Below are 57,671 nucleotides of genomic sequence, written 5' to 3'. Positions count from 1 at the left end.
AAGGCGACAGGCCACGTGAGCACCAAGGCTCCCATCCACGCCAGTCCTACGATCTCTGACGGAGCGGGTTTGAGTGCAGAACGTTCAGAACCGGTCGAGAGCAGGACCCGTTCAACGCCGCATGCGCCGAACAATTGTTATGACCACAATTGCAAAAATCAGCCCAAGCGTGAACAACGGTGCAACATCGAATAATATTCGAAGGCCACCCGCCATCTCGCTCGATCCTCTCGTTTGCCGGAGCTAGTCGATTGACCCTCAATATTCCACCCTCGACAGCAACACGCTCGTTTCACATGGCCGCGACGATTTGGCAAATCACCCCTCGGAGGCGGGCGTTATTTGGTCCCGGAGCCGATATGTTTGCTGCTGCCATAGGCATGAAGACTACAAAACAGCCAGACAACCAAGGCGGCGGCAAGACCTAGCGAAGCGGGCTGGATAGCCTCACTTCCGTGATGATAGCGTGAAAGAAACGCGTTCCATCGATCCAGCCCAAAGCCCATCTCATCGTCGGCCGTTCCGGCCTCACGTTCAACAGGGGGAGAAAATCATGGAAGAGGAGGACGATGTCCTAAGCGACCTGAGCTATGTCGCCGAAAATTTCGATGATGTGGCGAAGGAAACGGTCGTCCTGGTGCGGGAGGCTGCGATCGCCGAGATCATCGGCCTCAGAATTGCCCTGCGGACTGCCGCGCCGAAGGCGACATGGACGACAGACTGAGTTGCAGCCGGGTTTAACGAGCGCCTTAGCTCGGCGAGGTGTCGCCCAGCGACGCCACCGTCTTCAGCGCGCCGTCGAGCATGTCGCCCTTCTCGTCCTTCAGTGCCGCTTCGCGCAGGCGCCGGATCCAGTCGGCGGCGTCCGGGCAGCCCCTGACCAGGTCGAGCGCCGACAGCACGCGATCGAACTTGGATTGCGCGCGGGCATGGGTGTCGCTGTAGCCCTTGATCAGCCGGCGGCAATTGAGGATCTCGACGGCCAGTGCGTAGTCTTGCCGGACATGGCCAAGCGCCAGCGCATACCAGCGCTCGATATGCGCGGTCTCGACCTTGTGGCGCAGCAGGCGGCGGCGCCAGCGGCGCAGGCCGCCGATAAACCACAATGCGGCAAAGCCGGCAAAGCTGTCGGTCCGGATATGGCGGCCGCGGTTGATGCGGCGGTCGAGGAAGGCGGCGAGCTTCGGCCGGTCCTCGATGTAGCTGCCGAGCCCGGCTGGCAGCGTGCCGCAGAATTCCTCGATGCGCGGATGGAAATATTCGGTCACCTGCAGCACCGAGCCGTCCTTGACGCCGACCTCGCGGCGTACGCGTCGGTTGCGGCTAGAGCGCGTCTTCAGGTCGGCGACGCGGATCATGTCGTCGTAGCACATGGCATTGGCGAGGTGCTTGGCGGCGGCGATCGACAGCGCGTAGGCGTGTTCGGCATTGTCCAGAGCGACGGCCCGGTCGAGCCTGTCGAGATATTCGCCGCCATAAGCGATGTCCTGATAGTCGACGACTTTTTTCAGGCCGCGAAGCGCCATGTCGCGCGCGGGTACAGGCAGCGTGGTGACGCGCGCCGCGAGTTGTCGCCAGCCACTCAACAGGCTTTCCGGACCGCTGACTTCTGTCGCCGCGCCCGAGCCGGTTTCAGCGGCCGCCGGTCCTGCAGTCTTGTCGCCCGAAGGCGCACTCGCGATGCCGCGCGCCCGATCATAGGCGGCGCCGAAGGCGGCGAGGCTGGCCTTCACACCGCGGCCGCCGGCACTGACCGCCTGCTCGTAGCTCTCGCGTGTGAACGGCAAGGCATCGGAGCCAGCGAGCGCGCCGAGCAGGCTGGCCGAGATCATCGAGCCGTTGTCGGCGGCGATCTTCTCCATGTCGAAGGCGATGAAGCGCTTGGCCGCTGCCTCCGCCGTGGCGTGCACCTTGGAGGACGAGGCGCGGCCATCGCCGGGCTCGATCTTCTCCGAGACCGCTGCGATGCGGTGCGACGAGGCGATCAGCGTCGTGCGCTCGGGCGTGACGAAGCCGCGGATGATGGCGCGGCCGGCCTCCATCAGTTCGGCGGCAATCAGGATGTCGACGTCGCCCTGCGACGGCGACAGCGCGAAGACTGGCAGCCGGCCGGTGTCGCGGCACATCTCGACGTAATAGATGGTGGCGCCGGTGCGCTGGGCGACACCGGCGACCGAGGTCGATTGCGCGACGTAACCGTTGCGCTCGGCGACATCGGTGATCCAGTCGGCCAGCACGCCGCCGCCCTGGCCGCCGACCGCCAGCACGGCGAGCTTGATGACGGGCTCGTCTTCAGTGGGGCCCGCCTTCGGGCGCAATGGCGAAGCGTTATCAAGCATCGGCGAAGGTCAGGCGCCGGCTCTCGCGACGACGCTGCAACAGGCTGATGGTGGCGCGGCGGGCGGCTTCGAGAAAGCGATCCCAGCGGCTGGGATTATGGACGACGTCGGCGCGGTAGAAGGACGGGCAAAGCACCGCCGCATCGGCCACCTCGCCGCAATTGCCGCAGCCGACGCAACTCTGGTCGATATGCGCCACCGGATCGTCGCGCAGCGGATCGTCGAGCGACTTTACCGACAGCGACGGGCAGCCGGACAGCCGCATGCAGGCGTGGTCGCCGGTGCAGATGTCCTCGTCGATGCCGAATTTCGGCTTGACGATGCGCTCGCCGTCCTTGATCGCCTTGTCGACCAGCGGCTTTTCGCGGCGCTGCCGGTTGAGCATGCATTCGGACGAGGCGACAATGACTTTCGGGCCCTTTTCGTCCGTCGTCAGCGCCTCGCGCAGCGTGTCCTGCATTTTGGTTACGTCGTAGGTGCGGTCGATGTGGCGCAGCCATTTGACGCCCATGCCTTTCACCGCCTCGGTGATCGGATGCTTGGTCGACTTGGTCTTGTTGCCGGCGCGGGACGACAGGATATCCTGCCCTCCGGTCGCGGCCGAATAGAAGTTGTCAACAATGACGATGACGCCGTCGTTCTTATTAAAGACCGCATTGCCGACCGAGGAGGTCAGGCCGTTGTGCCAGAAGCCGCCGTCGCCGACGAAGGAGATTGAGCGGCGCTTGGCATCGGGCGAATTGAACGCCGAGGCCGAGGCCGGCCCCAGCCCGTAGCCCATGGTGGTGGCGCCGAGCTCGAAAGGCGGCATGATCGAGAACAAATGACAGCCAATGTCGGAAGCGATGTGGTGCTTGCCCAACTCCTGCTCGACCAGCTTGGTGGCGGCGAAGATCGGCCGCTCCGGGCAGCCGACGCAGAAGCCGGGCGGGCGGCCCGGGACGACGTTGATCAGGTCGGCGGTATCGAGCCCGTCGCCGATCTTGTTCGGCGCGCGGACCTCGCTTGGCAGCAGATGCGGGATGGTGGCGCGCAGGAACGATCCGATGCCGTCGAGCATCACCTGGCCGGTGTATTCGCCGGCCATAGGCAGATGTTCCTTGCCGACGAGCTTGGTGCCGCGCCCGGCCTTGTGCAGCATCGCGGCGAAGGCCTGCTCGATGTAGTTGGGCTGGCCTTCCTCGACGACGAGCACGGCGTCCTTGCCTTCGCAGAAGGACAGGAATTCGTCATCGACCAGCGGGTATACGGCGTTGAGCACATAAAGCGGCACGTCGGTGTCGCCATAGGTGTCGGCGAGGCCGAGCCGCTGCAGCGCCCGGATGACCGAATTGTACATGCCGCCCTGCATGACGATGCCGACCGAGCCGTGTTCCGGGCCGAAAAACTCGTTGATCTTGTTGGTGCGGATAAAATCCACCGCCGCCGGCCAGCGTTTCTGCACCTTTTCCTTCTCGTGCAGGAAGGACGCTGGCGGCAGCACGATGCGGCCGGTGTCGCGGCGCGGCGCCTCGAGCGCATCGGCGACCGTCATTGCCGGGCGCTTGTTGTCCTTGGCAATGAAATGGCCGTGGACATGGCAGCAGCGGATGCGGACCTGCAGCATGACCGGCGTGTTGGAAACCTCGGACAGCTCGAAGCCGTCCTCCACCGCCTTGACGATCGACGGCAGGTTCGGTCGCGGGTCGAGCAGCCAGACCTGGCTCTTCATGGCAAAGGCGTGGCTGCGCTCCTGCATGATCGAGGAGCCTTCGCCGTAATCCTCGCCGACGATGATCAATGCACCGCCGGTGACGCCGCCGGAAGCGAGATTGGCGAGCGCGTCGGAGGCGACATTGGTGCCGACCGTCGACTTGAAGGTCGCCGCACCGCGGATCGGATAATGCACCGACGCGGCCAGCATCGCGGTGGCGGTCGCTTCGGAGGCGCTCGCCTCGAAATGCACGCCGAGCTCGCCCAGGATGTCCTGCGCGTCGGCCAGCACGTCCATCAAATGGCTGATCGGGGCACCTTGATAGCCGCCGACATAGCCGACGCCGCATTGCAGCAGCGCCTTGGTGATGGCGAGAATGCCCTCGCCGGAAAATTCCTCGCCGGCGCCGAGCCTGAGCTTTTCGACTTCCTTGGCAAAAGACCGTTCGGCCATTTTGGGCTCCTTCCGTTACCGCCCCGATGGCGGCGCGTAAGATCGTCAGATGTCGTGCTTGCGAATGTTCTTCAGCATCTTCTGCAATGTCGCGACCAGCGCCGCGTACTCTGCGTCATCGACATCGTCGAACATTGCCTCGAAAGCGTCGTGCATGGCCGGCCAGGCGCGCGCGAATTCGGCGCGGCCATCGTCGGTCAGGAACACATGGCGGATACGGCTGTCGGTGACGCCCTGCTCGCGCCGCACCAGCCCCTGCCCTTCCAGCGTGTCGAGCGTGCGGCTCAAGGTCGACTGTTCGATCACGGTATAGACTGAGAGGTCGTTGACGGTGACGCCGTCGGTGACCGACAGCACGGCCAAGGTGCGGACCTGCGGAATGGTCAGGCCCTGCTTGCGGAAATTGTCGCGCAAGGTGGCGTTGTAGCGGCCCATGATGCGGTTCATCAGATAGGGCGCGAACTGCTGCAGGCCGATCTGGCCCAAAGTCGAGATGCGCTGGCGCTTTTCAACCTTCTGTTCCATCACAGCCTCCCCGCCAGGAGAAAGCCGGAGCCGCCGCCCAAGCCAGCGCCGGGATGGGTCGAGGCGCCGATGTGGTAGAGTCCCTTGACCCCGGTGTCGTGATTGCGGCTCGTCTTGAACGGCCGCCACAGGAACGACTGGTCGATGGTCGAGGAACCGCCATAGGGGTCTCCGCCAACCAGATTGATGTTCATCGCTTCCAGATCGGCCGGCGAATAGGCACGACGTGCGATGACGCTGTCCTTGAACCCGCCGATATGGCTGGCGAGGATCGCTTCGGCACGGTCGGCATAGGCTTCGCGCAATGGCTCGGTCCAGCGGCCGTCCGCCGGTGTCTGCAGTTTGCCGGCGGCATCGCCCTTGATATGCCGTGGCGCCTCGGGCAGTTGCAGCCACAGGATCGCCTTGCCGTCCGGGCAGCGTGATGGGTCGAGCGCGTGCGGTTGACCGACACAGATGGTCGGCACCTCAGGCAGCATGCCGCGCACCGCCTCGTTGCAGGCCTTCGACACGCCATCCAACCCGGGCGTCAGATGCAGCAGCGCGACCTTGTCCAGGCCCTCGCCGCGCCATGCCGGCGGTTTATCCAAGGCATAGTGGATCTGGAAATTGCCCTTGCCGTAGCGGTATTTTTGCGCTGCCTCGACGTCGGCTTTCGGCGCCGCGTCGCCGAGCAGCCGCTCGTAGAGCTGGGTCGGCGTGACCGAGCAAATAACGCTCTTGTTCGCGGTGACCGTTTCGCCCGAAGCCAGCCGCACGCCTGTGGCGCGGCCTTCGCTTTGGACGATAGCCGCGACGTCGGCGCCGGTGCGGATTTCGCCGCCACGTTCCCTGATCAGGGCTTCGAACGCGGACAAAAGGTTTTTCGCTCCGCCCTTGACGATCGGCGCGCCGGCCGCCTCAAGCGCGAAGGCGATGACCTTGGCGATCTGGCCGGAGAACGCGTCTTCAGGCCCGAGGCCGGCATGCAGCACCCAGGGCGCCCACAGCGCGCGCATGGTTTCCGACTGGTAGGTGCTTTCCAGCCAGCCGCGCGCCGGCACCAGCGCGCTGCCGAGAAAGGCGGCAAGGCCGCGCGGGCCGCGTCGCCAGGCTTCGCCCGCCAGCAGCCTGGCCGTTGGGTAGGACCACAGGTTGCCACCGAGCAGTCCGAACAGCAGGCCGGCGTTGCGCTCGATCTCGCCGACATCGTTTGCGTGCCTGTCGCCGTCACCCGCGGCGATTGCATTGATCGCCGCTACATTGGCGGTACGGTCGGTGCGCAGGACGGCATGGCTGCCGTCCGGCCGCAGCACGCCGGTCGGCATGGAGGTGTCGCAAAACTCCAGGCCGTGCCGCGCCAGATCCTTGCCCAATGCCGCATAGGCCGGCGAGGTGATGAACAGGACGAAGGTCGTCGCCATCACGTCGTGGATGAAGCCGGGCGCGGTGATTTCCTCGGTGCGCACGCAGCCGCCGATGCGGTCGTTGCGCTCGAGCACCAGCACCTTCGCCCCCTTGCCGCCAAGCATCGCCGCGCAAACCAGCGCGTTGATGCCGCTGCCGACGATGATGTGATCGGGAGCGCTCATCGAGGGTTGCTCCCGGTGAGCGGAAGGTGGAATTCATTTGCGCGGGCTGGCGTTCCTGCGCGCCCCCCTCTGTCCTGCCGGACATCTCCCCCACTTGGGGGGAGATCGGCCGTCACCTTGGCCTTCGCCAATCTCCAATGCCGCAGGAATGAGCTAGGCACCAGAACTGCCAATCTCCCCACTCGTGGGGGAGATGTCCGGCAGGACAGAGGGGGGCGCCGTAGAGCCGCAGCCTTGCAGGACTGCCGCTCCCAACCCATCACCACAGCATTGCCTGCGCACATGATCTTCTCCCGAAGACCGCAGCTACCCTATTGCCTTGGCACCAATGCCAACGCGCGAATCGGGCTGCCGGTGCCGTGCTCGATCTTGAGCGGTGCCGCGATCAGGATCGCGCCTTTCGGCGGCAGCCGGTCGAGGTTGCAGAGGCTGGCGAGGCCGTAGCGGTTGGCCTTGTGCATCAGGCTATGTGCCGGGAATGGCGGCTCCATTCCCCCTGCTTTTCCAGCATCCGTGCCGATCGTCTCGCTGCCCCAGCCTTTGATGTCCTTGCCGATCAGATACTGGATGGCTTCCGCGGTCGGGCCAGGCGTGTGCGGGCCGGTCTCATTGGCGTTGAGGAACTCGGCTTCCGAGCCGTTGCGCTTATACCAGTCGGTGCGCATCACCACCCACTCGCCCGCGTTGATAGCGCCATGTTCGGCTTCCCATGCCTTGATGTGATCGACGGTGAGCAGGAAATCGTGATCGGCTGCCGCTTGCTTCGAACAGTCGATAACGTTGACCGGACCGACGAAGTTCTGCGCCGGAATGGTGTCGGTAGCACCGTCCGGATAATCCTTGCCGGTGATCCAGTGGTTGGGCGCGTCGAAATGCGTGCCCGAATGCTCGCCGAGCTTGAGCCAGTTCCACGCCCACCACGGGCCGTTCTTGTCATAGGCGGAGATGGCGTGGATCTCGATCTTCGGCGTGTCCACCGCGAGTTCCGGCGGCAGCTTGATCAGCGGCGTGTCCGGCCCGAGCGGCGCCGTCAGGTCGACCACCTGGATGGCGCCGGAAAGAAGCTGGCCGGCAACTTCGCCGAGGAGTTGTTGTGTGTCCATGGTCTCTGTTCCCTCTTTCTCGATGGTGCTGAAGGCTCTCGCGGCCCTTAATATCCTACTAGACGAAAACATATGCATCTGCAATTATCTTTAAGCATAAAGGAAATGGGACGGGGCGTGAGCGAGTTCGACGCCATATTTGTCGGGGCAGGCCACAACAGTCTGGCATGCGCCGCGCATCTGGCGCTCAAAGGTTGGAAAGCTGCGGTTTTCGAACGCAATGCAACGATCGGCGGCGCCGTCCAGACGCGCGAATTCACGCTGCCGGGCTTCCGGCACGATTTCGGTGCGATGAATGTGAGCCTATTCGCTGGCTCGGGCTTCCACAAGAAATATGCAAATGAATTGAAAACCCACGGGCTGGAATTCGTGCCGGCGGCCGACTGTTTTGCCAGCGCCTTCCCCGACGGTCGCTGGTTCGGCGTCAGCAGCGACCTGGAAAAGACCGCCTCGCGCATGGCTGCCTTCTCCGCGACCGACGCAGCCACATGGCGTGGTCTGGTTGCGGCATTCCCCACGCAAGCCGAGCATCTGTTCCGGCTGCTGGGCTCGCCGATGAGCGGCCGAGCGCTCGCCGGCACCGCCTGGAACCTCTGGCGCAAGAAGGGTTTTGCCGGCGCGCTCGATACCGGGCGGTTGCTGCTTTCCTCACCCCGCGCGTGGCTCGAGGAGACTTTCCAGTCACCGCATGTCAGGGCGACGCTCGCCACCTGGGGCATGCACCTCGATTTCGCCCCGGACATTGCAGGCGGCGCGGTGTTCCCTTACCTCGAATCCATGGCCAACCAGTGCTTCGGCATGGTGCTCGGCAGAGGCGGCGCCGACACCATCATCCGCGCTTTGTCGGGCATGCTCACGGCCGCCGGCGGCAAGATCGTCACCGAGGCTGATGTAGCCGAGGTCACGGTTTCCGCCGGCAAGGCGACCGGCGTACGGCTCGCTTCCGGCGAGACCCACACCGCCACCAGGGCCGTCATCGCCGGTGTCGCGCCCAAGGCGCTGACCGGGAAACTTTTGCGTAATGGATCGGGCGATGCCGGCTTCGACACGGCTATGAAAAAATTCCGCCATGCGCCGGGGACGATGATGATCCATCTGGCGCTTGACGATCTGCCGGACTGGCGCGCGGGCGCCGAGCTTCGGCAGTTCGCCTATGTGCACCTTTCGCCGTCGCTCGATGCCATGTCGCGGACCTATCAACAGGCGATGTCCGGCATGCTGCCGGATGAACCGGTGCTGGTCGTCGGTCAGCCGACTGCGGTCGATCCCTCGCGTGCGCCGGACGGCAAGCATGTGCTCTGGGTGCAGGTGCGCATGCTGCCGGCCGAGATTGTGGGCGATGCGGCGGGCACGATCGCGGCGGCTCACTGGGACGAGGCTAGGGAGCACTACGCCGAGCGCGTCCTCGACATTATCGAGCGCTATGCGCCCGGCCTTCGCCGGAAGATCCTCGGCCGCGCCGTGTTCTCGCCCATCGACCTCGAACGCGAGAACCCGAACCTCGTCGGCGGCGACCAGATCTGCGGCAGCCATCATCTGGCGCAGAATTTCCTGTTCCGGCCGGCGCGCGGTTACGCCGGCTGGAACACGCCGGTCGGCAATCTGCACCTGACCGGGGCGGCAACATGGCCGGGCGCCGGCACCGGGGCGGCGTCGGGCTTCATGCTCGCGCAACAACTTGGCGGGAGGTAGGCTCCATTTTTCATCCAGGGTGAAGGAGGACAAGGCGCGGTTGCCCAAGGAGCCTGAACCCACCGATTGACAACGACACCGCGCATAAAAGCAACAGGGGAACGACCATGACCATCAACAGACGAGAATTGCTCGGATATGGCGCGGCCGCACTTGGCGCCACGGCGCTCGGCCTGCCGCAAATCGCCAAGGCTGCCGGCGAACTGACCATCGCCTACAATGTCAATCTGCCGTCCTGGGACCCGACCACCGGGCCTTCGGCGGTCAACCCGACCATCCAAGGTCTCTACCAATCGGTGTTCGACCAGTTCATCCCGCAGAAGCCGGATCTTTCTTTCGCGCCCGGCCTGCTCACCGAATGGGGCTGGAACGAGGATCGTAGCAAGATCATGATGACAGTGCGCGAGGGCGTGACCTGGCATGACGGCTCGCCATTTACGGCCGAAGACGTGGTCTGGTCGCTGCAGCGGGCGGGCGACGAAAAGACCGGCAACCCGATCCAGTTCGTCTGGAAGAACGTCAACAACTTCAAGATCGACGGCAACAAGATCACCGGCGACGTCGTGCAATTCGACCCGGTGTATTTCAAATGGATGTCGTTCCTCACCGGCTACATCATGCCGAAGGCCTATTACGAGAAGGTCGGCGCCGAAGGCTTCGAGAAAGCTCCGATCGGCACCGGGCCTTATATGGTCGACAAATTCGAGCGCAACGCCTTCCTGCGGCTTAAAGCCAACCCGAACTACTGGGGCGGCAAGCCGGCCTTCGAAAACGTGACCATCAAGTTCGTCACCGATGCCGCGAGCCGCGTCGCCGAGATCGAGTCCGGTTCCTCGCAGGTGACGCTGGAAATTCCTTACGAGGAATATGACCGCCTGATCGCCAAGGACGGACTTGCCGGCTCGTGCAAGAACGTTTCCGACATCGGCATGATCTTCTTCAACGACATCGACGTGATGCTGGAAAAGAACGTCCGCCAGGCAGCGGTGATGGCGGTCGACAAAAAGCTTTTGGTCGATCGGTTGCTGCGCGGCTACGGCCAACCCATCGATACGCTGGAGACGCCGGAATACGCCGCCTACAATGCGTCGATCAAAGTCGAGCACAACCCGGAAAAGGCCAAGGAATTGCTGGCCGCATCCGGCTATTCGCCGGAAAAGCCGGTCAAATTCACGATACAGACGACCAAGGGCTTCAAGCCCAAGGACTACGAGATGATCCAGGCGATCGTCGGCATGTGGCGCAAGGTCGGTATCGAGGCGACGATCGAGGTGTACGAGATCGCCAAGCACTACGAGTTGCGCGCCGCCGACAAGCTGGCGCCGGCGGCCTTCTACAATTGGGGCAATGCCATCGGCGATCCCACGACGTCGACCGGCTTCGCCATGTATGGACCAAGCCCGCATTCGGTATGGGACAGTCAGGACCTGATCGACATGATCAATCCGCTATGGGGTGAGAAGGACGAGGCCAAGCGCATCGCCGGCTGGAAGGCCGTCGACAAATACATCGCCGAACAGGCCTATGTGCTGCCGCTGATCCAGTATGCGCAGCCGATCGTGCATGCCAAGGGCGTCAACGTCGTGCAGCATGTGTCGGGCGCACTTCTGCCGGCGCTGATGAGCCCGGCCTGAGATCGGCGCGAGGAGGCCCGCGGTCGCAAGATAGCGTGCCTCCTCTGCTTGCGCAGGCCCCCTCATCCGGCCCTTCGGGCCACCTTCTCCCCAGCTGGGGAGAAGAGACTGGCTCAGCCGTCAGCGACCTCTTCTCCCCTCGGGGAGAAGGTGGCCGCGAAGCGGCCGGATGAGGGGGCCTGTTCGTTCCATCAGTCACTGAAACGCATTAGGCTTAAGCCAGAATGCTGCTGCAAAGATTCCTGATCCGTCTTCTGACGATGGCGATCACGCTGTTCGGTGTGGCCGTCGTCGTCTTCGTCGTCATCCGCGTCGCGCCGGGCGATCCGATTGCGATGATGCTGCCGCCTGGCGCCACCGATACCGACATCGCGCGGCTGCGCGCTCTCTACGGGCTCGACAAGACCATCGTCCAGCAATTCTTCATCTGGCTGGCCGGTGTCGTCAGGGGCGATTTCGGCACTTCGATATCATTGCGACAGGATGTGCTCGGGCTGGTCTTCAATCGCCTCCCGGCGACGCTGGAACTCGCCATCGTCGCGCTCCTGATGGCGGTGGCGATCGGCGGCACCACGGCGATCCTCGGCGCGCGCGAGCGCGGCACCGCGGTCGAAGCCGGCATCGACATTGCCAGCGGTGCGGCGCTCTCGATTCCCGATTTCCTGTGGGGTCTGGTGCTGATCCTGCTGTTCGGCGTGCTGGTGCCTATCTTCGACATTTCCGGCCGGGTGTCGCCGCAGCTCGACCTGCCCTTCGCCACGCAATTCTATCTGTTCGAAAGCATTGTGCGACTGCGCTTCGACCTGACCAGGGACCTTTTGGCGCACATGCTGATGCCGGCGATCGCGCTGGCACTGCCGCTGGCCGCCATCATCTCGCAGCTGTTGAAACAGTCGCTCAAGGAAGTGCTCGACCTCGACTATGTCGTGCTAGCGCGGGTGAAGGGGTTTTCGGAAACGCAGGTCATCCTGCGCGAGGCGCTGAAGAACGCAGCATTGCCGACGCTAACGCTGGTCGGCGTCCAGTTCACCTTCCTGATCGGCGGCACGGTCATCGTCGAGAGGCTGTTTTCCTATGAAGGCCTCGGCAATATGGCGATCGATGCCGTCATCAACCGCGACCTGCCGTTGATCCAGGGCATCGTACTGGTGTTCGCGCTGCTGTTCGTGCTGATCAACCTTGCCGTCGACATGATGTACGCGCTGCTCAATCCGAGGCTGCGCCATGGATGAGGCCCGCATTTCAAGACATGGCTCGCGGGCACGCCTGTGGCTGGCCGGCGGCTGGCTGCTAATTGCGCTGCTGGCCGCGATTTTTGCGCCGCTGGTCGCGCCGCAGGACCCACTGGCGCAAGACCTGATGCTGGAGCGGCTGCCGCCGTTCTGGCTGACCGGTGCCGAGCCCGGCTACTGGCTGGGCACCGACAGCCTCGGCCGCGATCTGTTGTCACGGCTGATCTTCGGCGCTCGCATCGCCTTCATCGTCGCCTTCGCCGCCGCGATCGCCGCCTGCCTGGTCGGCTCGATGCTCGGCCTGATATCAGGCTATTTCGGCGGCTGGGCCGACCGCATCATCTCGCGCATCGTCGATGTCTGGATGGCGTTCCCGCCGGTGCTGTTCGCCATCCTGCTGGTTGCCGTGCTCGGTACCGGCTTGAGCTCGGTCATCATCGCGATCGCCGTCATCGACTGGACGCGCTTCTGCCGGGTGATCCGCGCCGAGGCGATGGGCCAGTCGCGAATGGACTATGTCGAGAACGCCCGCATCGCCGGCTATGGCCGCATCGGCATCATGCTGCGCGAGGTGCTGCCCAATGTGGTGCCGTCGATCGTGGCACTGCTGTCGCTTGAGATGGGCATTGCCGTCATCGTAGAGGCGATCCTGTCCTTCGTCAATCTGTCGATCTCGACCGACGATCCGACCTGGGGCGGCATCATCGCAGAGGGCCGCTTGTCGATCCATCAGGCCTGGTGGGTGCTGGTGTTCCCGCTGGTCACGCTGATCCTGACGGTGCTGTCGTTCAGCCAGTTCGGCGAAGGTCTCAGGGCACGTTTCGATCCGGTGCTGCGATGAACGCGCGGGCGAAATCTTGCCTCGACATACGCGACCTTAGCGCCGTTCTGCCCAACGGCCAGCGCGTGCTGCGCTCGGTGTCGCTCGCCGTCGGGCCCGGAGAAGTCCGGGCGCTAGTCGGCGAGAGCGGCGCCGGCAAGACGATGATCGGCAAGGCGGTGCTCGGCGTGCTGCCACCCAGCGTGCGCATCGTCGAAGGCGATATGCTGCTCGAGGGCGAGGACCTCGGCAAGCTTCTGCCCAAGGCAAGGCGCACGCTGATCGGCGCGCGCACGGCGCTGATCCCACAGGATCCCTTGACCGCGCTCAATCCGTCGCGCCGCATCGGCCCGCAGATGACCGACCGGCTGGTGCGCATCCTGCGCTGGAGCGGTGAGAAGGCCGATGCACGCATCCGTCAATTGCTGGATGAGGTGCAGATCCGCGACCCCGAGCGTGTCCTCAAATGCTATCCGCACGAACTGTCCGGCGGCATGCGCCAGCGCGTGCTGATCGCCGCTGCGTTTGCGGCCGAACCAAGGCTGATCGTCGCCGACGAGCCGACCACGGCGCTCGACGTGACCGTACAGAAGCAAATCTTGCGGCTGATCGCGCAGTTGCAGCGCGAGCACGGCACGGCGATCCTGTTCGTCACCCATGATCTCGGCGTCGTCGCCAAGATCAGCCAGAAAGTCTCGGTGCTCTATGCCGGCAAGGTGGTGGAGGAGGCCGAGACGGCTGCCCTCTTCGCCGCCCCGCAGCACCCTTACACACGGGCGCTGATGGCGGCGACGCCGCGCTACACCGATCCGCTTGCATCGCTGAAACCGGTGGACGAGGCGGTGCTGGCCGGACTGGCCGCGGAGATCGCCACGGCCGACCAGGCCTGGAGGCGCCCGCATGGCTGAGCCGCTGTTTTCCGTGCGCGGGCTCAAGGTCGCGTTGCCCGACATGACGCGCAAGCCGCTGATCGGCCGGGCGCCGCTGGCCGAGATCCTGAAGGGCCTCGATTTCGACCTGCCCAGGGGCTCGGTGACCGGCATCGTCGGCGAATCCGGCTCCGGCAAATCGACGCTTGGCCGTGCCTTGGTGCGGCTTCTGGAGCCGAGCGCCGGCAGCATCAGCTTCGAGGGCCGCGATATCACCCATCTGCCGGAAGCGGAGCTGCGGCCGCTGCGCCGCAATCTGCAGATGATCTTCCAGGATCCGATGTCGTCGCTCAATCCGCGCCGCACCATCTTCAGCATCATCGCAGCACCGCTCAAGCAGAACGGGCTTGGCGACAGCCTCAGGGATCGTGTCGCGGAGGCACTTCAGCGCGTCGGCCTGCCGCAAAGCTTCGCCAGTCGCTACCGCCACGAACTGTCGGGCGGTCAGCGCCAGCGCGTCGGCATCGCCCGCGCCCTGGCGCTGTCGCCGAAATTCGTGCTAGCCGACGAGATCGTCTCCGGCCTCGACGTCTCGACGCAGGCACAGATTCTGACGCTGCTGGAAAAGCTCGCGGCGGAGATGGGCCTCACCGTTGCCTTCATCAGCCATGATCTGTCGGTGATCCGGCGACTGTGCCGGCAGGTGATCGTCATGCGCGAGGGCGCGATCGTCGAAGCCAGCGCGACGGACGATTTGTTCGAGCACCCGCAGCAGGCTTATACGCGCGACCTCCTCGCCGCCATTCCGCTGCCCGAGATCGATGACGCTTGGTTGCTGCCCGCCGCAAAGGCGCGGGCATGAAACACAATCCTATTCGCACGCCGAAGAGCGGGCCTCGGACGTGCGCCGACAAGTCAGCTCGCGAAACGGAGGAGAACTGGAATGAAATACGCAATCAGAAACACGATGCTTGCGGCCGCTCTGCTCGGCTCGATGGGAGCAGCCTCGGCTGATTCGATACCCGGCATGCGTGGCCACGACCACACCGGGGTCACCGTCCCCGACATGCAGCAGGCAGTCGAGTTCTTCACCGAAGTGGTTGGCTGCAAGAAGGCGATGTCGTTCGGCCCGTTCGCCGACGACAAAGGCACGTTCATGCAGGATCTGCTGGGCGTCGATCCCAAGGCGGTGGTCGAGGAGATCACCCTGGTCCGCTGCGGACACGGGTCGAACATCGAGCTGTTCAAATACACCGCGCCGGACCAGAAGGACCTGACGCCTCGCAACAGCGACATAGGCGGCTTCCATATCGCCTTCTATGTCGACGACATCGCCGCCGCAAAAGCCTATCTTGACGGCAAAAGCGTCAAGACGCGGATGGGGCCGCTGCCGGTTACCGAAGGCCCGGCAGCCGGCCAGACCATCCTCTACTTCCAGGCGCCTTGGGGCTTGCAGTTGGAAGCGATCAGCTATCCCAATGGCATGGCCTATGAAAAAGATGCGGAGACGGTGCTGTGGAGCCCGAAGAACCCGGAAAAATAGCCCGGGAGTCCCTGGCCTGCGCAAGCCGACTGCCGGCAAGCTGGGTTTCCGAGGCGGATTGTTTCAATCCTGAAACTTCAAGCTTGAATTAATCCGCCTCAGGCGTAAACTCGACGGACAGAAGCGAAGAGGAGATCGCACGATGAAAGTTGCGGTTCTCGGCGGCGGACCAGCCGGGCTCTACTTTGCCATCTCGCTGAAGCTCAGGGATGCCTCGCATGAAGTGACGGTGTTCGAGCGCAACCGTGCCGATGATACGTTCGGCTGGGGCGTCGTGCTGTCGGCCGAAACGCTGGAGAACCTGACCAAGAACGACCCGGTCAGCGCCGTCTGGATCCGCAAGCACTTCGCCTATTGGGACGACATTGCCGTCATCCATGACGGCGTGCGCACGGTCTCGACCGGCCACGGCTTTTGCGGCATCGGCCGCAAACGGCTGCTCACGCTGCTGCAGCGGCGGGCGCGCGAACTCGGCGTCAAGCTGGTCTTCGAAACCGACATCGCCGATCCCAATCCGTATATGGAGACGCACGACCTGGTCGTCGCCGCCGACGGGCTGAACTCGAAAGCGCGGGGCACCTTCGTCGACGTGTTCAAGCCCGATATCGATGTCCGCAAATGCAAGTTCGTCTGGCTCGGCACCCACCAGAAATTCGACGACGCCTTCACCTTCATCTTCGAGAAAACCGAGCATGGCTGGGTGTGGGCGCATGCCTACCAGTTCGATAGCGATACCGCGACCTTCATCGTCGAATGCAGCGAGCAGACCTGGCAGCGCTTCGGCTTCGGCGCGATGTCGCAGCAGGAATCGATTGCCGTCTGCGAGCGCATCTTTGCCCGCCATCTCGGCGGCCACGCGCTGATGACCAACGCCAATCATATCCGCGGCTCGGCGTGGATCAATTTCCCACGGGTCTTGTGCGAACGCTGGTCCTACAAGAACCTGGCGCTGATGGGCGACGCGGCGGCGAGCGCGCATTTCTCGATCGGTTCCGGCACCAAGCTGGCGCTGGAAAGCGCGGTGGCGCTGGCCGACTATGTCGAGTCCGAACCGGACCTCGAGGCCGCCTTTAACAAATATGAGGATGCGCGGCGCACCGAAGTGCTGAAGCTGCAGTCGGCGGCGCGCAATTCGCTCGAATGGTTTGAGGAGGTCGAGCGCTATCTCGGCCTCGATCCGGTGCAGTTCAACTATTCGCTTTTGACACGCTCGCAGCGCATCAGTCACGAGAATTTGCGGCTGCGCGATGCCGAGTGGCTGGCCGGCGCCGAGGAATGGTTCCAGCGCCAGGCCGGCGCCGGGGGCAATAATCTGCGTCGCGCGCCAATGTTTGCGCCGTTCCGGCTGCGCGACATGGCGCTGCAGAACCGTGTCGTCGTCTCGCCGATGGCACAGTACAAGGCGGTCGACGGCTGTCCGACCGACTGGCATTTCGCCCATTATGCCGAACGGGCCAAGGGCGGCGCCGGCCTCCTCTACATCGAGATGACCTGCGTCAGCCCGGAGGGCCGCATCACGCCTGGCTGCCCCGGTTTCTATGCGCCCGAGCATGAGGTCGCCTGGAAGCGGCTGGTCGAGTTCGTCCATGGCGAAACCGAGGCCAAGATCTGCGCCCAGATCGGCCATTCCGGTGCCAAGGGGTCGACCATGCTCGGCTGGCAAGGAACCGACGTGCCGCTGCCCTCAGGCAATTGGCCGGTTATGGCAGCGTCTTCCGTGCCGTGGTCGCCGGAAAACCAGGTGCCGAGGGCGATGAACCGCGCCGACATGGATATGGTGCGCGACCAGTTTGTCGGCTCGGCCGAGATGGCGGCGCGCTGCGGCTTCGACATGCTCGAAATCCACGCCGCGCACGGCTATCTCCTGTCCTCCTTCATCACGCCCCTGACCAACCGGCGCACCGATGCCTATGGCGGCTCGCTGGAAAACCTCATGCGCTATCCCTTGGAAATCTTTCACGCGGTGCGCGCCGCGTGGCCGGCCGAGAAGCCGATCTCGATGCGCATCTCCGCCAATGACTGGCTGGGCATCGAGGGCGTGACGCCGGCCGATGCCGTAGAGATCGCGCGGCTGCTGCATGAGGCCGGCGTAGATATCTGCGACGTATCTGCCGGCCAGACTTCGGCCGTGGCAAGACCGGTCTATGGCCGCATGTTCCAGACGCCGTTTTCCGACCGCATCCGCAACGAGGTCGGCATGGCGACGATGGCGGTCGGCAATATCTATGAGCCGGACCACGTCAACTCGATCCTGATGGCGGGCCGTGCCGATCTCGTCGCACTGGCTAGGCCGCATCTTGCCGATCCCTACTGGACGCTGCATGCGGCCGTCACGCTTGGCGATCGCGGCGTCAAATGGCCGGATCCCTATCTGCCCGGCCGCGACCAGCTCTACCGGCTGGCCGAACGCGAAGCGGCAGCGCGGTTGAAAGTATGAGTGCCGCCGCGACGATTTCCGGGCGGCATGCGCTGGTCACCGGCGGCGGCTCCGGCGTCGGCCGCGCAATCGCGCTGGCGCTGGCCGGCGCCGGCATCGACGTGACCATCTGCGGCCGGCGCGTGGAGCCGCTTGCCGAGGTCGCCGCCGAGAACAAGCGCATCTTCGCCAATGCCGCCGACGTCACCGACGAGGCATCGATGGCGTCGCTCTACGAGGCCGCGGAAGCGGCACGCGGACCGTTCGACATCGTCGTTGCCAATGCCGGCATGTCCGGCAGCGCCCCGGCGCAACGGACCTCGCTGGCAGACTGGCAGCGCACGCTCGACGTCAACTTGACCGGTGCGTTCCTGACCGTGAAGCCGGCATTGGCCGGCATGGCAGTGCGCAAGACTGGCCGTATCATCTTCGTCGCTTCCACCGCCGGACTGAAAGGCTATCCCTATGTCGCAGCTTATGTTGCCGCCAAGCATGGCGTCGTCGGCCTGATGCGGGCACTCGCCGTCGAGACCGCCAAGTCCGGCATAACAGTGAATGCCGTGTGCCCAGGGTTTGTCGAAACCGAGATGCTGGAGAGCGCCGTCCAGCGTATCGTCGAAACGACCGGCCGCTCGTCGGAGCAGGCACGGACAAGCCTTGCCGCGAGCAACCCGCAAGGCCGCTTCATCCAGCCGGAAGAAATTGCGGCCGCCGTACTTTATCTGTGTGGCGACGCCGCCCGGTCGATTACCGGGCAGACGATTTCGATCTCCGGAGGTGAGACATGGTAGCCGGTCCCCTGCCCGCCCCGTCCGGACCCGGCAAGGACCGCCTGCGGCTGTGGATACGCCTGCTGCGCGCCTCGCGCACCATCGAGGCCGAGCTGCGCGAACGCCTGCGGCAAGAGTTCAACACGACGCTGCCACGCTTCGACGTGATGGCCGCGCTCTACAGGGCGCCGGAAGGCATGCTGATGAGCGACCTGTCGCGCTTCCTGCTGGTGTCCAACGGCAATGTCACCGGCATCATCGACCGCCTGGTCTCGGAAGGGTTGGTGATGCGGGCCCGACGCAATGGCGACCGCCGCACTTCGATGGTGCGGCTGACCGAAGAAGGGTCGAAGACGTTCGCCGTGATCGCCGCCGCGCATGAAAAATGGGTCGGCGAGTTGCTGGGCAATGTGAGCGAGAACGAGGCGCGCCGGTTGACCGGCATGCTGACCTCCTTCCGCAGCAATTGGGAGGGACGGGAATGACGAAGATGGCGGGCCGCAAGCCGAAGCATTTCCTCTGGCAGGTCGAAGGCAAGATCGCAAAGATCCGGCTCGACCGGCCCGAACGCAAGAACCCGTTGACGTTCGACAGCTATGCCGAATTGCGCGACGCTTTTCGCGATCTCGTCTATGCCGACGACGTCGATGCGGTGGTGTTCCTGCCCAATGGCGGCAATTTCTGCTCGGGCGGCGATGTCCACGACATCATCGGTCCACTGGTCAAGATGGACATGAAGGCGCTGCTCGCCTTCACCCGCATGACCGGCGATTTCGTCAAGGCGATGCTGAATTGCGGCAAGCCGATTATTGCGGCGGTCGACGGCGTGGCGGTCGGCGCCGGCGCGATCATCGCCATGGTCTCCGATATCCGCATCGCCACGCCACAGGCCAAAACGGCTTTCCTGTTCACCCGCGTCGGCCTTGCCGGCTGCGACATGGGCGCCTGCGCGATCCTGCCGCGCATCATTGGCCAGGGCCGCGCCGCCGAGCTGCTCTATACCGGCCGCACGATGAGCGCCGAGGAAGGCGAGCGCTGGGGCTTCTACAACCGGCTGGTCGATGCCGCAAAGCTCGAGGCCGACGCGCTCGACATGGCCGCGCGCATCGTTTCCGGCCCGACCTTCGCCCATGGCATGACCAAGACGCAGCTGAATCAGGAATGGTCGATGGGGCTTGACCAGGCTATCGAAGCGGAAGCGCAGGCGCAGGCGATCTGCATGCAGACCCGCGATTTCGAGCGGGCGTACACGGCTTTCGTCGCCAAGGAAAAACCGGTGTTCGAGGGGAACTAGGATGGTTGTTTCAATGGATACGCTGGCGGGACGGCGCCCCCCTCTGTCCTGCCGGACATCTCCCCCACGAGGGGGGAGATTGGCAGTTCCATTGCCTCGCCTCTTCTTGCAACGCTGGAAATTGGCGAAAGCGCCCGCGACAGCCAATCTCCCCCCTCGTGGGGGAGATGTCCGGCAGGACAGAGGGGGGCGCCGTAGAGCGCAACGCCTTAAACACGGCGGAGGCATCCATGCCTGACCGTTCCTTCCTTTCTTGGCCCTTCTTCGAGGATCGCCACAGCGCGCTTGCTGAAAAGCTGGAGGTGTGGTGCGCGAAGAACCTGCCGGTCGATCACCACGACGTTGATGCCGCCTGCCGTGAGCTGGTGGCGAAGCTCGGCCGGGACGGCTGGCTGAAACCAACCGCGCTCGACACCGACAACCCCTCACCGCTCGACGTGCGTACGCTCTGCCTCACGCGCGAGACGCTGGCCCGGCATGACGGGCTGGCCGATTTCGCCTTCGCCATGCAAGGGCTCGGCACTGGTGCGCTCAGCCTGTTCGGCTCGCTCGAGCAGCAGCATTGGCTGGCTAAGACACGGGCCGGCAAGGCAATTTCGGCTTTCGCGCTTTCGGAGCCGCGCTCGGGATCGGACGTCGCCAATATGGAAATGACGGCCACGCGCGACGGCGACAGCTATCTCCTATCCGGCGAAAAGACCTGGATCTCCAACGGCGGTATCGCTGACTTTTATGTTGTCTTTGCCCGTACCGGCGAGGCGCCCGGCGCCAAGGGGCTTTCCGCCTTTGTCGTGCCTTCCGAAACCGAAGGGCTGATCGTTGCCGAGCGGCTGGAGGTGATTGCGCCGCACCCGCTCGCCCGGCTGTCCTTCGACAATGCACGCATTCCAGCCTCGGCGCTGATCGGCAAACCCGGTGACGGTTTTCGCATCGCCATGTCCGTGCTCGACGTGTTCCGTTCGACTGTCGGCGCAGCGGCACTCGGCTTTGCCCGGCGCGCGCTGGACGAAAGCATCGCAAGAGTGGCCGAGCGCAGGCTGTTCGGTGCGCCGATGGCGGAGCTGCAGATGGTGCAGGGCCACATCGCCGACATGGCGCTGGATGTCGATGCCGCCGCGTTGCTGGTCTATCGTGCCGCCTGGACCAAGGACATGGGCGCGGCTCGGGTTACCCGCGAAGCCGCCATGGCCAAGCTGTTCGCTACCGACAAAGCGCAAGAGGTGATCGACAAGGCTGTGCAACTGCATGGCGGCGACGGCGTCCGCAAGGGCCATATCGTCGAAAGCCTGTATCGTGAGATCCGGGCGCTGCGCATCTACGAGGGAGCGTCCGACGTGCAGAAGGTGGTGATTGCACGGCAGGTGATGGGGGCGGCCTGAGACCGGAGTTGTGTGGAAGAATTGATTGTCTTTGAGTTTTAAGCGACCGGATTTGAGCATTGGGAGGTTTTGACATGCACACCATCCTGCAGCCGGAAGGCTGGGCGAAACCCGTCGGCTACGCCAATGGCGTCGCCGCGCGTGGACAGCTTGTCTTCGTCGGCGGGCAGGTCGGCTGGAACGGACAGGGCCGCTTCGAGACCGATGATCTTGTCGGCCAGGTGCGGCAGACGCTGGCCAATATTGTCGCCGTGCTCGCCGAGGCCGGCGCCACGCCGGAGCATATCACCTCGATGACCTGGTACTTTACCGACAAGGCGGAATATCTGGCCAATCTCAAGGGGATCGGCGAGGTCTATCGCGAGGTGATCGGCCGGCATTTTCCGGCGATGGCCGCTATGCAGGTGATGGCGCTTGTCGAGGATCGCGCCAAGGTTGAGATCCAGGCCACGGCGGTTATTCCGGAGTGACGGCAACACGCGGCAATTTTTTAAGCTTAAAACTTTCGCCTTGAAAAGCGCGGTACTTTGGATAGCATCCGATCTTACGACTGCCGTGCCGGGAGGGCTTTCCGGCAGTCCGGTCACTTGGCGTATCAAAGCCGTGCGGGGCCAAACCCGTCCGATCACAACCAGAGGGAACGAAAATGAACTTCACCCGTCGCAACCTGCTGCTTCTTGCTGCCGCAATCGGCATCGCCGGCGGCCCGGCCTATGCCGAAGGCACGCTGAATGTCGGCGCCTATCCGACCAATCCGCCTTTTGAATACAAGAACGAGAGCGGCACGTTCGAGGGTTTCGAAGTCGACATCATCAATGAGGCGGCAAAGCGTATCGGCATGACCACTGATATCGCCGATCTCGGCTTCCAGGCGCTGTTCGCCGCCACCACCTCGAAGCGCATCGACGTCGCCATCTCGTCGATCACCATCACGCCGGAGCGGCTGAAGTCGCAGTCGTTCACGCAGCCCTACTACGATTCCGACATGGGCATCGCCGCGAAGGCCGACAGCCCAATCAAAGCCGAGGCCGACCTCAAGGGTAAGATCGTCGGCGTGCTGTCCGGCTCGACCGGCGAAGCCTGGGTCAAGGCCCATCAGGAAGCGGACGGGTTCAGTGACGTCAAAGGCTACGACACCCAGCAGAATCTGCTGCTCGATCTCAGCTCCGGCCGCGTCGATGCGGCGGTCAGCGATATTCCGGGCCTGGAATATTCTTTCACCAGGATGAAGGATCTCGCCGTAAAAGAGCGCATCAAGACCGGCGAGCAGTACGGCCTGATGATGACCAAGGACCACCCGCTGCTCGGCAAGCTGAACGACGCGCTGACCGCGATGAAGAAGGACGGCACGCTGGCCGCGATCCACAAGAAGTGGTTCGGCAGCGATGCACCGGCCGATTCCTCGACCGTCAAGGAAATACCTATGCCGAAGGCCTGAACGTCAGTTCGCGCTTAAATGTCGTGCCGGCTTTCGTGCCGGCACGATTTCGGATTTCGGGCTCGGGCTCGAGCGTCGCGGGACGCCAAACGTTTCGGAAATGCTGCGATGTCGCTGCTGGACACCTTCTTCAACGCCGACGTCATGGTCTCCAGCCTGCCGGCGCTGCTGCGCGGTTTCCTGAACACGCTGCTGCTTGGAATCATGAGCATCGGCATCGGTATTCCCGTCGGCCTCGCGATCAGCCTGGTGCGGCTCTATGCGCCAAAGCCGCTTCGGCTGCTGGCTGTCGGCTACATCGACATTTTCCGGGCGATGCCGGTGCTGGTCGCGCTGATCCTGATCTACTATGCGCTGCCGTTCCTCGGTATTCGCCTGTCATCGTGGACTTCCGCGGTGATGGCGTTCGCCATCATCATGGCGGCCTATTCGGCCGAGGTGTTCCGCTCCGGCATAGAGAGCATTCCGCGCGGCCAGTTCGAGGCGGCGCAGGCGCTCGGACTGCCGTTCTTGCTGACCTTGCGCAAGGTAGTGCTGCCGCAGGCGATCCGCGTGGTCATTCCGCCAATGACCAGCAATTGCGTTTCGATGTTCAAGGATACTTCGCTCGCATCCACCGTGGCGCTGCCCGAACTGCTGAAGGAAGCGACCAACGCGCAGTCGCTCTATGCCAACCCCTCACCGCTGATCGGCGCGGCGCTGGTCTATCTCATCTTTCTCTGGCCGATGGTCCGTCTCGTCAGCCTCCTTGAACGCCGCTTCCAAACCGAAAAGACCCGCTGAATCTGTCAGCGCACTTCGCAGGAGACGACCTTGAACCAGCATCAGATTTCGAAAACCGGCGATGCCGCAGCTTTCCCGGTCGAGACGATCCGCGCCATGTTTCCCGCCTTGCAGCAAGCCGGGGACTTCGTCTTCATGGACAATGCCGCCGGCGCGCAGATCCCGCAAAGCGTACTCGATGCGGTCACCAACCATTTGGTCGCGCATAATGTGCAGCGCGGCGGCCGCTATGGCCGCAGCGTCACCGTCGACCAAGCCGTCGCCGGCGCACGCGAAAGCGTGGCCTTGCTGATCAACGCCACCAACCCGGCGGAAATCTGTTTCGGCATGAACGCCACTTCGTTCATCCGCCTGGTCAGCCTCGGCATCGGCCAGATGCTTTCCGAGCGACCAAACGAGGAGCGTGATGAGATCGTCATCACCGACATGGACCACGACGCCAATATCGCGACGTGGCTGGCGCTGGCGCCGGCCGGCGCCAAGTTCAAATGGTGGCGGATGCGCGAGGACGGTAATCTGCATGTCGACGATTTGCGCCCGCTGGTCTCCGAGCGCACCCGGCTCGTGGCCTGCACGGTGACGGCGCATTCGATCGGCTCGATTGTCGACGTTGCCTCCGTGGCTGGGATTGCGCATGCGGCAGGCGCTGAATTGTTCCTCGACTGCGTGCATTACGGACCGCACGGGTTGATCGATGTGCAGGCTTGGGATTGCGACTATCTGGTCTGCTCCGGCTATAAGAATTTCTCGCCGCATATGGGCTTCCTGTGGGGCCGCTTCGAAACGTTGAAGCGCTTGCCGACCTTCCGCGAGGATTTCATCCCCGACGAGCCGCCTTACAAGATCGAGGCCGGTACCTTCATTTACGAGAACGTCTCCGGCATGGATGCCGCGGTGCGCTACCTCGAATCGATCGGCCGCAATTTTGCTCCAGCCAATAACCGGTCGCGCCGCGACAACATCGTCGCCGGCATGAATGCCATCCGCGACTACGAGCAGGTGCTGGCGCGCGAAATGCTGGCGGTGCTCAAAGATTGCGGCGCTACGATCTACGGCGTGACCGAAGAGGCACGCCTCGGCGAGCGCGTGCCGACCTTCTGCTTCAACATCGGCACGCTGTCGCCGCAGAGGATCGTCGAGGAGATGGCCGAGATGCAGATCGGCATCCGCGACGGCCACATGTACGCGCCGCGCCTGATGAAGCGGCTCAATCTCAGCATGGACAGCGGCGCGGTGCGCGCCTCGCTGGTGCATTACAATACGATCGAGGAAGTCCGGCGCTTCGGCGAGGCGCTCCGCACCATCATCGCCCGGCTGTCCTGATCGGGCTGACCGGCGGCGCCGGCGCGATTCTCGTGGAGCGCGAAGGCGGTCGCACCCGGGTTCTCCAGGCCAGGGCGCAATTGCATGCTTGGGATCAAGTAATCGCCGCCATTCTGCTGCCGATAAGGAATGGGCCGGATTGTCTCGAGCGTCCGCATCCTCTCGCGCAGTCGCTCCGCGACAGGCTCGAAATCGGCCTCCCCGAAACGGTCCACCCTGTAGACCACGAACGGCGGAAGCACGTCGTAGCCCGGATAGTAGAGAATCCCGTGATTGATCGGGAACAGCAGATCGTCGATCGGGCCGTTGACGCCGCGGGCGGAATAATGCTCCTCCCAGCCGCCGGTGGTCACGATCAGCATTGCGCGCTTGCCGGCGAGCGTTCCCTCACCAAAGCGGTCGCCCCACCGCTTGTCGCTGTGCTCGCCAACGCCATAGGCGAAGCCGTAGGCGTACACCCGGTCGACCCAGCCCTTGAGGATCGCCGGCATGGCGTACCACCACAGCGGGAACTGGAGGATCAGGGTGTCGGCCCATAGCAGCTTGTCGATCTCGGCATTGACGTCATCGGTCAGAGTGTTCGTCGCGAAAGCCTTTTTGGAGGCGCCGGCCGGCAGGAAACGTGCTTCGGGCGGCCACGACGGAAAGTCGGCACGGTCTACCTCGGATTTCCAGCCATCGGCATAGAGGTCAGACACCCGCACCTCGTGGCCCTGGGCCTCGAGTTCCCTGATGGCGACGTCACGCAACGCGCCGTTGAGCGAACGCGGTTCAGGATGAGCAAAAACAAGCAGGACTTTCATGGGTCTACTCCGAAGAAGGGCGATAGACACCAAAGGTAGCCAGCCGTTGGCTGATCCGCTATATGTAGGAAATGTATAAGATAATGCCGAATAATGGATAGATCGGACGTCACTCTCGAGCGCATGCGCACCTTCGTTCGCGTCGCCGAGCGCGGCAGCCTCTCGGCGGTGGCGCGCGAGCTCGGAGTTGGACAGTCGACGATCACACGGCATTTGCGGGAACTCGAGGAGGCCGTCGGCGTGCCCTTGCTCAGCAGGACCACCCGGCGTGTCACGATGACCGATGAAGGCAGCCGTTACTATGCCGACAGCGTCCAGATCCTGCGCCTCGTTGAGCAGGCCGGCGATGAGGCGCGGGGCACGCGCGGCGCGTCGGCCGGCACGATCCGGATATCCTGCACGGCGGCGCTCGGGGTCTTGCATGTCAGCCGGCTGATCTTCGGCTTTCAAGACAGCTATCCCGACATCGGCATCGATCTCAGCCTAACCGACGAGCGCATCGACCTTGTGCGGGAGGGCGTCGACATCGCGCTTCGTCTCGGTCCGCTCACCGACAGCTCGATGAAACTGCGGGCGCTCGGCCAGTCCCGACGTCTGCTGGTGGCGGCGCCGGCCTATCTGGCGGCGCGCGGCAGACCGGCTGTCCCGCAGGATCTGCCTGGCCATGAAGGCATCCGGATGTCGAACATCGCGGGAAGCGACATGCTCGTCCTGCAGGGGCCGGGCGGCGAGACTTTTGCGGTGCCCTTTGGCGGGCGATTTCGTGTGGACCATGGGCTTGCCGCGCGGGAAGCCCTTGTCGCCGGACGCGGTATCGCACCCGCCCACCACTGGCTTGTCGACGATCTCCTGGCGGCCGGCCGGCTGGAGGTGGTCATGCCGGGCTATTTTCCGCCTCCCGTCCCGCTGAGCATGCTGATCGTTCCGGAGCGTGCGGGCATTGCCCGGGTGCGGCTACTGGTCGACTTTCTCGTCGAGCAGACCTCCGGCATTCCGGGTATCGAGAAGCGGTAGCCAGCCGGCAAACCTCGCCGGATCAGGCGGCCTTCTTCTTCGCCAACCTGGCCTTGATGCTGGCGACGTCGGCACGCGGCGTCGCCGCAAACAGCGTCCTGGTGTAACTGTGCTTGGGGTCGGCGAAGACCTCGTCGCGCGAGCCGTATTCGACCGCTTCGCCGAAATACATCACCATCACGTCGTCGGCGATGTAGCGCACCACCGACAGGTCGTGGCTGATGAAAACATAGGTCAGCTGAAACTCGTCCTGCAGGTCGGCAAGCAGGTTCAGCACCTGCGCCTGCACCGACAGGTCAAGCGCCGAGACCGGCTCGTCCAGCACCAGAAGGCTGGGGTTGAGCATCAGCGCGCGGGCGATGGCGATCCGCTGGCGCTGGCCGCCCGAAAACATATGCGGGTAGCGATTATAGTGCTCGGGGCCGAGACCGACCTTCTTCAGCATCTTCATGGCAAGATCGCGCCGCTCGTCGGCCGTGCTGTCGGTGTTGATGAGCAGCGGCTCGCCAAGCACGTCGCCGATCTTCTGGCGTGGATTGAGCGAACCATAGGGGTTCTGGAAGACGATCTGCACCTTGCGGCGCATTTCCTTCGACAGGCCGTCCCTTGCGATGTCCACCTTCTTGCCGTCGATGAAAAGCTCGCCGGAGGTCGCCGGATCGATCAGGGTGATGATGCGGGCAAGTGTTGACTTGCCGCAGCCGCTCTCGCCGACGATGGCCAGCGTCTTGCCCTTGTTGACGCTGAACGAAACACCCTTGACCGCATGAACCGTACGGGAAGGGCGGAAAAGCCCGCCGCCGACATGATAGTCGCGCACGATGTTCTTGCCTTCGACTACCGTCACGCTCATGAGGCGGTTCCTCCTGCGGACCGCGCTGCGACTACAGATGGGGCCGGCTCGAACAGCATGTCGGAAACAGTAGGCAACCGGTCGCCGACGGCGTTTTCCGGCAGCGCCGACAGGAGCGCGCGCGTGTAGTTGCTCTTGGGGGACTCGAACAGCGACAGCACGTCGGCCTCTTCCATCTTGCGGCCCTTGTACTGGACGATGACACGGTCGGCGGTCTCGGCAACCACCCCCATATTGTGGGTGATCATGATCAGACCCATGCCATATTTGGCCTGCAGGCCGACCAGCAGATCGAGGATCTGCTTCTGGATGGTGACGTCGAGCGCTGTGGTTGGCTCGTCGGCGATCAAAAGCTTCGGATTGCAGGCGATGGCGATGGCGATCATGACGCGCTGGCACTGACCACCCGACATCTGGTGCGGGAAGGAGCCCAGCCGTTCCTCGGGGTCGGCGATGCCGACGAGCTTCATCAGTTCAATGGCGCGCGCCCGGCGCTGGGCGCGGTCCATACCCATGTGGAAGCGCAGCACCTCCTCAATCTGGAAGCCGACGGTAAAGCACGGGTTGAGGCTGGCGACCGGCTCCTGGAAGATCATCGAAATGTCCTTGCCGACGATCTTGCGCCGCTCGGATGGGCCGAGCTTAAGCAGGTCGATGCCGTCGAAGGCCATGCTGTCGGCCCTCACTGTCGCGGTGTTGGGCAAAAGCCCCATCACCGCCAGCATCGCCACCGATTTTCCCGAACCGGATTCGCCGACGATCGCCAGCACCTCGCGCGGTTCGACCGACAGGTCGATGCCTTGTACCGCCATGAATGGTCCGGCGGCGGTGTCGAACGAAACGGTCAGGTTCTTGATCTCGAGAAGAGGCATTGGATTATGACCTCTTCAGCTTGGGATCGAAGGCATCGCGCAAGCCATCGCCGATCAGATTGATGGCAAGCACAGTGATCAGGATGGCAAGGCCGGGGAAGGTCACCACCCAAGGCGCGCGCAGGATGAACTCGCGCGCCGAGGCCAGCATCGTGCCCCATTCCGGCGTCGGCGGCTGCGCACCGACACCGAGGAAGCCGAGCGCCGCAGCCTCGAGAATAGCGTTGGAGAAGGACAACGTGGCCTGCACGATCAGCGGTGCCAGGCAGTTCGGCAGGATCGTCCTCACCATCAAGCGAAGATGACCGGCACCAGCCACCTTGGCGGAGATCACATATTCGCGGTTCTTTTCTGCCATCACGGCGGCGCGGGTGAGGCGCGCGAAATGCGGCTGCAGCACCAGCGCGATCGCCAGCATGGCGTTGAACAGGCCTGGGCCGAGGATCGCCACCAGCACCAGCGCCAGAAGCAGCGACGGGAAGGCCAGGATGATATCCATGATGCGCATGATCAGCGTGTCGACCCAGCCGCGGAAATAGCCGGCGAGCACGCCAAGCACGATGCCGCTGGTGAGTGAGAAGACGACGACCACCAGGCCTATGAACAGCGAAAAACGCGCCCCGAAGATCAGCCGCGAAAGCATGTCACGGCCGACCGCATCGGTGCCGAGCAGGAACATCGATTTGCCGCCTTCCTGCCAGGCAGGAGGCGCCAGCAGTGCATCGCGAAACTGCTCGTCGGGCGAATGCGGGGCGACGAACGGCGCAAAGATCGCCACCAGCACCAGCGCCGAAAACACGACAAGGCCGATGACGGCCCCGGTGTTCATCGAGAAGTAATGCCAGAACTCGGCGAAAGCCCGTTGCCTGCCGCCTGTCGGGATGGAGGCGGCGGTAGCTTCGGCGGCGGATTCGTCGGTCATCTCACTGCACCCGGATGCGCGGGTTGATGACGGCGTAGAGCACGTCGACGATCAGGTTCACCGCCATGACGATCAGCGCGATGATCAGCAATCCGCTCTGCACGACGACATAGTCGCGCTTGCCGATGGCGTCGATCATCCATTTGCCGATGCCTGGCCAGGAAAAAATGGTCTCGGTCAGAATGGCGCCCGCCATCAATGTGCCGACCTGCAGGCCAATGGTGGTGACCACCGGGATCAGCGCGTTGCGAAAAGCGTGCAGACCGATGACGCGGCGCGGCGCCAGGCCCTTGGCGCGCGCGGTGCGGACATAGTCCTCGCCCAGCACCTCGAGCATCGCCGAGCGCGTCTGGCGCGCTATGACGGCGAGCGGGATCGTCGCCAGCACGATCGACGGCAGGATCAAATGGCTGACGGCAGATTTAAAAGCGCCGCTCCTGCCGGAGATCAGGCTGTCGATGAGCATGAACCCGGTCGTCGGCCTGAAGAAATACTGCAGGCCGATGCGGCCGGAAACCGGCGTCCAGCCGAGATAGCCGGAGAAGAAGATAATGAGCAGCAACCCCCACCAGAAGATCGGCATCGAATAGCCGGTCAGGGCGACACCCATCGTCGCCTGGTCGAACCATGAGCCGCGCTTGACCGCAGCGAAGATACCGGCGGGGATGCCAAGCAGGACGGCGATGATCAACGCCACCGTCGCCAGTTCCAGCGTGGCTGGAAACAGCGCCTGGAATTCGCCGAGCACCGGCCGCTTGGTGGCAATGGATATGCCGAAATCGCCTGTGAGGACCCTGCCGATATATTCCAGGTACTGGATGACATAGGGCCGGTTGTAGCCAAACTGCTCGATGAGCTGGGCGTAGCGTTCGGGGCTGACGCCACGCTCGCCGGCCAGGGCCAGGATGGGATCGCCAGGCAGAAGCCGGACGAAGGCGAACGCCGCCAGCGATATGCCGAACACGGTCGGGATGATCAAAGCGAGCTTGTGGAGGAGATAACGGAGCATCTTGCTTCATAGAACGGCGGCGCGGGAAGTCCAGCGCCGCCGTTCAATTTCTCAGGACTTATTCGGTGACGTCGACGCCGTCAAACCGATGAATGCCGAGCGGGTCCATAACGAAGCCCGACACCTTCTTGTTCATCGGCATGAAGACCTTGGAGTGGGCGATGGTCAGCCACGGAGCCTCACGCTTGAACACCACCTGAGCTTCCTCGTAGATCTTGGTGCGCTCGGCGACGTCGGTCGTCGCCTTGCCCTTCTTCAGCAGATCGTCGAACTCCTTGTTGCACCAGATCGCATAGTTGGACTGGCCGATAGCATCGCAACCGAGCAGGAACAGGAAATTGTCCGGGTCGCCATTGTCACCGGTCCAGCCCAGTTCAAAGGCGCCGTCACGATCCTTGGCCTTGCCGCGTTGGCGGTATTCGGTCCATTCGTAGCTGACGATCTCCGCCTTGACGCCGACGGCAGCGTAGTCGGCCTGGATCAACTCGGCCACGCGCTGGGCGTTCGGGTTGTAGGGTCGGCTGACCGGCATTGCCCAGATCTTCATCGACAGATCCTTGACGCCTGCATCGGCCAGCATCTTCTTGGCCGCCTCGGGATCATAGGGATCGTCCTTGATGTCCTTGTTGTAGGACCACATGGTCGGCGGAATCGGATTGACGGCAACCTTGCCGGCGCCCTGATAGACGGCGTCGATAATCGCCTTCTTGTTGACCGCCATGTTGAGGGCCTTGCGGACCTCGACCTTGTCGAAAGGCGGCTGCGTCGTGTTGTAGGCGAGATAGCCTATGTTCAGGCCTTCCTGCTCGTCGACCTTGAGGTTCGCGTCACCCTGCAGCCCGGCAATGTCGGCCGGCGCCGGGTATGACATGATATCGCACTCGCCTGCCTTCAGCTTCTGCGCGCGCACGGCCGGATCGGGCGTGATGGCGAAGATCAGATCATCGATCTTCTGGCGGCCGCCATAGTAGCCGTCCCACGCCGCATAGCGCACGACCGCATCGACCTGATAGTCGACGAACTGGAACGGACCAGTGCCGACCGGCTTCTGGGTGAACTGCTGCCTGGTGCCGGCCTTGTCGAGCTGGTCGGCATATTCCTTGGAGACGATCGAGGCGAAATCCATGCCGAGGTCCGGCAGGAACGCGACTTCAGGCTTGTTCAGCACGAATTTCACCGTCAGGTCGTCGACCTTGACGATTTCCTTCAGGAGATCGGGGAAGCCCATGCCGGTGAAATATTCCCAGCCGGTGCCTTCCAGATAGCTGTACCACGGGCTTTCTTTCTTCCACTGGCGTTCGAAGGAAAAGATCACGTCGTCGGCGTTGAGGTCGCGCGTCGGCGTGAAATAATCGGTCGTCTGGAATTTCACACCCGGGCGAAGCTTGAAGGTGTATTCGAGACCGTCGTCGGAAACCGTCCAGCTCTCGGCCAGGCCGGGCGAGATGGTGGTCTTGCCATGCTCGAACTCGACCAGGCGCGAATAGATGGTGCGCGACGAGGCATCGAAGTCGTTGCCGCCGCTCCATGGCGACGGGTCGAAGCCGGCCGGCGAAGCCTCCGAGCAATAGACCAGTTGTTTTGCATTGGCCATGCCGCCGAGGACGCTTGCAGCCAGCAACGCGGCTGCAAAAGTCAGTTTCTTTTTCATTGAGCACTCCCTGATGTTCTTCCAAGCCCCTCTGTCAGGCTCGCGAAGGCCGCATATAAGCACCGTTTTTCTAGCTTTGGAACTGCTTGTTTGCCTAACCCACGGGAAGCAGAAAAAAATTCCGGCACGCGACAAATTGTGGAAAAAACGAGCCGAATCCGCAGATCACGACATTATTAGCGACTTCAATTTTTTGTTGATCGGTAATGCCGCCAATTGGGGGGGAATCGAGCCGTTCGGCTCAAGAGATGCGCGTCCGAAAACCGGTCGCGGCCAAGAGGTTTGACAGCAAGTCTTACCGCACTCCAAGTGGCGAGGCTTGCACGGCCGCCGCGTGTGGCAATACATAGATAGATGGACAGTGTGCTGGATTTCCCAGGTTCCGGCCATGGCGGCAAGCGTGGGATACCTTTGTTGGTCAGGGGCGGCGGCGCGCAAGCATGCCGAAACAATAAGAACGATTGAGGGAGCGACAGGTGGCAAAACCGGCAAAGACAACCAACGCGGCGAAAGCAAAGGCCGAGGCAGCATCGAAAGCGGTCAAGTCAAAAACGGCCGCCGCCAAGCCGACGGCTACCGCGAAGGCAAGCGCGAAGCCGGCGGCGAAGACCACGGCTGGAACGGCTGCTAAACCGGCAACCGGCAAAACGGCGCCGGCAGCAAAGTCTGCCGCCAAGCCGGCGGCGAAGGCAGTGCCGATAGCGCCACGACCGCCGGCAGGTCCGGCCAAGAGATTACCGAAGGCGATCACGTCGCTGACCGCCGGCCTGCCGGAAAAACCGTGGCTCAAGAGTTATCCAAAGATCGTGCCGGCCGAGATCGGCGCCCTGCCCTCCAGCTCGATCGGCGACTTTCTCGTCGCAGTGTGCAAGCAGTTTGCGAATCGGCCGGCCTTCGTCTGCATGGGCAAATCGATCACCTATGCCGACCTCGAGCGGCAGTCGGCCGCCTTCGGCGCCTATCTGCAATCAACGGGGCTGCAGAAGGGCGCGCGCGTCGCGCTGATGATGCCGAATGTGCTGCAATACCCGGTGGCGATTATGGCAGTGCTTCGCGCCGGCTATGTCGTGGTCAACATCAATCCGCTCTACACGCCGCGCGAGCTGGAGCACCAGCTCAAGGATTCCGGCGCTCAAGCCATTGTCATCCTCGAAAATTTCGCCTGCACCCTGCAGGCGGTGATCGCCAGGACCGCGGTCAAGCATGTCGTGGTCGCCTCGATGGGCGACATGCTCGGCGGGCTCAAGGGAACGATCGTCAATTTCGTTGTACGCCGCGTCAAGAAGATGGTGCCGGCATGGTCGCTGCCCGGCCATATCAAGTTCAACGCTGCGTTGAAGGCCGGCTCCGGCCTGGCCTTCAGGCCCGCAAAGGTCGCGGCCGACGACATCGCCTTCCTGCAATACACGGGCGGCACGACCGGCATCTCCAAGGGCGCGATGCTTTTGCACAGCAACATTTTGGCAAACGTCGCGCAGAACGCGTTATGGGCCGAAGACGCCTTTACCGTCAAACCGAAGCCGGCGCATATGAACTTCCTCTGCGCGCTGCCGCTCTATCACATTTTTGCGCTAACGGCGAACGTGCTGGTAGGCATGCAGCAAGGCGCACAGAATGTCCTCATCCCCAATCCGCGCGACATTCCCGGCTTCGTCAAGGAGCTGCAGAAATACCCAATCCACATCTTTCCGGGCCTCAACACGCTGTTCAATGCGCTGCTCAACAATGAGGATTTCCGCAAGCTCGATTTCAAGCCGCTGATCCTGACGCTGGGTGGCGGCATGCCGGTGCAGAGGGCCATCGCCGAACGCTGGAAGGCGCTGACCGGCTGCCCGATCAGCGAAGCCTACGGGCTCACCGAGACCTCGCCGGGGGCAACCATCAACAAGTTCAGCGACGGCGTTTACACCGGCACGATCGGCCTGCCGCTGCCCTCGACCGAGATCGCCATCCGCGACGACGACGGCAACAATTTGCCGCTCGGCGAAGTCGGCGAAATCTGCATCCGCGGACCGCAGGTGATGGCCGGCTACTGGAACCGGCCAGACGAGACCGCCAAGGTGATGACCGAGGATGGCTTCTTCAAGTCGGGCGACATGGGCTTCATGGACGAGCGCGGCTACACCAAGATCGTCGACCGCAAGAAGGACATGATCCTTGTTTCCGGCTTCAACGTCTATCCGAACGAACTCGAGGAGGTGGTGGCGCAGCATCCGGGCGTACTCGAAGTGGCGGCGATCGGCGTGCCGGACGAGCATTCGGGTGAAGTGCCGAAGCTGTTCGTCGTCAAAAAGGACCCGGCACTGACCGCCGAGATGCTGACGGCTTATTGCCGCGAGAACCTGACCGGCTACAAACGCCCCAGATATATCGAGTTCCGCACCGAACTGCCGAAGACACCGGTCGGCAAGATCCTGCGCCGGGCGTTGCGGGGCTAGGCGCAGCTTGAGTCATTGCATCGCCGACGCCCACGCCATGGATACAGGTGCGCGTCCGGACCCGGCAGAGTTCATCCGGGCGAACATGCGGATCGCGGCAGTGCCTGCGATTCCCGAAATTCGGCTTTACACCGCCCATCCGGGAAGCGGGCTCAGGCGGCTTGTCGAGTGGAACCAACACGCGACCGAAGAAGACGGCCCTGAACCGGAGCCACCGTACTGGGCCTATGTCTGGGCCGGCGGCGCGGTGCTCGCCCGCTACATACTCGACCGGCCGGAGACCGTGGCCGGCCGTCGCGTGCTCGACTTCGGCGCCGGTTCGGGTCTCGTCGGCATCGCAGCGGCAACAGCCGGGGCAAGCGCGGTCGTCGCGGCCGAGATCGATCGCAATGGTGTGGTTGCGCTCGGCCTCAATGCGACTGCGAACGGCGTTGTGATCGCGACGATCGGCGAGGACATCACCAGCGGTCCGCCGCCACCGGTGGACATCGTGGTGGTCGGCGACCTGTTTTACGCCCATGATCTTGCCGGCCGGGTCCTTCCTTTCCTCGACCGCTGCCTTGGGGCCGGCATCGCCGTGCTGATCGGCGATCCGGGCCGCGCCTATCTGCCCCGCTCGCGGCTTCGCCTGCTGGCCGAATACGAGGTGTCGGATGTCGGCGAAGGCAGGAATGCGGCGATGAAACCGAGCGGCGTGTTCTCGTTCGGACCAGCCAGCTGCGAGTCTAGACCGTCTCGCTGACTCGGGCGGAAAGAAAATCGGGCAGATCGGCAACTGAATCCAGGATGACGTCGGCGATCTGCGACAGCGATTCACGTGTGCCGGTGCCGGACAGCACGCCAATCGCCAGGCCACAGCCGCCGGCGCGCGCCATCTCCAGATCGTGGCGATTGTCGCCGACCATTGCGATCGTCGCTGGCCTGAGCCCTGTCAGATCCGAGAAGGCAAGGATCGTATCCGGCGCCGGTTTTGGATTGGCCACCGCGTCGTAACCATAGGCGGCGTCGAAAAGCTGCGCGACGCCCAGCGTGACCAAGGTCTTTTCCGCGCCGCTGGTCGAGTCGTTGGTGGCGACGCCAAGCCGGTAGGATTTTCTGTGAAGCAGGCCAAGCGTCTCGACCACACCCGGCAGCGCCACCGCCATTGCCGATCCTTGCGCCGAAGTGATGGCGTTGAAGCGGGCGACGGCCAGCATCTGGTCCTCGTCGGACAGCCGTGGAAACCACAGCTCGACGACGTCCATGTTGGTGCCGGAGGCAAAAATCGAATCCGGCTTGAAGCGCTTGGTGGCGAAGTCGAAGCCCGCCGCCGCAAGCAGCCTGTCTGCTTTCCAGCGATCGCCTTCGGCCGCATCCATCGCCATGAAATCGGCGATGCCCAGCCATGTCGCGTTGAAATCTACGAGCGTGCCGTCCTTGTCGAACAATATTGCCTTGATGTCCGCCAAGCTTTTCACTCCAGGCCGCGCAAGCGGTGAATGTATTCCACCAGTCCGGCAGTCGAGGCATCCCGCTTTGCGGCGTTCTCCTTGCCTTCAACGACGGGCAGCAGCCCGGTCGCCAGTTCCTTGCCAAGCTCGACGCCCCACTGGTCGAAGGAGTTGATGTTGAACAGCGTGCCTTCGACGAAGACGCGGTGTTCGTAGAGCGCAATCAGCCGTCCGAATGTGTGGGGGTCGAGTTTCCTGTAGAGGATCGTCACCGAGGGGCGGTCGCCGGAGAAGACGCGGTGCGGAGCAATCCTGTCGACATCAGCCGGCTTCATGCCTTTGGCCAACATCTGCGCGCGGGCTTCCTCAAGCGTGCGGCCCTTCATGAAGGCTTCCGACTGCGCCAGGCAATTGGCAAGCAGAAGGTCGTGATGATGCTTCAGGTCCGGCTCGTGGCCGACGGCAGCGGCAAGGAATTCGACCGGAATGAAATCGGTGCCCTGATGCAGAAGCTGGAAGAAGGCATGCTGGCCATTGGTGCCGGGCTCGCCCCAGACCAGCGGGCCGGTCGGCGTCGTTACAGCGCCGCCGTCCAGGGTGACGCTCTTGCCGTTCGATTCCATGTCGAGCTGCTGCAGGTAGGCCGGCAGCCTGGACAGGCGCTGATCGTAGGGGATGACGGCGCGAGCGGGGTATTTGCAGACCACCCGGTGCCACCAGCCAATCAGCCCCATCAGCGCCGGCAGGTTCTTCGCCAGCGGCGCGGTGCGGAAATGCTCGTCCATCTCATGCGCGCCGTCGAGAAAGGCGCGAAAATCCCTTGGCCCGATGGCGATCATCACCGGCAGACCGATCGCACCCCAGACGGAATAGCGGCCGCCGACCCAGTCCCAGAAGCCGAAGACGCGATCGGGTGCGATGCCGAAATTGGCTACCAGGTCGAGCGCCGTCGACACGGCGGCGAAATGCTTGCCGACCGCTTCCTTGCCGAGCGCCTTCTCGACCCATCCGCGCGCGGTCTCGGCATTGGTCATCGTCTCGACCGTGGTGAAGGTCTTGGAGGCGATGATGAACAGGGTGGTTTCGGCGGAAAGACCCTTCAGCGTGTCGTGGATATGGGCACCGTCGATATTGGATACGTAATGCGCGCGCGGCCCGTCGTGATAGGGCGCCAGCGCCAGCGTCGCCATGGCCGGGCCGAGATCGGAGCCGCCGATGCCGATGTTGACGATGTCGGTGATCTTCTTGCCGGTCGCGCCGGCCGCCTTGCCGGAACGCACCGCGTCGGCGAAGGCACCCATCGCGTCGAGAACGGCAAGGACTTCCGCCTTCACGTCTTGCCCGTCGAGCACGATGCCCTTGCCGGTCAGGTTGCGCAGCGCCGTGTGCAGCACGGCACGGCCTTCGGTGATGTTGATCTTCTTGCCAGCAAACATCGCGTCGCGCCGGCCTTCGAGGTCGGCGGCCGCAGCCAGCTTCTCCAGCAACTCCATCGTCCGCGCATCGACCGCGCATTTCGACCAGTCGAGCAGCAGGTCTCCGTCGCTGGCGGAGAATTTCTCGAAGCGCTGCGGATCGGCAGCGAAAGCGTCGCGCATCGAGCCCGATTTGGCCGCACGATGATCGCGCAATGCGTCGAGCTGCTTTTGAAAGGACGATTGATCCACTGCTTCGCTCCGGTCTCTTGAGATGCATCTTATCAGGCCGGATGTTTCCGGCGCGTGTCGTCGCGGCAAACTATCGGGTCGAATTCCATCTGTTTCAATGCGCAGCGATGCCGCAGCGCGGCGTGGGCCGGCGCAAAGGATCACTGGCATAAATCCCAGCGATCAGAAAAATTGATTGGCGCAACACCTTGTGCCACCGGTACATTCGGCTGGTCCAGCCAAGTGAAAAAAGCTGGCCATCGAGGAACATCTCCCATGCCACAGCGAAACGACACGGCCATATGGTCCGGCCTGTTCCGGATTTCGGCGGAATCCGGTCAGACCCTGCAGGCGCAGATCCGCCAGGCGATCGTCGCCGCCATCCTCGACCGGCAGATCGCAGCTTCGATGCCGCTTCCGTCCTGCCGGATTCTTGCCGAAAAGCTCGGCGTAGCGCGCGGCACCGTGGTGCTGGCCTTCCAGCAGCTGGTCGACCAGGGCTTCCTGGTGGCGCGCGAGCGCCGCGGCCATTTCGTCAATCCCGAAGTGTTGGCGACGCCGGCCAAGCCGCACCAGAAGGCGCCCGACCAGGCCAACGAGATCGACTGGAAGGCGCGCCGGCAGATCGCGGCGAGCGACATGCCACCGCCGGCCAAGCACGACAACTGGATCAAGTCGTCCTACCCCTTCGTCTATGGCCAGTTCGACCCGGCGCTGTTCCCGACCGCCGAATGGCGCGAGTGCAACCGCATGGCGCTGGCGGTGCTCGAAATCCGCAACTGGGCGTCCGACATGGTCGACCGCGACGATCCGCTCCTGATCGAGCAGATCCAGGCACGGCTGCTGCCGCGACGCGGCATCTTCGCCAATCCCGACGAGATCATCGTGACGCTGGGCGCCCAGAACGCGCTTTACATGCTGGCGACGCTGTTGATGACCAAGGGCTCGAAGGTGGCGATGGAGGACCCGGGCTATCCCGATGCACGTTCGATCTTCCGGCTGGCCGGCGCCGACATCCAGCCGGTTCCGGTCGACCACTCCGGCATCGTAACCTCGGCTATTCCCAATGATTCCGGCTTCGTCTTCGTCACGCCCAGCCACCATTGCCCCACCATGGTGCCGCTGTCGGCAGAGCGACGGCAGGATCTTTTGGCGCGCGCCAACCGGCACAACCAGATCATCATCGAGGACGGCTATGACAGCCAGCTCTTGGACGAGGCGCCGCAACAGGCGCTGAAGAGCCTCGATCGGTCCGGCCGCGTCGTCTATGTCGGCTCGATGTCGAAGACGCTGGCTCCCGGCCTCAGGCTCGGCTACATCGTCGCCTCGGCCGGGCTGATCTCCGAGCTTCGGGCGCTGCGCCGCTTCATGCTGCGCCATCCGCCGGCGAACAACCAGCGCGCCGTCGCTTTGTTCCTGTCGCTCGGCCATCACGAGGCGCTGGTGCGGCGGCTGTCGAGCGCCTTCGACGAGAGGCGCAAGCGTCTGGTCCATGCGATTTCCGCCTTCCTGCCGGAATGGCGTTCGACCGATTCGGCCGGCGGCACATCACTCTGGCTCGAGGGGCCGCGCGGCACCGATTCGCGCGGGCTGGCGGAGGCCGCGGCCTCGCGCAGCGTCATCATCGAGCCCGGCGACCGCTTCTTCGACCGCACCGAAAAACCATCGCGTTTCATGCGCTTGGGCATTTCCTCGATCGCGTTGCAGCACATCGAACCCGGCATCCGCGAACTGGCGACGGCAGCTGGACGCAGACCGGCAGCGGCCTGATCTCTCTTCCCCGACCGGAGCCTGGCGCATGTAGTGCGGCTCCGGTTCTTTAGCTCCTTGGCATATGCGACGGGACCGGCTGGCACATAGGCTGTGCCAATGCCGGCGGCATAGTCGCTGTATAAAGGGGACGAAGCAGGCCGATGGTGGACCAACCGCCGCGCCCGCTCCGCAGCTAAAGTTGGAGTGCCTTCATGCCAATTGCCCATGAGAAGCAGGACGTGTCCGCAGACCAGCGTTCGCGGCGGTCCGGCGGGCGCGAGGCGCGCCGCGCCATGCGGGCGGCACCGCTTGCCGACGACGTCAAGCCGGTGCGCGCTGGCCTCGAAGGCGGAAGCTACAGCCCGCTCAGCGGCAATGATTGCGAACGTATCCACGAGGCCGTGCTTACCCTTCTGGAGACAGTCGGTTTCGCCAACGCCATCCCCTCCTGCATCGAGGCACTGACCAAGGCCGGCGCGACCCTCAGTGAGGACGGCCGCCTGCGCTTTCCCCGCGGTCTCGTGCTCGACACGATCAAGAAAGCGGCACGGCATTTCACCCTGCACGGCCAGGATCCGAAGCATGACATGGTGATCCAGGGCAAGCGCGTGCATTACGGCACGGCCGGTGCTGCGGTGCATCTCGTCGATGTCGAAAAGCGTGAGTATCGCGAGTCGCTGTTGCAGGACATTTACGATGCCGCGCGCCTGGTCGAAGGGCTCGACAACATCCATTTCTTCCAGCGGCCGATGGTGCCGCGCGACATTCCCGACCCGCTCGATATGGATTTCAACACGCTCTACGCCTGCGTCATGGGCACGTCGAAGCATGTTGGCACCTCGTTTACCGTGCGTGAGAACGTCAAGCCGGCGCTCGACATGCTCTATGCGATCGCGGGCGGCGAAGAGAATTTTCGCGCCCGGCCTTTCGTCTCCAATTCCAACTGCTTCGTCGTACCGCCGATGAAGTTTGCAGAGGACGCCTGCGGCGTACTCGAAGCCTGCGTCGAGGGCGGCATTCCGATCCTGCTACTGTCGGCAGGACAGGCGGGTGCGACGGCACCGGCGGCGGTTGCCGGCGCCGTGGTGCAGGCGGTCGCCGAAGTGCTCGTCGGCCTCATCTACGTCAACGCCATCAAGCCAGGCCATCCGGCGATTTTCGGTACCTGGCCGTTCGTCTCGGATCTCCGGACCGGCGCCATGTCGGGCGGTTCGGCCGAGCAGGCGGTGCTGACAGCGGCCTGCGCGCAGATGGCGCAATTTTACGACCTGCCGGGCGGCTCTGCCGCCGGCATGACAGATTCGAAACTGCCTGACATCCAGTCCGGCTACGAAAAGGGAATAACCGACGTGATGGCCGGTCTTGCCGGCCTCAACCTCGTCTATGAATCGGCCGGCATGCACGCCTCGCTGCTCGGCTTTTGCCTTGAGAGCCTGATCATCGACAACGACATGCTCGGCCACTGCCTGCGCTGCGTGCGCGGCATCGAAGTGACGGACGAGTCGCTGTCGATCGACACCATTGCCGATGTCTGCCTGAAGGGCCCGGGCCATTATCTCGGCAACGAGCAGACGCTGCGGCTGATGCAGACCGAATATTTCTATCCGGCCGTCGGCGACCGCTTTTCGCCAAAGGAATGGAATGAGAAAGGCAGGCCCGATATCCTGCAGCGGGCGATCATCGAGAAGAAACGCGTGCTTGCCGAACGCTTCCCGCGCCACGTGCCAAAGCCGGTCGACGACAAATTGCGCGCCCGCTTCGGCGATATGATCAAGTTGCCGCGCGGCAGAATGGGCGGCTGAGCGTTACCCGCTCGCCGCCAGCAACAAGACACCGGCCAGCGCCGATCCAGCAAGCGTCGGCAGCATACCGATCTTCAGCTTCAGGATGGCGATCATCGAGGCACAGGAAAGCAGCGCCGCGCGCCAGTCTATCGATGAAAGCACCGGCACGTCCATTCCAAGCCCGACATTGCGCACTTCGCCGAAGATGACGTGCAAGCCGAACCATAGAGCGAGGTTCATGATGACCCCGACGACGGCGGCGGTGATCGCACCGAGCGCCGCCGACAGCGCCTTGTTGCCGCGCAGCGCTTCGATGTAAGGCGCGCCAAGGAATATCCATAGGAAACATGGGGTAAACGTCGCCCACAGCGTGAACAGCCCGCCAAACAGTCCGGCAAGCAGCGGCGCCAGCAAGCCCGGCTGGCGGAACGCGGCAACGAAGCCGACGAACTGCAAGACCAGGATGAGCGGACCCGGCGTGGTTTCGGCAAGCCCAAGGCCGTCCACCATTTCACCGGGTGCCAGCCAGCCGAAGGACTCGACCGCTGCCTGCGCGACATAGGCAAGCACGGCGTAGGCACCGCCGAAGGTGACGACCGCCATGGCACTGAAGAAGCCACCGATTTGCGTCCAAACGCTGGCAGGGCCGGTGACAGCCCAGACCAGCAGAACAGGCCCCAGCCAAATCGGCAGCCAGATCGCCAAAGTGCGCGGCGCATGCCATCGCGTCGGCCTGACATGGGTCAGTTCGCCGCGCTCGAACATCAGATCGACCACGCCCTTTATGTCGGGAACATCGCCCTTGCCATGCGAGGCGCCGGAAAAAAATGCCGGCGCACTACGGTTGCCGATCCAGCCTGCCAGGCCGGCAAGCAGCACGATCAGCGGAAACGGCACGTTCAACGCGTAGATGGCGATGAAGGCGGCGAGTGCGATCGACACCATGACCGGGTTTTTCAGCGCGCGTCTGCCGATCCGGATCACCGCCTCGATGACAATGGCGAGCACGGTCGCCGTGACCCCGAAAAACAGCGCCGCGACGAGTGGTACATCGCCATAGAGCGCATAAAGGCTGCTGAGGACGAGCATGACAAGCGCGCCCGGCACGACGAAGAGAAGGCCGGCGACAAGGCCGCCGGCCGTTTTGTGCAGCAACCAGCCGATATAGATGGCGAGCTGCTGGGCCTCGGGGCCAGGCAGCAGCATGCAGTAGTTCAACGCATGCAGGAAGCGCTGTTCGCCGATCCAGCGACGTTCCTCGACCAGTTCCTTGTGCATGAGCGCGATCTGCCCGGCCGGGCCGCCAAAGCTGAGCACGCCGATTTTCGCCCAGACCTTCACGGCCTCCCGGAAGCTCGGCACAGCGGGCTCCTGGATCTCCGCCGGCTTTTTCGAAAGGACGGCGCTCACGCTGGTTTGCCCGCGCCGAGACTGACTGCGCCGGCGGCCGGCCAGTTATGCGTCTCCTCGGTGGCATCGCGGCACCAGCGGAAGAACGCATCGTAAAGCAGCATGCCGGCCTCGAGCTGCTCCAGATCGTCGCGAAACATCCGTGACAGGCCAAGCGAGGCGGCCAGGAACCCGGCCGCCTGTGGAACAACATCGAGGCTCGCAGTATCGGCAGCGCGTATGATCGTGGCCAGGCGATCGAGCGCTTCGGATTTAAGCCCGAACTCCTCGATCATGGTGTCGAAGGTGCAGCGTTCGCCGCGGTGGCTCCAGAACACGTTCTCGATGTCGAAAGGCACGGCCTGAAAGCGATCGGCGACGGCCGCCACTTCGGCCGGCTCGACGAAGAGAAAGACCGCGTGAAGATCGATGAAGCGCCGGATCAGCCAGGGGCAGGCGATGCGGTCGACCTTCGGGCGCGTACGCGTTACCCAAACGGTGCGGCCCTTGGCATCGGCGGGCGGTATCTTGTCCGCGTAAACGAGAAGGCCCTTGGCATCGCGCCATGCTTCAAACCCGCCGTCGAGCGATTCGGCGGCAATGCCCTCCTGCCGCAGCCATGCGGCCACGCCTTGCGAGAGCTTTTTTCCCTGCTGGCAAACGACCGTCACTTGCCTGCCGGCGAAGTCGGCAGCCCAGTTCGAGACAGTCCTGAAATCACGACGATCCGACCCCGGCAGCAGGCGCGGATCGGCGTTGTAGTCATCGTCGATGCGGACGTCGATGATTGCGGGTGCACCCGGCAGCCCAATCAGACGGGACAGTTGCGATACAGTGATAGCGGTTGTTGACGGCATGGCGTCCACCTCCTTGAAAGAGAAGCTTGGACGCGAACGTTGGGCTGACGCCTCACGGGGTCGTCGCGATGCACCCCTGAGGTTGATCGTGGATTTGTCACGCCCGCTTGTCAAGCATTCTGCTTGATCTTGACACGTCCAGCTTGCCGGACGCCCGGTAAAAAGCGGAACAGCCGAGACGAAATTCCTGCTGCAGGCGATCCTCACTCCTGCTCGATCGACTTGGCGCACTCGTTGAGCAGCACCAGCGCTTCGGCAAGACCTTCGGTGCGAAAGACCAGCGGCTGTTCGACGCCCGTCACCCGCACGGTCATCGATCCGGCGCCGGCGACGGCCTTCTGCTCGTCCGTCGTCAGCGCTTGGTCGAAGTCGACTATGTAGTCGACCGTGGTCATCGCGGTCATTTCCAGCGGCGTGTCGGCATTGCCAAGTAGCAGCGTCGCGGTGACGGGCATGTCGTCCTTGACGGCACCCGGCCACAGGAACACGCGCATGACAATTCCCGTCCAGTCGCGCGTGCGCCCGAAATTCAGGCCGTTATAGGGCGTGGCGGCGAATTCAACCGGATCGCGGTTGGACGCGTTGCACCAGCGCCCAGCGACCGCAACCGTCCAGCCATTGGCCGTTACCGGAAATTCGGTGGCTGAAGCAACGAACGGCAGCAACGAAGCAGCCGGTAAAAGAGCTGTACGCAGCAGTTTTCCCGGCCGCCTCATGCGACTGATCCTGGTCAGTGATTGTCCCTCGGTACGCCGCTCGTATGAGCCACATCCTGGTATTTCACCGCCGGCTTCAGCACCATGCCTTCGGAAAACTGATCGACCATGCCGCGCTGGATTTCCTGCCACGGCGTCTGGTGCTTCGGATAGTGATAGCCGCCATTGTTTTGCAGCTCGGCGCGGCGCCGCGCGATTTCGTCGTCGCTGACGAGGATGTCGGCGGTGCCCTTGCGCAGGTCGATGCGGACGCGGTCGCCGGTCTTCAGCAGCGCCAGGCCGCCGCCGATGGCGGCTTCCGGCGAGGCGTTGAGGATCGATGGCGAGCCCGACGTGCCCGACTGGCGACCGTCGCCGATACAGGCCAGCGCGTGGATGCCCTTTTTGATCAGATAGGCAGGCGGCTGCATGTTGACGACTTCGGCGCCGCCGGGATAGCCGATCGGGCCGGCGCCGCGCATGAACAGGATGGTGTGCTCGTCGATGCCCTGTGCCGGGTCGTCGATGCGGGCGTGATAGTCCTCGGGGCCGTCGAAGACCATGGCGTTGCCCTCGAAGGCTTCGGGGTCCTTCGGGTTCGACAGATAGCGCTCGCGGAATTCGGGCGAGATGCCGCTGGTCTTCATGATCGCCGAATCGAACAGATTGCCCTTGAGATTGATGAAGCCGGCATTCGCTTTCAGCGGCTCGGCAACCGTGCGGATGACGTCGAGGTTCTCGTTGACGGCGCCGCTGCAATTGTCGCCGATGGTCTTGCCATTAACTGTCACGGCTTCCGGATAGGGCAGCAGGCCGCCCTTCATCAGTTCGGCGACCACGGCCGGCACGCCGCCGGCATGGTGATAGTCCTCGCCGAGATATTCGCCCGTCGGCTGCAGATTGACGATGAGCGGTATGTTGAGGCCGACCTTCTGCCAATCGTCATTGTCGAGCGGCACGCCGAGATGGCGGGCGATGGCGTTAAGGTGGATCGGCGCATTGGTCGAGCCGCCGATCGCCGAGTTGACGACGATGGCGTTCTCGAAGGCCTTGCGGGTCATGATGTCGGAGGGCTTCAGATCCTCATGCACCATGTCGACGATGCGCTTTCCGGTCTCGTAGGCGATCTGGCCGCGTTCGCGATAGGGGGCGGGGATAGCGGCCGAGCCCGGCAATTGCATGCCGAGCGCCTCGGCCAGCGAATTCATCGTGGTGGCGGTGCCCATCGTATTGCAATAGCCGGTCGACGGCGCCGAGGAGGCAACGATATCCATGAACTCGTCATAGCCAATCTCGCCGGCCGACAGGCGCTGGCGCGATTCCCAGACGATAGTGCCGGAGCCGGTGCGCTTGCCCTTGTGCCAGCCGTTGAGCATCGGGCCGACCGAAAGCGCGATAGCCGGAATGTTGACGGTGGCCGCGGCCATCAGCATGGCCGGCGTCGTCTTGTCGCAGCCGATGGTGAGCACCACGCCGTCGAGCGGATAGCCGTAGAGTACCTCCACCAGGCTGAGATAGGCAAGGTTGCGGTCAAGTGCAGCAGTCGGCCGCTTGCCGGTCTCCTGGATCGGGTGGCAAGGGAACTCGAAAGGAATGCCACCCATCGAGACGATGCCTTCGCGCACGCGCTTGGCCAGTTCGATGTGATGGCGGTTGCAGGGCGACAGGTCCGAGCCAGTCTGGGCGATGCCGATCAGCGGCTTGCCGGACATCAGTTCGGCCCGCGTCAGCCCGTAATTCAGGTAACGTTCCAGATAGAGTGCCGTCATGCCCGGATTGTCGGGATTGTCGAACCACTCCTGCGAGCGAAATTTTTTCTTGCTGGTGGGGGCGCCTGCCATCGTGGTCTCCGTATTTGTATGACAAATCGATATGACAACGCGCGGAAGCAGGCAAGGGGCACGCACCATCCGAATCCGCACTTTGGTGCGATAGACACACATCTGCCTCCGCGCCAGACCGGATCGGGGTTTGTCAGCCCGCTATCCCGGAAAAGTTGGAGCGTGTCGCCGCGGACCCGCCCGGCCCTTCGGGCCACCCTCCCCTCAAGGGGCCCACTTGGGGGAGGGATATCCGCATCACTCGAACACGATGCTCGGCACTGCAGCCTCGGCCGCGCCGCGCTCTTCATTGACGCGGTCCCAGACCTTGGCGGCGATGTCGCGATAGATTTTCGCCTCAGCGCCATCCGGCTTGGAGACCACCACCGGCGTGCCGGCATCGGAGCTTTCGCGGATGCCCATCACGAGCGGCACTTCACCAAGGAAGGTGACGCCGAGACGCTCGGCCTCGCGGCGCGCGCCGCCATGGCCGAAGATGTCGTAGCGTTTTCCCGTATCGGGAGCGAGAAAATAGCTCATGTTTTCGACGATACCCAATAGCGGCACGTCGACCTTTCTGAACATGTTGAGGCCTTTGCGCGCATCGATCAGGGCCAGGTCTTGTGGCGTCGAGACGATGACGGCGCCGGCCAGCGGCACCTGTTGGGCCATGGTCAGCTGGGCGTCGCCGGTGCCGGGCGGCATGTCGACGACGAGCACATCGAGCGGTCCCCATTCGACCTCGCGCAGCATCTGCGTCAATGCCGACATCACCATCGGGCCGCGCCAGATCATCGGCGTCTCCTCATCGACGAGGAAGCCCATCGACATGACCTTGAGGCCATAATTCTGCATCGGTTTCAGGATCTTGCCGTCGACGGTCTGCGGCCTGCCATGAATGTTGAGCAGACGCGGCATGGAGGGGCCATAAATATCGGCATCGAGCACACCGACCCGCAGCCCGTTGGCGGCAAGCCCAAGGGCGATATTGACGGCGGTGGTCGACTTGCCGACGCCGCCCTTGCCGGAAGCGACGGCGATGATCGCTTCGATGCCGGGTACGCCGCGCTTGCCCTGGCTGTGCGAGGCGGGCGCCTGCGGCGCGGGACGCGTAGGTGCGGCCGGCGGAGCGTGCCTCTGAGCCGTTCTTTGCGGAACCGGCGCCTCCATGCCACCGCCCTTCTTTTCAGCCGTCAGCGCGACCACGGCGCCGGCAACACCGGGGATCGCCTTGACGACACGCTCGGCCGCCGCACGCAGCGGTTCCATCTCCTGGGCTCGGGCAGCGGGAACGGTGATCGAAAAGAACACCTTGGCATCGGCAATGAAAATCTCGGAAACCAGGCCGAGGTCGACGATATTGCCGGTGAAATCCGGCCCATTGACCGTTTTCAGGCGCTCGATAACGATTTCCTTGGTCACGTTTTCATTGGCGGCGGGCATGAGTTTTTCCTCTACTTTTCCGCTCCAGATAATGCAGTTCCGGAACAGAACCAAGCAATGGACCAACAGTTGCAGCGGCGTATCAGGGAGGCGGCGACCATATGACGGCATTTCCAGTGGGAGCAGCCGTCGCCAAATCGTCAACGCAGCCTATTTCAATGGACAGGGAATGACCGCCAGGGAAGGAGACGAACCATGCTCGCAAACAGCAACGCAACGGCCAATCTCGCTGTGAAGGACCTGGCCAAGGCCAGGGCTTTCTACGAAGGGGTGCTCGGCCTCAAAGAGGTGCACAATGAGGGTGGCGAACTGATCGTCTATAAAAGCGGCGATACCAGCATCAACGTGTACCGTTCGAACTTCGCTGGAACCAACAAGGCGACGGCTGTGACCTGGACGGTCGGCGACGAACTCGGCAAGATCGTTGAGGCATTGAAATCGAAGGGCGTGACCTTCGAGCATTACGACATGCCAGGCCTGACGCTGGAGGGTGACGTTCATGTCGGTCAGGGCATGAAGGTGGCATGGTTCAAGGATCCCGACGGCAACATCCTGAACCTTGTGGATAGGTAGATACGGCGCATCGCCTGCCGCGCAGTGCTACGGTGCTGTCACCATGCCAGGCTGACCGCGAGATAGGTGAGAGCCGCGATCGCCGCGGTTGCCGGCAGGGTGACGATCCATGCCACCACGATGTTGCCGGCAATGCCCCAGCGAACGGCGGAGACGCGGCGGGCGGCGCCGACGCCGATGATGGCGCCGGTGATCGTGTGCGTAGTCGATACCGGAATACCGAGCCAGGTGGCGGCGAACAGGGTGATCGCACCGCCGGTCTCGGCGCAGAAACCCTGCATCGGGTTCAGCCGGGTGATCTTCGATCCCATGGTGTGGACGATGCGCCAGCCGCCGAGCAACGTGCCCAGCGCCAGCGCCGACTGACAGGTGATGACGACCCACAGCGGCACGTAAAAATTCGCGCCGAGCATGCCTTGCGAATAGAGCAGCACGGCGATGATGCCCATGGTCTTCTGCGCGTCGTTGCCGCCATGGCCGAGCGAATAGAGCGAGGCGGAAAAGAACTGCATGACGCGGAAGGTGCTGTCGACGGCGAACGGCGTCTGCCGCACGAACAGCCAGGAGACCGCGAGGATCAAGACGAGCGCCAGCAGAAAGCCTGCCGCCGGCGATAGCACGATGGCCGCCGTCGTCTTGCCCAACCCGGCCCAGACGATGGCACCGGTGCCTGCCTTGGCAACGCCGGCGCCGACCAAACCGCCGATCAGCGCGTGCGAGCTGCTGGACGGGATGCCGACGAGCCAGGTGACGATATTCCAGACGATGGCGCCGACAAGTGCTGCGAAGATCACTGCCGGCGTGACGATGCTGGCGTCGATGATGCCGGTTCCCAGCGTCTCCGCCACGTGAAGACCGAAGAACATGAAGGCGATGAAATTGAAGAAAGCCGCCCAGAAAACCGCATAATGTGGCCGCAGCACCCGGGTGGAGACGATGGTGGCGATGGAGTTGGCGGCATCGTGCAGGCCGTTGAGGAAATCGAAGAACAGCGCGACGACGACAAGGCCGACCAGCACGGGAAAGGCTATTGCGGCTTCCACTATACGTTCTCGATGACGATGCCGCTGATTTCGTTGGCGACGTCCTCGAAGCGATCGACCACCTTTTCCAGCTGGCCGTAAATCTCGCTGCCGATCAGATAGGCCATCGGGTCGCTGCGGCCGTGCCGCTTGAACAGGTCCTTCAGGCCTTGCTCGTGCAGGTCGTCGGCCCGGCCTTCGGCGCGCATGACTTCCTCGGCGATGGCGTTTAGGCGCACCGTATGCGCCCCGACCTTGCCGAGCAGCGGGATCGCCTCGGCCACCAACTTGGCGGCCTCGACGATGACGCCCCCCATCTCCTGCATCAGCGGGTCGAATTCCTTCTTTTCGAACAGCCTTACCGTCTTGACGGTCTTGTGCATCATGTCGATGGCATCATCCATCGACTGGATCAGGTCCTTGATGTCGCCGCGATCGAAGGGCGTGATGAAGGAGCGGCGCACGGCCAGCAGCACTTCCGCGGTGATCTGGTCGGCTTCGTCCTCGAGATCGATGATCGTCTGACACCAGCGGTCGATGTCGTTGCCCTGCAAAAGCTGCTGCAGTGCCTCGGCGCCGCCGACCACGGTGCGGGAATGCCGCTCGAACAGGTCGAAGAAGCGATCTTCGCGCGGCAAAAGCTTGCGGAACCAGCCCAGCATGTTCGGTCTCCCGTCGTGTCCAGTCCACGACCCCGTCTCATCCACATAGCGCCGCATTCCATCGCGGGAAACAGTAAGCCGGCTGAAAGATGTGGATGCGGACGATTTACACACGCGGCTTGCGGCCGAAGGCGATTTCCACGACGTTGCGCGCTACAATCGGACACAGCGTCCGTGACAGGCTTCCGACGGCATGATCGACAAGCTGGAATTCTTCATCGCACTTGCCAGGGAAGAACATTTCGGCCGGGCGGCGGAGGTGTGCGGCGTCACCCAACCGACGCTTTCGGCCGGCATCAAGCAGCTGGAGGGCCAGCTCGGCGTGATGCTGGTGCTGCGCGGCTCGCGCTTCCAGGGGCTGACGCCGGAAGGCAAGCAGGTGCTGGTGTGGGCGCGCCGCATCGTCGGCGACAGCAGGACCATGCGCGAAGAGATGCGGGCGGCACGCCACGGCCTGTCAGGGCGCATCCGTATCGCGGCGATCCCGACAGCACTCGCCATGGTGGCGCGATTGACGACGCCGTTTCGGGCAAAGCACCCCGGCGTTACCTTCTCGGTACTGTCGCGGACCTCGATCGAGGTGCTCTCGCTGCTCGGCAATTTCGACATCGACGCCGGCATCACCTATCTCGACAACGAGCCGCTCGGGCGCGTCACCAGCGTGCCGCTCTACGACGAGCGCTACCAGCTGATCACCGCCGTCGGGAACCCCTATTTCGACCGCGACAAAGTGACATGGGCGGAACTCAGCCAGCTGCCGCTCTGCCTGCTGACGCCGGACATGCAGAACCGCCGCATCATCGACCAGCATCTGGCCGAAGCCGGCGTGCAGGTGCGGCCGACATTGGAATCCAACTCGATGATCGTGCTGTTTTCGCATATCCGCACCGGCAAATGGTCGTCCATCATGCCGCTTAACCTTGCGGAAACGTTCGGCTTTTCCGAGCCGATCCGGGCTATCCCGATCGTCGAGCCCGATGCCAGCCACACCGTCGGGTTGGTGGCGGCGCCGCGCGAGCCGCACACGCCGCTGGTCTCGGCGCTGTTGGACGAGGCAATGGCGCTGGCGGACGATTTCCGCGCCCGTCGCTAGGCTAGACAATGCTGGTGACCGCGAACGATAGAAAATTTCTATCGAGCAACGGATCGGCTTTATTGATTTAGCGGGTTTCCTCTGATTTCCTAAGCACTTAGCGGAAGACCGCCACGACCAGGGAGGGCGCTGCATGACGATGCAGCCTGCAAGTACCGAGATCGCATCGCGCACGGCGGCGATCATCCACGAGCTGAAAGGCCTCGAAGGCCCGCTGTTGCCGATCCTGCACGGCATACAGGAAGAGTTCGGCTATGTGCCGCAGGACGCGCTGCCGGTCATCGCCGAGGCGCTGAACATTTCCAGGGCGGAGGTGCGTGGCGTCGTCACCTTCTATCACGATTATCGCAGCCAGCCGGCCGGCCGCCATGTGCTGAAGCTCTGCCAGGCGGAAGCCTGCCAGTCGATGGGTTCGGATGCGATTGCCGCCAAGCTCAAATCATTGCTGGGCATAGGCTTCCACGAGACAACCCGCGACGGTTCGGTGACGCTGGAGCCGGTCTATTGCCTCGGCCTTTGCGCCTGCTCGCCGTCGGCGATGCTGGACGGCGAGGTGATCGGGCGGCTCGACGACGAAAAGCTCAATGAGATCGTTGCCGAGGTGCGCTCATGATCCCGCGTATCTATATTCCCGGCGATTCCGGCGCGCTGGCGCTGGGTGCGAAAAAGGTCGCCAAGGCGATTCGGGCGGAATTGGCCGAGCGTGGCATCGAGGCCAAGATCGTGCGCAACGGCTCGCGCGGCGCCTATTTCCTCGAGCCGATGGTCGAAGTGGCAACAGCCAATGGCCGCGTCGCCTATGGGCCGGTGAAGCCCTCCGACGTCAAAAGCCTGTTCGACTGCGGCTTCCTCACCGGCGGCCGCCACAAGCGCTGGCTGGGCGCACCGGACAAGATCCCGTTCCTGGCCAGACAGACGCGGCTGACCTTTGCGCGCTGCGGTGTCACCGATCCGCTGTCGCTCGATCACTACAAGGCGCATGGCGGGCTCAAAGGCCTGCAGAATGCAGTGGCGATGACGCCGGCGGACATTGTCAAGCAGGTGACCGAGTCCGGGCTGCGCGGTCGTGGCGGCGCCGGCTTCCCGACCGGCATCAAGTGGAAGACGGTGCTCGATACGTCGGCCGACCGCAAATACATCGTCTGCAATGCCGATGAAGGCGATTCTGGCACGTTCGCCGACCGCATGATCATGGAAGGCGACCCCTTCGTGCTGATCGAAGGCATGGCGATCGCCGGCCTCGCCACCGGCGCGACCAAGGGCTTCATCTATATCCGCTCCGAATACCCGCATGCGGTGGCGGTGATGCAGAAGGCCGTCGAGATCGCCCGCAAGGCCGGCGTGCTCGGCATCAATGTGCTCGGCTCGGCCAATTCATTCGACATGGAAGTCCGCGTCGGCGCCGGCGCCTATGTCTGCGGCGAGGAGACCGCCCTGCTCGACAGCCTCGAAGGCAAGCGCGGACAGGTGCGGGCCAAGCCGCCGCTGCCGGCGCACAAGGGCCTGTTCGGCAAGCCGACGGTAATCAACAACGTCATCTCGCTGGCCTCGGTGCCGGTGATCATGGACAAGGGCGCCGCCTTCTACAAGGATTTCGGCACGGGCCGTTCGCGCGGCACCATCCCGATCCAGATTGCCGGCAACGTCAAGTATCCCGGTCTCTACGAGGCCGCATTCGGCATGACGCTGGGTGAGATCGTCGACGATATCGGCGGCGGCACGGCGACCGGGCGTCCGGTCAAGGCGGTGCAAGTGGGTGGCCCGCTCGGCGCCTATTTCCCGCGCGCCCTGTTCGACACGCCGTTCGACTACGAGGCGTTTGCCGCCAAGGACGGGCTGATCGGCCATGCCGGCATCGTCGTTTTCGACGACAGCGCCGACATGCTGAAGCAGGCACGCTTTGCCATGGAATTCTGCGCCATCGAGAGCTGCGGCAAGTGCACGCCGTGCCGCATCGGCTCGACGCGCGGCGTCGAGGTGCTGGACCGGCTCGCCCAGAACATCGAACCGGAAAAGCAGATCGCGCTGGTCACCGACCTTTGCAACACGATGAAGTTCGGCTCGCTTTGCGCTCTCGGCGGCTTCACCCCATATCCAGTGATGAGTGCACTCAACCATTTCCCGGACGACTTTCGGCCGACGCCGGTCGCCGAAGCAGCGGAATAGGAGCGGACAGGCATGAACGCGGCATTCGACATCAAATCGCTGGTCCAGGAAATCGACTACGGCACGCCCGCCTCCGACGCTGAACAGCAGGTGACGCTGACGGTCGACGGCAAGTCGGTGACGGTGCCGGCGGGTACCTCGATCATGCGCGCTTCGATGGAAGCGGGCGTTGAAATCCCGAAACTCTGCGCCACCGACATGCTGGACTCGTTCGGCTCCTGCCGGGTCTGCCTCGTCGAAATCGATGGGCGCGGCGGCACGCCGGCTTCGTGCACGACGCCGGTGGGCGAAGGCATGGTCGTGCATACGCAGAGCGACCGGCTGAACGCCATCCGCCGCGGCGTGATGGAACTCTATGTCTCCGACCACCCGGCGGCGTGGGGCGAGAAGGCCGGCACCGGCGCCAGCGAGTTCGACAAGGTCGCCAGGACGGTCGGCCTGACCGAGAACCGCTATGGCGTGGACGGCCGCAACCACGTCAAGCAGGAAAACGGCGTGGCGCCCGGCCATGGCTCGCTGACCATCGACTACATCGCCCGCGATGAATCGAACCCGTATTTCACCTACGATCCGGCGCAGTGCATCGTCTGCTCGCGCTGCGTGCGCGCTTGCGAAGAGGTCCAAGGCACGTTCGCGCTGACCATCGAGGGCCGCGGCTTCGAATCCAGGGTCTCGGCCGGAATGCACGAGGCGTTCGTCGATTCCGAATGCGTGTCGTGCGGGGCCTGCGTGCAGGCCTGCCCGACCGATGCGCTGAGGGAAAAGACAGTGCTGGCGAAAGGCCTGCCCGAGCGCTCGACCGTCACCACCTGCGCTTATTGCGGCGTCGGCTGCTCGTTCAAGGCCGAGGTCAAGGGCGACGAGGTCATCCGCATGATGCCCTACAAGGCAGGCAAGGCCAACCACGGCCACTCCTGCGTCAAAGGCCGCTTCGCCTATGGCTATGCGACGCACAAGGACCGGATCCTGAAGCCGATGATCCGCGAGCGGGTCAGCGATCCGTGGCGCGAAGTGTCGTGGGAAGAGGCGCTCACCCACACGGCGAACGAATTCCGCCGCATCCAATACCAGTACGGCCGCACCTCGATCGGCGGCATCACCTCGTCGCGCTGCACCAACGAGGAGACCTACCTCGTCCAGAAGCTGGTCCGGCAGGGCTTCCGCAACAACAATGTCGATACCTGCGCCCGCGTCTGCCATTCGCCGACCGGCTATGGCCTCGGCCAGACCTTCGGCACCTCCGCCGGCACGCAGGATTTCGATTCGATCGAGCAGACGGATGTCATCCTGCTGATCGGCGCCAATCCGACCGATGCGCATCCGGTGTTCGCATCGCGCATGAAAAAGCGCATGCGCCAGGGTGCCAAGCTGATCGTTCTCGATCCGCGCCGCACCGACATCGTGCGCTCGGCCCATGTCGAAGCACAGTTCCATCTGCCGCTGAAGCCGGGCACCAACGTCGCCATGCTGACAGCGCTTGCCCATGTCATCGTCACCGAAGGCCTGTTCGACGAGGCTTTCATCCGCGAGCGCTGCGACTGGGACGAGTTCCAGGATTGGGCATCGTTCGTGGCACTGCCGGAAAACAGCCCGGAGGTCGTCGGCCAGCTTGCCAATGTCGATCCCGACGACATACGCGGCGCGGCACGGCTCTACGCCCGCGGCGGCAACGGCGCGATCTATTACGGCCTCGGCGTGACCGAGCACAGCCAGGGCTCGACCACCGTCATCGCCATTGCCAATCTCGCCATGGCGACCGGCAATATCGGCCGGCCGGGCGTCGGCGTGAACCCGCTGCGCGGCCAGAACAATGTGCAGGGCTCCTGCGACATGGGCTCGTTCCCGCACGAGCTTCCCGGCTATCGCCACATTTCAGGCGACGCCGTGCGCGCCATCTATGAGAGCCTGTGGGGCGTCAAGCTCGACGACGAGCCCGGCCTGCGCATCCCCAATATGCTGGACGCAGCCGTCGACGGCTCGTTCAAGGGGCTCTATGTTCAGGGCGAGGACATCCTGCAGTCGGACCCCGACACCAAGCATGTCGCCGCGGGTCTCGCCGCGATGGAATGCGTGGTCGTGCACGACCTCTTCCTCAACGAGACGGCCAACTACGCGCATGTCTTCCTGCCTGGCTCGACCTTCCTCGAGAAGGACGGCACCTTCACCAATGCCGAGCGCCGCATCAACATGGTGCGCAAGGTGATGGAGCCGAAATGCGGCTATGCCGACTGGGAAGCGACGCAGCAGCTCGCCAAGGCGCTCGGCCTCGGCTGGAACTACACGCATCCGTCGCAGATCATGGACGAGATCGCCAAGACAACACCGAGCTTTGCCGGTGTTTCCTTCGACCTTCTCGACCGGGTGGGGTCGGTGCAGTGGCCCTGCAACGAGAAGTCGCCGGAAGGCACGCCGATCATGCATATTGGCGGCTTCGTGCGCGGCAAGGGCAAGTTCATCCGCACCGAATACGTCGCGACCGACGAGAGGACCGGGCCGCGCTTCCCGCTGCTGCTGACCACCGGCCGCATCCTGTCGCAATACAATGTCGGCGCGCAGACCCGGCGCACCGACAACGTCGTGTGGCACAGCGAGGACCGGCTGGAGATCCATCCGCACGATGCCGAAAATCGCGGCCTGCGCGATGGCGACTGGGTGCGGCTGACCAGCCGCTCCGGCGAGACGACGCTGCGCGCGCTGATCACCGAGCGGGTGTCGCCGGGCGTCGTCTATACGACCTTCCACCATCCTGACACCCAGGCCAACGTCATCACCACCGACTTCTCCGACTGGGCGACCAACTGCCCGGAATACAAAGTGACCGCGGTGCAGGTGGGTGCATCCAACGGCCCGTCGGAATGGCAGCGCGACTATGACGAGCAGGCAAAGCAAAGCCGCCGCATTGCGAAGTTGGAAGCGGCGGAGTAGTCCTTGACCGCGCGCCGCAAAGCCATTGCGCAGATCTCGCGCCTCGCGCGCCGCGCGGGCGGCACTGCGGCCGCCAACCGCATGGTGCCGGAAGAGACGCCGGTGGCGTTCTCCTTTGCCGGCACCACGCATGCGGTGATGATGGCAAGCCCGGCCGATTTCGAGGATTTCGCGCTCGGCTTCTCGCTGACCGAAGGCATCATTGCCTCGCCGGACGAAATCGAAGCGATCGAGGTCGAGGACCACGGCGCCGGCATCGATATCCAGATCAGGCTGAAGGACAGCGCCAACACCCGCTTCGAGGCGCGTCGCAGACGGCTGGCCGGCCCGGTCGGCTGCGGGTTGTGCGGTATCGAATCGATCGAGGAGGCGATGCGCTCGGTAAACCCGGTCGGTGCGTCGCAACTTACACTTCAGGCCGATGACATCGTCCGCTCGGTCAAGCTTTTGTCGAAGCTGCAGCCACTGCACGCCGAAACCGGTGCCGTCCACGCCGCCGGTTTTTACCTTCCCGGCAAGGGCATCGTCATGGCGCGCGAAGATGTCGGCCGCCATAACGCGTTGGACAAGCTGGCCGGCGCACTGGCCAGGACCGGTATCGACGGCAGGTCGGGGGCCATCGTCGTCACGTCGCGTGTTTCGGTCGAGATGGTGCAGAAGACCGCGGCGATCGGCTCGGCCGTCATCATCGCCGTCTCGGCGCCGACGGCACTTGCCATCCGCACCGCGGACGACGCCGGCATGACGCTGGTGGCGCTGGTGCGCGGCGACGATTTCGATATTTTCACCCATCCTGACCGCGTGGTTTCCGGAGTTGCCAAGCATGTCGCATGACGAAGGCCACCTCATGAGCACCAGCGAAAAGCTGGTTCGCATGGCCAACCAGATCGCCGCCTTTTTCCACTCCAAGCCGCGCGAGCAAGGCATTGCAGGCGTCGCCGAGCACATCAACAAGTTCTGGGAGCCGAGAATGCGCCGGCAATTGTTCCAGATGCTGGACAGCGGCGGCGAAGGGTTCAACGAGCTTGTCGTCGCGGCCGCGCCACACATCAAGCGGCCGGGCGCGCCGGAGGGCGCAGGTTTTAGCGTCGGCGGAGCGAACACCGAGACCGCCGCGTCACAGAAGTAGGCGCCGCGGGCCTACATTCACCCGCTCTAAAGTTTCATCTGCCGCAAGCCGCGCGCCTCTGCTATGATCCGGCGATAAGAAATCGTCGGGTCGGGCGGACAACTCGTGAGGCCGATCGAAACTCGATACGCCCTCAGTGGCGACGTGCGGATCGCCTATCAGGTGGTCGGCCAGGGATCGCTCGATCTCGTCCTCGTGCCGGGTTTCATTTCCAAATCTCGACCTGCACTGGGAAGACGAAGGCTACACCCGGCTGTTGGCGTTCCTTGCGGAACACCGCAGTCATACGTCATCTCTTATGCAAGGTGGCGGCAGCCGGGGCAGCGCAAGCCTCCATGACTACGGAGAGGGAAACCCCCTACTCGCTCTCACCCTCCAGCGCCGGCACCGACACCCCGGCAAGCTCCGCTGCCAGCAGCCGCGCAGCGCCGGTGCGCGCGATCCTTAGCATCAGCGCCTTGCGTGTCGCCGCCGCCATGCGGTGCTCGGGCGCATCGCGCAAAATCTCGGCACCATAGCCGTCGGAGAGAATGAAGCCGCACTCTTCCGGAAAGATCTCCTGGGGCACGCCCGGATGCGTGGCGAAGAAGAAGCGGTCGGAATGCAGCCGGTAGTCCGGCCATTTGCGGTCGACCCTGAAATCCTCGATCGAGGATTTGATCTCGATGATCCAGATGTCGCCCTGGCGGGTTAGCGCCACGAGATCGGCGCGGCGCCCGGTCGCCAGCGACAGTTCGGGCAAGACATGCGCGCCCATCTGCTTGAGCAGCCGCTGCACGCCACGCCTGACCAGCATGGCGCGCTCCGACTGGCGGCCATCGATGAGCGGGTTGAGGGGTAGAGGTG

At 63.7% G+C, this 57,671-nt stretch carries 51 protein-coding genes (1 of these 51 only partly in view); 30 read left to right on the top strand and 21 right to left on the bottom strand.

Features of this window, described 5'->3' with window-relative positions; translation table 11 throughout:
• Positions 1-553: 553 nt before the first annotated feature.
• A complete protein-coding gene (locus NKH21_RS19330; protein WP_352866937.1) occupies positions 554-724 on the top strand; it encodes a hypothetical protein in 171 nt (56 codons plus the stop codon).
• A gap of 25 nt (positions 725-749) precedes the next feature.
• Here the strand turns inward: NKH21_RS19330 and NKH21_RS19325 are convergent, their stop codons facing one another.
• From NKH21_RS19325 to NKH21_RS19305, 5 genes are all read right to left on the bottom strand, one after another.
• A complete protein-coding gene (locus tag NKH21_RS19325; RefSeq protein WP_352866936.1) occupies positions 750-2,339 on the bottom strand; it encodes an indolepyruvate oxidoreductase subunit beta family protein in 1,590 nt (529 codons plus the stop codon).
• The gene (locus NKH21_RS19320; protein WP_352665333.1) at positions 2,332-4,485 is read right to left on the bottom strand and encodes a thiamine pyrophosphate-dependent enzyme; all 2,154 of its coding nucleotides are present in this window, start codon (positions 4,483-4,485) and stop codon (positions 2,332-2,334) included. Before NKH21_RS19320 ends, NKH21_RS19325 begins: the two co-directional genes overlap by 8 nt.
• A 45-nt stretch (positions 4,486-4,530) precedes the next feature.
• Positions 4,531-5,010, bottom strand: coding sequence for a MarR family winged helix-turn-helix transcriptional regulator (locus tag NKH21_RS19315; protein WP_352665334.1), 480 nt, complete (start codon positions 5,008-5,010; stop codon positions 4,531-4,533).
• Positions 5,010-6,581, bottom strand: coding sequence for a phytoene desaturase family protein (locus NKH21_RS19310; RefSeq protein WP_352665336.1), 1,572 nt, complete (start codon positions 6,579-6,581; stop codon positions 5,010-5,012). The genes NKH21_RS19315 and NKH21_RS19310 overlap by 1 nt, the downstream gene beginning before the upstream one ends.
• Before the next feature lie 311 nt (positions 6,582-6,892).
• Positions 6,893-7,684, bottom strand: a complete 792-nt coding sequence (locus NKH21_RS19305; protein ID WP_292655997.1) for a cyclase family protein — start codon at positions 7,682-7,684, stop codon at positions 6,893-6,895.
• Between the two features lie 117 nt (positions 7,685-7,801).
• Between NKH21_RS19305 and NKH21_RS19300 the strand changes: the two genes are divergently transcribed.
• From NKH21_RS19300 to NKH21_RS19225, 16 genes are all read left to right on the top strand, one after another.
• Positions 7,802-9,376 carry a phytoene desaturase family protein gene (locus tag NKH21_RS19300; protein WP_352866932.1) on the top strand — a complete coding sequence of 525 codons (1,575 nt, stop codon included), beginning with the start codon at positions 7,802-7,804 and terminating at the stop codon, positions 9,374-9,376.
• Between the two features lie 107 nt (positions 9,377-9,483).
• Entirely contained in the window at positions 9,484-11,010 is a 1,527-nt protein-coding gene (locus NKH21_RS19295; RefSeq protein ID WP_352866930.1) for an ABC transporter substrate-binding protein, read from the top strand.
• A 224-nt stretch (positions 11,011-11,234) separates the two neighbouring features.
• Positions 11,235-12,242, top strand: coding sequence for an ABC transporter permease (locus tag NKH21_RS19290; protein WP_352866928.1), 1,008 nt, complete (start codon positions 11,235-11,237; stop codon positions 12,240-12,242).
• Positions 12,235-13,083, top strand: a complete 849-nt coding sequence (locus NKH21_RS19285; RefSeq protein WP_352866925.1) for an ABC transporter permease — start codon at positions 12,235-12,237, stop codon at positions 13,081-13,083. The genes NKH21_RS19290 and NKH21_RS19285 overlap by 8 nt, the downstream gene beginning before the upstream one ends.
• Positions 13,080-13,970 (top strand): ABC transporter ATP-binding protein, encoded by an 891-nt coding sequence (locus NKH21_RS19280; protein ID WP_352866923.1) that lies wholly within the window; start codon positions 13,080-13,082, stop codon positions 13,968-13,970. Before NKH21_RS19285 ends, NKH21_RS19280 begins: the two co-directional genes overlap by 4 nt.
• Entirely contained in the window at positions 13,963-14,793 is an 831-nt protein-coding gene (locus NKH21_RS19275) for an ATP-binding cassette domain-containing protein (RefSeq protein ID WP_352866920.1), read from the top strand. Before NKH21_RS19280 ends, NKH21_RS19275 begins: the two co-directional genes overlap by 8 nt.
• A gap of 81 nt (positions 14,794-14,874) precedes the next feature.
• Positions 14,875-15,474: a VOC family protein gene (locus NKH21_RS19270; RefSeq protein ID WP_352866919.1), complete on the top strand. Its 600-nt coding sequence runs from the start codon at positions 14,875-14,877 to the stop codon at positions 15,472-15,474.
• Positions 15,475-15,616: 142 nt separating this feature from the next.
• Positions 15,617-17,911: a bifunctional salicylyl-CoA 5-hydroxylase/oxidoreductase gene (locus NKH21_RS19265; protein ID WP_352866916.1), complete on the top strand. Its 2,295-nt coding sequence runs from the start codon at positions 15,617-15,619 to the stop codon at positions 17,909-17,911.
• On the top strand, positions 17,908-18,681 hold the full coding sequence (locus tag NKH21_RS19260) for an SDR family NAD(P)-dependent oxidoreductase (protein ID WP_352866914.1): 774 nt from the start codon (positions 17,908-17,910) through the stop codon (positions 18,679-18,681). The genes NKH21_RS19265 and NKH21_RS19260 overlap by 4 nt, the downstream gene beginning before the upstream one ends.
• Positions 18,675-19,145: a MarR family winged helix-turn-helix transcriptional regulator gene (locus NKH21_RS19255; RefSeq protein ID WP_352866912.1), complete on the top strand. Its 471-nt coding sequence runs from the start codon at positions 18,675-18,677 to the stop codon at positions 19,143-19,145. The genes NKH21_RS19260 and NKH21_RS19255 overlap by 7 nt, the downstream gene beginning before the upstream one ends.
• Complete coding sequence (locus tag NKH21_RS19250; protein ID WP_352866910.1) at positions 19,142-19,954, top strand: enoyl-CoA hydratase family protein; 813 nt, start codon at positions 19,142-19,144, stop codon at positions 19,952-19,954. The genes NKH21_RS19255 and NKH21_RS19250 overlap by 4 nt, the downstream gene beginning before the upstream one ends.
• 230 nt (positions 19,955-20,184) lie before the next feature.
• On the top strand, positions 20,185-21,333 hold the full coding sequence (locus tag NKH21_RS19245; protein ID WP_352866907.1) for an acyl-CoA dehydrogenase family protein: 1,149 nt from the start codon (positions 20,185-20,187) through the stop codon (positions 21,331-21,333).
• A 74-nt stretch (positions 21,334-21,407) separates the two neighbouring features.
• A complete protein-coding gene (locus NKH21_RS19240; RefSeq protein ID WP_352665353.1) occupies positions 21,408-21,803 on the top strand; it encodes a RidA family protein in 396 nt (131 codons plus the stop codon).
• Positions 21,804-21,979: 176 nt separating this feature from the next.
• A complete protein-coding gene (locus NKH21_RS19235; protein ID WP_352448543.1) occupies positions 21,980-22,771 on the top strand; it encodes an ABC transporter substrate-binding protein in 792 nt (263 codons plus the stop codon).
• A gap of 108 nt (positions 22,772-22,879) precedes the next feature.
• On the top strand, positions 22,880-23,554 hold the full coding sequence (locus NKH21_RS19230) for an amino acid ABC transporter permease (RefSeq protein WP_352866904.1): 675 nt from the start codon (positions 22,880-22,882) through the stop codon (positions 23,552-23,554).
• Positions 23,555-23,584: 30 nt separating this feature from the next.
• Positions 23,585-24,877 (top strand): cysteine desulfurase-like protein, encoded by a 1,293-nt coding sequence (locus tag NKH21_RS19225; protein WP_352866901.1) that lies wholly within the window; start codon positions 23,585-23,587, stop codon positions 24,875-24,877.
• Here NKH21_RS19225 and NKH21_RS19220 read toward each other — a convergent pair.
• The gene (locus tag NKH21_RS19220) at positions 24,808-25,680 is read right to left on the bottom strand and encodes an NAD(P)H-dependent oxidoreductase (protein WP_352866898.1); all 873 of its coding nucleotides are present in this window, start codon (positions 25,678-25,680) and stop codon (positions 24,808-24,810) included. The genes NKH21_RS19225 and NKH21_RS19220 overlap by 70 nt on opposite strands.
• A gap of 93 nt (positions 25,681-25,773) precedes the next feature.
• Here NKH21_RS19220 and NKH21_RS19215 point away from each other — a divergent pair, with 93 nt between their 5' ends.
• Positions 25,774-26,694, top strand: coding sequence for a LysR family transcriptional regulator (locus NKH21_RS19215; RefSeq protein ID WP_352866896.1), 921 nt, complete (start codon positions 25,774-25,776; stop codon positions 26,692-26,694).
• Between the two features lie 22 nt (positions 26,695-26,716).
• On the opposite strand, the gene NKH21_RS19210 is transcribed toward NKH21_RS19215, so the two are convergent.
• Genes NKH21_RS19210 through NKH21_RS19190 form a run of 5 tightly spaced genes read right to left on the bottom strand, consistent with a single transcriptional unit; the run spans position 26,717 to position 32,001 of the window.
• Complete coding sequence (locus NKH21_RS19210; protein ID WP_352565201.1) at positions 26,717-27,547, bottom strand: dipeptide ABC transporter ATP-binding protein; 831 nt, start codon at positions 27,545-27,547, stop codon at positions 26,717-26,719.
• Entirely contained in the window at positions 27,544-28,419 is an 876-nt protein-coding gene (locus NKH21_RS19205; RefSeq protein WP_352665358.1) for an ABC transporter ATP-binding protein, read from the bottom strand. Before NKH21_RS19205 ends, NKH21_RS19210 begins: the two co-directional genes overlap by 4 nt.
• Positions 28,420-28,423: 4 nt before the next feature.
• On the bottom strand, positions 28,424-29,341 hold the full coding sequence (locus NKH21_RS19200) for an ABC transporter permease subunit (protein ID WP_023676823.1): 918 nt from the start codon (positions 29,339-29,341) through the stop codon (positions 28,424-28,426).
• 1 nt (position 29,342) lies between these two features.
• Positions 29,343-30,350: an ABC transporter permease subunit gene (locus NKH21_RS19195; RefSeq protein ID WP_023676822.1), complete on the bottom strand. Its 1,008-nt coding sequence runs from the start codon at positions 30,348-30,350 to the stop codon at positions 29,343-29,345.
• A 58-nt stretch (positions 30,351-30,408) separates the two neighbouring features.
• Complete coding sequence (locus NKH21_RS19190) at positions 30,409-32,001, bottom strand: ABC transporter substrate-binding protein (RefSeq protein ID WP_352665360.1); 1,593 nt, start codon at positions 31,999-32,001, stop codon at positions 30,409-30,411.
• A 13-nt stretch (positions 32,002-32,014) separates the two neighbouring features.
• On the opposite strand from NKH21_RS19190, the gene NKH21_RS19185 reads away from it, so the two are divergent.
• From NKH21_RS19185 to NKH21_RS19175, 3 genes are all read left to right on the top strand, one after another.
• Positions 32,015-32,287, top strand: coding sequence for a hypothetical protein (locus NKH21_RS19185; RefSeq protein ID WP_352866891.1), 273 nt, complete (start codon positions 32,015-32,017; stop codon positions 32,285-32,287).
• 190 nt (positions 32,288-32,477) lie between these two features.
• On the top strand, positions 32,478-34,439 hold the full coding sequence (locus NKH21_RS19180) for a long-chain fatty acid--CoA ligase (RefSeq protein WP_352866889.1): 1,962 nt from the start codon (positions 32,478-32,480) through the stop codon (positions 34,437-34,439).
• A gap of 37 nt (positions 34,440-34,476) precedes the next feature.
• Positions 34,477-35,181: a class I SAM-dependent methyltransferase gene (locus NKH21_RS19175; RefSeq protein ID WP_352866952.1), complete on the top strand. Its 705-nt coding sequence runs from the start codon at positions 34,477-34,479 to the stop codon at positions 35,179-35,181.
• Here the strand turns inward: NKH21_RS19175 and NKH21_RS19170 are convergent.
• Both NKH21_RS19170 and pgi read right to left on the bottom strand, forming a co-directional pair.
• Entirely contained in the window at positions 35,165-35,887 is a 723-nt protein-coding gene (locus tag NKH21_RS19170) for an HAD family hydrolase (protein ID WP_352866886.1), read from the bottom strand. The genes NKH21_RS19175 and NKH21_RS19170 overlap by 17 nt on opposite strands.
• Before the next feature lie 5 nt (positions 35,888-35,892).
• The gene (gene pgi / locus NKH21_RS19165; protein ID WP_352866884.1) at positions 35,893-37,536 is read right to left on the bottom strand and encodes a glucose-6-phosphate isomerase; all 1,644 of its coding nucleotides are present in this window, start codon (positions 37,534-37,536) and stop codon (positions 35,893-35,895) included.
• A gap of 255 nt (positions 37,537-37,791) precedes the next feature.
• On the opposite strand from pgi, the gene pdxR reads away from it, so the two are divergent.
• Both pdxR and NKH21_RS19155 read left to right on the top strand, forming a co-directional pair.
• Positions 37,792-39,285 (top strand): MocR-like pyridoxine biosynthesis transcription factor PdxR, encoded by a 1,494-nt coding sequence (gene pdxR, locus NKH21_RS19160; RefSeq protein ID WP_352488079.1) that lies wholly within the window; start codon positions 37,792-37,794, stop codon positions 39,283-39,285.
• Positions 39,286-39,479: 194 nt separating this feature from the next.
• Complete coding sequence (locus NKH21_RS19155) at positions 39,480-41,069, top strand: trimethylamine methyltransferase family protein (protein ID WP_352866881.1); 1,590 nt, start codon at positions 39,480-39,482, stop codon at positions 41,067-41,069.
• 3 nt (positions 41,070-41,072) lie between these two features.
• Here NKH21_RS19155 and chrA read toward each other — a convergent pair whose 3' ends face one another.
• The 5 genes from chrA to NKH21_RS19130 form a co-directional block, all read right to left on the bottom strand.
• A complete protein-coding gene (chrA, locus tag NKH21_RS19150) occupies positions 41,073-42,461 on the bottom strand; it encodes a chromate efflux transporter (protein WP_352866878.1) in 1,389 nt (462 codons plus the stop codon).
• Entirely contained in the window at positions 42,458-43,297 is an 840-nt protein-coding gene (locus NKH21_RS19145) for a chromate resistance protein ChrB domain-containing protein (RefSeq protein ID WP_352866876.1), read from the bottom strand. Before NKH21_RS19145 ends, chrA begins: the two co-directional genes overlap by 4 nt.
• A 203-nt stretch (positions 43,298-43,500) precedes the next feature.
• On the bottom strand, positions 43,501-44,013 hold the full coding sequence (locus NKH21_RS19140) for a hypothetical protein (protein ID WP_352866873.1): 513 nt from the start codon (positions 44,011-44,013) through the stop codon (positions 43,501-43,503).
• A 14-nt stretch (positions 44,014-44,027) separates the two neighbouring features.
• Complete coding sequence (locus NKH21_RS19135; RefSeq protein ID WP_352866871.1) at positions 44,028-45,833, bottom strand: IlvD/Edd family dehydratase; 1,806 nt, start codon at positions 45,831-45,833, stop codon at positions 44,028-44,030.
• 237 nt (positions 45,834-46,070) lie between these two features.
• Entirely contained in the window at positions 46,071-47,255 is a 1,185-nt protein-coding gene (locus NKH21_RS19130) for an Mrp/NBP35 family ATP-binding protein (RefSeq protein ID WP_352866869.1), read from the bottom strand.
• A 195-nt stretch (positions 47,256-47,450) separates the two neighbouring features.
• Here NKH21_RS19130 and NKH21_RS19125 point away from each other — a divergent pair, with 195 nt between their 5' ends.
• The gene (locus NKH21_RS19125) at positions 47,451-47,828 is read left to right on the top strand and encodes a VOC family protein (RefSeq protein WP_352448526.1); all 378 of its coding nucleotides are present in this window, start codon (positions 47,451-47,453) and stop codon (positions 47,826-47,828) included.
• A 38-nt stretch (positions 47,829-47,866) separates the two neighbouring features.
• Here the strand turns inward: NKH21_RS19125 and NKH21_RS19120 are convergent, their stop codons facing one another.
• Positions 47,867-48,871, bottom strand: a complete 1,005-nt coding sequence (locus NKH21_RS19120) for an inorganic phosphate transporter (protein WP_352665373.1) — start codon at positions 48,869-48,871, stop codon at positions 47,867-47,869.
• Positions 48,871-49,512: a DUF47 domain-containing protein gene (locus NKH21_RS19115; RefSeq protein ID WP_254816177.1), complete on the bottom strand. Its 642-nt coding sequence runs from the start codon at positions 49,510-49,512 to the stop codon at positions 48,871-48,873. The genes NKH21_RS19120 and NKH21_RS19115 overlap by 1 nt, the downstream gene beginning before the upstream one ends.
• A 193-nt stretch (positions 49,513-49,705) precedes the next feature.
• Between NKH21_RS19115 and NKH21_RS19110 the strand changes: the two genes are divergently transcribed.
• The 6 genes from NKH21_RS19110 (at position 49,706) to NKH21_RS19085 (ending at position 56,825) form a co-directional block, all read left to right on the top strand.
• Positions 49,706-50,605: a LysR family transcriptional regulator gene (locus tag NKH21_RS19110; RefSeq protein ID WP_023717897.1), complete on the top strand. Its 900-nt coding sequence runs from the start codon at positions 49,706-49,708 to the stop codon at positions 50,603-50,605.
• Between the two features lie 133 nt (positions 50,606-50,738).
• Positions 50,739-51,218, top strand: a complete 480-nt coding sequence (locus NKH21_RS19105) for a formate dehydrogenase subunit gamma (RefSeq protein ID WP_352866866.1) — start codon at positions 50,739-50,741, stop codon at positions 51,216-51,218.
• Positions 51,215-52,771 carry a formate dehydrogenase beta subunit gene (locus NKH21_RS19100; protein WP_352866864.1) on the top strand — a complete coding sequence of 519 codons (1,557 nt, stop codon included), beginning with the start codon at positions 51,215-51,217 and terminating at the stop codon, positions 52,769-52,771. Before NKH21_RS19105 ends, NKH21_RS19100 begins: the two co-directional genes overlap by 4 nt.
• A 12-nt stretch (positions 52,772-52,783) precedes the next feature.
• The gene (fdhF, locus tag NKH21_RS19095; RefSeq protein ID WP_352866862.1) at positions 52,784-55,696 is read left to right on the top strand and encodes a formate dehydrogenase subunit alpha; all 2,913 of its coding nucleotides are present in this window, start codon (positions 52,784-52,786) and stop codon (positions 55,694-55,696) included.
• 3 nt (positions 55,697-55,699) lie between these two features.
• The gene (gene fdhD / locus NKH21_RS19090) at positions 55,700-56,530 is read left to right on the top strand and encodes a formate dehydrogenase accessory sulfurtransferase FdhD (RefSeq protein WP_352866860.1); all 831 of its coding nucleotides are present in this window, start codon (positions 55,700-55,702) and stop codon (positions 56,528-56,530) included.
• Positions 56,520-56,825, top strand: a complete 306-nt coding sequence (locus NKH21_RS19085; RefSeq protein ID WP_352866857.1) for a formate dehydrogenase subunit delta — start codon at positions 56,520-56,522, stop codon at positions 56,823-56,825. The genes fdhD and NKH21_RS19085 overlap by 11 nt, the downstream gene beginning before the upstream one ends.
• A gap of 358 nt (positions 56,826-57,183) precedes the next feature.
• Here the strand turns inward: NKH21_RS19085 and NKH21_RS19080 are convergent, their stop codons facing one another.
• A protein-coding gene (locus tag NKH21_RS19080; RefSeq protein ID WP_352866950.1) for an MmcB family DNA repair protein crosses the window boundary here: on the bottom strand, positions 57,184-57,671 show its 3' portion. Its footprint extends 13 nt past the window's final position; the window shows 488 of its 501 coding nt (coding positions 14-501); the start codon falls outside the window, past its right edge; its stop codon occupies positions 57,184-57,186.

The organism is Mesorhizobium sp. M1329 (genome assembly GCF_040318035.1).
Taxonomy (GTDB): Bacteria; Pseudomonadota; Alphaproteobacteria; order Rhizobiales; family Rhizobiaceae; genus Mesorhizobium.
Note: the sequence above shows the minus strand (reverse complement) of the source record. Positions and strands in the feature narration are given on the sequence as shown.

Bases quoted from the DNA above. Each gene is read 5' to 3' on its own strand.
- NKH21_RS19330 (WP_352866937.1), top strand. From the start codon at position 554: ATGGAAGAGGAGGACGATGTCCTAAGCGACCTGAGCTATGTCGCCGAA.
- NKH21_RS19325 (WP_352866936.1), bottom strand. From the start codon at position 2,339: ATGCTTGATAACGCTTCGCCATTGCGCCCGAAGGCGGGCCCCACTGAA.
- NKH21_RS19320 (WP_352665333.1), bottom strand. From the start codon at position 4,485: ATGGCCGAACGGTCTTTTGCCAAGGAAGTCGAAAAGCTCAGGCTCGGC.
- NKH21_RS19315 (WP_352665334.1), bottom strand. From the start codon at position 5,010: ATGGAACAGAAGGTTGAAAAGCGCCAGCGCATCTCGACTTTGGGCCAG.
- NKH21_RS19310 (WP_352665336.1), bottom strand. From the start codon at position 6,581: ATGAGCGCTCCCGATCACATCATCGTCGGCAGCGGCATCAACGCGCTG.
- NKH21_RS19305 (WP_292655997.1), bottom strand. From the start codon at position 7,684: ATGGACACACAACAACTCCTCGGCGAAGTTGCCGGCCAGCTTCTTTCC.
- NKH21_RS19295 (WP_352866930.1), top strand. From the start codon at position 9,484: ATGACCATCAACAGACGAGAATTGCTCGGATATGGCGCGGCCGCACTT.
- NKH21_RS19290 (WP_352866928.1), top strand. From the start codon at position 11,235: ATGCTGCTGCAAAGATTCCTGATCCGTCTTCTGACGATGGCGATCACG.
- NKH21_RS19285 (WP_352866925.1), top strand. From the start codon at position 12,235: ATGGATGAGGCCCGCATTTCAAGACATGGCTCGCGGGCACGCCTGTGG.
- NKH21_RS19280 (WP_352866923.1), top strand. From the start codon at position 13,080: ATGAACGCGCGGGCGAAATCTTGCCTCGACATACGCGACCTTAGCGCC.
- NKH21_RS19275 (WP_352866920.1), top strand. From the start codon at position 13,963: ATGGCTGAGCCGCTGTTTTCCGTGCGCGGGCTCAAGGTCGCGTTGCCC.
- NKH21_RS19270 (WP_352866919.1), top strand. From the start codon at position 14,875: ATGAAATACGCAATCAGAAACACGATGCTTGCGGCCGCTCTGCTCGGC.
- NKH21_RS19265 (WP_352866916.1), top strand. From the start codon at position 15,617: ATGAAAGTTGCGGTTCTCGGCGGCGGACCAGCCGGGCTCTACTTTGCC.
- NKH21_RS19260 (WP_352866914.1), top strand. From the start codon at position 17,908: ATGAGTGCCGCCGCGACGATTTCCGGGCGGCATGCGCTGGTCACCGGC.
- NKH21_RS19255 (WP_352866912.1), top strand. From the start codon at position 18,675: ATGGTAGCCGGTCCCCTGCCCGCCCCGTCCGGACCCGGCAAGGACCGC.
- NKH21_RS19250 (WP_352866910.1), top strand. From the start codon at position 19,142: ATGACGAAGATGGCGGGCCGCAAGCCGAAGCATTTCCTCTGGCAGGTC.
- NKH21_RS19245 (WP_352866907.1), top strand. From the start codon at position 20,185: ATGCCTGACCGTTCCTTCCTTTCTTGGCCCTTCTTCGAGGATCGCCAC.
- NKH21_RS19240 (WP_352665353.1), top strand. From the start codon at position 21,408: ATGCACACCATCCTGCAGCCGGAAGGCTGGGCGAAACCCGTCGGCTAC.
- NKH21_RS19235 (WP_352448543.1), top strand. From the start codon at position 21,980: ATGAACTTCACCCGTCGCAACCTGCTGCTTCTTGCTGCCGCAATCGGC.
- NKH21_RS19230 (WP_352866904.1), top strand. From the start codon at position 22,880: ATGTCGCTGCTGGACACCTTCTTCAACGCCGACGTCATGGTCTCCAGC.
- NKH21_RS19220 (WP_352866898.1), bottom strand. From the start codon at position 25,680: ATGAAAGTCCTGCTTGTTTTTGCTCATCCTGAACCGCGTTCGCTCAAC.
- NKH21_RS19215 (WP_352866896.1), top strand. From the start codon at position 25,774: ATGGATAGATCGGACGTCACTCTCGAGCGCATGCGCACCTTCGTTCGC.
- NKH21_RS19210 (WP_352565201.1), bottom strand. From the start codon at position 27,547: ATGAGCGTGACGGTAGTCGAAGGCAAGAACATCGTGCGCGACTATCAT.
- NKH21_RS19205 (WP_352665358.1), bottom strand. From the start codon at position 28,419: ATGCCTCTTCTCGAGATCAAGAACCTGACCGTTTCGTTCGACACCGCC.
- NKH21_RS19200 (WP_023676823.1), bottom strand. From the start codon at position 29,341: ATGACCGACGAATCCGCCGCCGAAGCTACCGCCGCCTCCATCCCGACA.
- NKH21_RS19195 (WP_023676822.1), bottom strand. From the start codon at position 30,350: ATGCTCCGTTATCTCCTCCACAAGCTCGCTTTGATCATCCCGACCGTG.
- NKH21_RS19190 (WP_352665360.1), bottom strand. From the start codon at position 32,001: ATGAAAAAGAAACTGACTTTTGCAGCCGCGTTGCTGGCTGCAAGCGTC.
- NKH21_RS19185 (WP_352866891.1), top strand. From the start codon at position 32,015: ATGTTCTTCCAAGCCCCTCTGTCAGGCTCGCGAAGGCCGCATATAAGC.
- NKH21_RS19175 (WP_352866952.1), top strand. From the start codon at position 34,477: ATGGATACAGGTGCGCGTCCGGACCCGGCAGAGTTCATCCGGGCGAAC.
- pdxR (WP_352488079.1), top strand. From the start codon at position 37,792: ATGCCACAGCGAAACGACACGGCCATATGGTCCGGCCTGTTCCGGATT.
- NKH21_RS19155 (WP_352866881.1), top strand. From the start codon at position 39,480: ATGCCAATTGCCCATGAGAAGCAGGACGTGTCCGCAGACCAGCGTTCG.
- NKH21_RS19145 (WP_352866876.1), bottom strand. From the start codon at position 43,297: ATGCCGTCAACAACCGCTATCACTGTATCGCAACTGTCCCGTCTGATT.
- NKH21_RS19140 (WP_352866873.1), bottom strand. From the start codon at position 44,013: ATGAGGCGGCCGGGAAAACTGCTGCGTACAGCTCTTTTACCGGCTGCT.
- NKH21_RS19135 (WP_352866871.1), bottom strand. From the start codon at position 45,833: ATGGCAGGCGCCCCCACCAGCAAGAAAAAATTTCGCTCGCAGGAGTGG.
- NKH21_RS19130 (WP_352866869.1), bottom strand. From the start codon at position 47,255: ATGCCCGCCGCCAATGAAAACGTGACCAAGGAAATCGTTATCGAGCGC.
- NKH21_RS19125 (WP_352448526.1), top strand. From the start codon at position 47,451: ATGCTCGCAAACAGCAACGCAACGGCCAATCTCGCTGTGAAGGACCTG.
- NKH21_RS19115 (WP_254816177.1), bottom strand. From the start codon at position 49,512: ATGCTGGGCTGGTTCCGCAAGCTTTTGCCGCGCGAAGATCGCTTCTTC.
- NKH21_RS19110 (WP_023717897.1), top strand. From the start codon at position 49,706: ATGATCGACAAGCTGGAATTCTTCATCGCACTTGCCAGGGAAGAACAT.
- NKH21_RS19105 (WP_352866866.1), top strand. From the start codon at position 50,739: ATGACGATGCAGCCTGCAAGTACCGAGATCGCATCGCGCACGGCGGCG.
- NKH21_RS19100 (WP_352866864.1), top strand. From the start codon at position 51,215: ATGATCCCGCGTATCTATATTCCCGGCGATTCCGGCGCGCTGGCGCTG.
- fdhF (WP_352866862.1), top strand. From the start codon at position 52,784: ATGAACGCGGCATTCGACATCAAATCGCTGGTCCAGGAAATCGACTAC.
- NKH21_RS19085 (WP_352866857.1), top strand. From the start codon at position 56,520: ATGTCGCATGACGAAGGCCACCTCATGAGCACCAGCGAAAAGCTGGTT.